Source organism: Streptomyces oceani (genome assembly GCF_001751245.1).
Lineage (GTDB): Bacteria > Actinomycetota > Actinomycetes > Streptomycetales > Streptomycetaceae > Streptomyces > Streptomyces oceani.
Genome location: NZ_LJGU01000126.1, coordinates 1 through 54,918 on the forward strand (window position 1 = coordinate 1; position 54,918 = coordinate 54,918).

Consider the following 54,918-nt stretch of genomic DNA (forward strand, 5'->3'; position numbering starts at 1 on the left):
CGACCTGCTGGAAGGCAACCACGAGCCCNCTGGTGGGGCGGCGGTTGGCGGTCCCCCTCCGGGAGGGCACCACCGGGTCCGCCCGGTTGGCTGGCCACACCCGGCTCGCCCCGCAGGTCCGGCACGCCCCGTACGTCCGAGGCGTCGGCTCCGCCCGGGAAGGCGCCGTCGCGCGGAAGCTCGTCCGCCACCGTGCTCGACGCGTTGAAGGGCACCTGGCGGCGGGCCAACGCGTCGGCCAGGCTGGCCTCCTGCTCCGCGGTGGCCCTGCCTCCCACGGCCTCCTGTGCCATGGCCACCGACTGCCAGCCGGCCGGGTCCACGATGCCGTCACTGACCGGCCCGCCGGGTCCGGCGGCGGCACCGCCCTCCTCCGCGGATTCGCGCTGACCACGCGCCTCGTACGAGTGGTTGCGGCCCTCCTGGAAACCGGCGAGCGCGGCTGCCGCTCCCTGCCCCATGGCCGCGGCGCCCCCCTGCCCCTGCTCCGGGGCGCCGGCGCCGGCAGGGTCCTCGGGAAACACCCCCCAGCCGTACTCGGGTCGACTCGGCTGTCCCGTGGCGAAGGGCATCGTCCACTGCCCGGTCTCGGCCGGGTCGGTCGTCGCCGCCGGGGTCATGGGCATGGCCGGGCCGCCGTCGATAAGCGGCGGCGTGTAACCCCCCTGAGCGTCCCCGGGTGCGGCCAGCGGGCTCTCCCCGGTGAAGGGTTGGGAGGGGTCCGGGCTGCCCGGCGCGCCCGGCTCGGGCATCTGGACGAAGCCGGTGGCCTCGGCGTCGTAGTCGCCCCAGCCCTCCGGCACGGGAGGCATGCCGTAGCCGTACGGGACGGGCGCCGGGTAGCCGGGCACCTGCCCGACCTGCGGCGCCCCGTCCGGCCCGGACTGCTTCGGGTAGCCCTGGTGCGGGCCGTAGTCCCCGGGGGCCGGAAAGCCACCGGGGGCCGGAAAGCCACCGGGGGCCAGATGACCGGCATGGCCGCCGTAGGGCGGGGGTTCGGCGTGCTCGCCGTAGCCGGCTGGGCTTCCGAGGTCGGGGGGGTTCTGCTGGCCGGGGTAGCCCGGGTGCTCGGGCAGCTGTGCGTGCTCCCCGTAGTCCCCGTGCTCCCCGTAGCCGGCGGCGTTCGCATAGCCCCGGTACTCGGGGTGGTCAGGGTGCTCGGGGTAGCCGGGATAGCCGCCCGGTTCGCCGTACGCTCCCGGGTCGCCGTGCTCCGGCCCGACGGGGCCGCCGTGCGGGTCCTCGTTGGTCATGCCAGTGACCTCCCGAGTCCGCGTCGTGCCAGCACGGACACCGTACGGCGCAGGTGCAGCGCCGCGGGAGGGAGTTCGGGCGGCTGCGCGCCGTCCTCGCCGGGCGCCGGGTCCGGAATGCAGGCCATCGCGACATACTCCCCGAAAGCGGCCAGCGCCTCGGGCGCCAGCCCACGCTGACCGTCCCAGTCGATGAGCGAGGCCACCCAGCGTTCCGCCTCGAGTGGCCGCAGCGGCATCGGCGCCACCGCTCCGATCGCGCAGCGTACGCTACGCCGGGCCGGGTCCAGAACCACCGCCGCGGACGCGAGGGCACGACCGGGCCCGGTGCGGCCGGTGGCCTTCAGGAAGGTCTGCGGGGCGTGCAACAGTGGCGCACGGACGTAGCCGACGATCTCCCCGGGCCGCAACATGTCCATCCCCGCCAGCAGATGGCTGACCGGCGTCTCCCGCCGCGCGCCGTCCGGACCGGCGATGACCAGAGTGGCTTCCAGGGCGGCGAGCACCGGGAGGGTGTCACCCGTCAGCGCGGCGCTGACGATGTTCCCGCCGAGCGTCCCGGCGTTACGGACCTGCGGCGGCCCGGCGGCTCGGGCGCTGGCCGCGAGCGCGGGGATGAGGGCGGCGAAGTCGGGACGTCCCATCCGGGCGTGGGTGAGGCCGGCACCGAGCAGGGCGTGTCCGTCCAGGTACTCCCAGCCGCGGATCTCGCTGATCCGCCCCAGTCCGACCAACGCCGCGGGGCGCAGCTCCCCGGAGTTCACCCCCGCCATCAGGTCGGTGCCTCCGGCGACCGGCACGGCGGCGGGCATGGCCGCGAGTGCCGACACGGCGTCGTCCAGCGTGTTCGGCAACACGACCGACGAGGTGGCCGGTTGACCGGCCGGCGGCGCGGCAGGCTGCCCGGCCGACGGCGCATGCGGTGCGTGCGTGCTCAATCCAGCTGCCCCTTCCCCGGCGCGTCCCGGCTGCACTGCCGTACGGTACGTGCTCGCAACCCGGACATGGCAACTCTGGCACATCTCGACCAGCTGTTGACACGAGGGTCCGTGAAGGGGTGGTTCGCCCCGCTGTCCCCGAACTGACCTGTATGCGGTGGGTTCGTGGCTGATACGACGGATGCCGCACCGTCAGCGGTTCTCGTGGCTGGTACGGCGACCAGCCACGAAACCGCTGCTGGTCGCCGTACCAGCCACGAATGCCGGACTCGATGACACTGAGGGCGCCTTGTACGGGTTACCGGCGGTGCGCCCCCGGCACAGCTCAAACGATCGGGGGAGCCCCCTCGATCGGACGTCCGAGCACCCCGGGGCGGCGCTGCCAGGGGCGCGGACCGCTGTCCGGCCGGTAGTCCACACCCAGCGCGTCGAGCCGGGCGAAGTGGGCACGGTGCAGCCGCTGCTGGAAGCCGGCGAAGTCCCGCTGCTCGGGTGGCGGCAGCGGGGACCAGGCCACCTCCGCGAGGGCGACGAGCCGAGGATAGGTCTGGTACTCGAGGCGCTGCCTGGTCTCGGCCACCTCGGTCCACATGTTGGCCTGGGCGCCCAGCACCCGCTCGGCGTGTGGGGTGTCGGCCAGTTCGGGCGGGACCGGTTCGAAGTGGTAGACGTCGCGCAGGGTGCGTACGTAGCCGATCGGCACCGGCTCGTCCTCGCCCGGGTGCTGCCGGTGATCCAGGTACACCTGCTGCTCCGGGCACATCACCACGTCGTGACCGGCCCGCGCGGCCTCGACCCCGCCGGAGTAGCCGCGCCAGGAGGAGACGGCGGCGCCGCGGCTCAGTCCGGTGGCGGTCGTGTCAGAGCCCGCGTCGGAACTCGTGTCGGAGCCCGCGCCACCGCCCTGCAGAACCTCGTCCCAGCCGATGAGGCGCCGGCCCCGAGCGGCCAGCCAGCGGTCGAAGTGCCGGATGAACCATGCCTGCAGCTCGTCCTCGTCCCGCAGACCCTCCTCCCGCATGCGCTGTTGCGCGGTCTCGGAGGCGCGCCACTGCTCCTTGGGGCACTCGTCTCCGCCGATGTGCACGAACGGCCCGGGGAAGAGCTCCAGCAGCTCCTCGAAGACCCCGGTGTAGAAGTCCAGCGTGGTGTCCGTCGGCGACAGGACGTTGGGGTTGATGCCCCAGTCGTCCCACACCTCGAGTGCGACCGTGTCGAGGACGTCCGTGTTCCCCAGCTCCGGGTAGGCGGCGATGGCGGCCTGCGAGTGCCCGGGGACGTCGATCTCCGGGACGATCGTGATGTGCCGCTCGGCGGCGTACGCGACGATCTCGCGGATGTCCTCCTGGGTGTAGTAGCCGCCGTGCGGCCGTTCGTCCCAGCGGGGCGACGCACGGTGTCCCTGGCGACTGCGGTGCCGCCAGGCGGCGGTCTCGGTGAGCCGGGGGTAGCGCTTGATCTCCACCCGCCAGCCCTGGTCGTCGGTCAGGTGCAGGTGCAGCACGTTCAGCTTGTGCGCGGCCAGTTGGTCGAGGCAGCGCAGCACCGTGTCCTTGGGCTGGAAGTGGCGCGCGACGTCGAGCATGTAGCCGCGCCAGCCGAACCGTGGCGCGTCCTCGATGAGTTGGGCCGGCACCCGCCAGCTCCGGCCGGGCACCGGAGGTGCCTGCCGGTGGGCCGCCGGGCCGAGCAGCTGCCGGAGTGTCTGCGCGCCCCAGAAGGCGCCGGTGGCGCTGCCGCCGGCGATCCGGAGTTCACTCGAGGAGACCGTCAGCCGGTAGCCCTCCGGGCCGAGTTCCGTACGCACGCCGGGGTCCAGGACCAGTCGTACGACGCTGGGTTCTGGTCGCGGGTCCGAGTCCGACGGCAGGGGGAAACCGGTGGCGGCGCCGAGCGTCGTACGGAGCCAGTGGGCCACGCCCTCGGTCCCGGGCTCGGCGGCCAGCACGGTCCGTGCGGTGAGGTCGAAGTCACCGCCGGCGGTGCCGATTTCGATCCGGCGCGGGGCCGGCACGAGGTCGTGGGTGTCGGATGCGGTGTCGTGAGGGGCCTGGGGTTGAGCCATCTCGCTGCTCCCGTCTGCTGCGTCGTACGTGTCGTACGTGTCGTACGTGTCGTACGTCGTCCGTGTCGGTGGTGTCGGCGGCCGCCCCGGGGCGGGTGCCCCCTGGTACGGCCGCCGTGTCCGCTCAGTCCTTCACCGCGCCGCCCAGTCCGGACACCAACCGCCGCTGCACGGCGACGAAGAAGATCAGCACCGGGATGGTCATGATGGTCGATCCGGCCATCACGCCGCCCCAGTCCGGGGTCTCGGTGTCGAAGAAGACCAACAGGGCCATCGGCAGCGTGGAGTTCTCCGTCGCGCTGATGATGAACGACTTGGCGAACAGGAAGTCGTTCCAGGTGGAGATGAACGAGAACACGCTGGTGGCCACCAGCCCGGGCAGGACGAGTGGGAAGAGGATCTGCCAGAGGAATCTCGTCCGACTGGCGCCGTCGATGAACGCCTGTTCCTCCAGGGCCTCCGGTACGGCCTTCACGAATCCCCGCAGCATCCATATCGCGAAGGGCAACGAGAAGGCGATGTGCGGAAGGATAAGCGAGTAGAGCGTGTTGAGCGCGTCGACGTCCCGCATCAGGAAGAACATCGGGATGGTCAACGCCTCGATCGGCACCATCTGCGCGGTCAGGAACATCACCAGCAGAGTGGTACGGAAACGGAAACGGAATCGGGTGACGGCGGTGGCCGCCAGAAAGGCGATCAACGCCGAGGCGATGACCACGGCGCCGGCCACCAGCAGGCTGTTGAGGAAGTACCGGCCGAAGTCCTGCTGTTCGAAGACCCGTCGGAAGGCGTCCAGGCTCGGGTTCAGCGTCCAGGGACGTGGCTGGTCGGACTGCACCTCACTGGCCGGTTTGAAGGCGGACAGCACCATCCAGTACAGCGGGAAGGCCACGACCACGGCGATCAGCACCGTCGAGGTCTCGGCGACCAGCCGCCAGGGGCGGCGTATCCGCCCGAGGCGCTTGGGGACGCGTGTCATATCTCCTCACCCCTCCGCCGCAGCAGGCGCAGATAGACCAACGTGACGCCGAGCAGAATCAGCAGCATCACGACGCCGATGGCCGAACCGAGGCTGTACTGCGAGGAGGCGAACGCCTTTTGGTAGGCGTAGACGTTCAGCACCAGATTCTGTCCGGCGATGCCTCCGCCGTCCGTCATGACGTAGATCTGGGTGAACACCTTGAAGTCCCAGATGATGGACTGGATGGTCACCACGACCAGGATCGGCCGCAGCATCGGCGCCATGACGCTCCGCCAGATCCGCAGGCTGGACGCTCCGTCCAGGGCGGCGGCCTCCAGCACCTCGCTCGGAATGGCGCGGATTCCGGCGTACATCGTCACCATCACGAACGGGAAGGAACACCAGACGATTTCCAGGAACACCAGGAAGAAGGCGCTGTAGCGACCGTACGTCCAGGCGAAGTCGCCCAGGCCGAGCAGCTTGTTCACCGGGCCGAAGTCCGGGTCGAACAGGAACACCCAGACCGTGGAACCGGTGATGGCCGGAGTGGCCCAGGCGCCGAGCGCGGCCAGCATCAGCATCAGCCGGGGCACCGCCCGCACCCTGGTGAGCAGTACGGCCAGCGCGCAGCCGACCGTGAGCGTGCCGCTGACGCAGGCCGTCGCGAACACCAGGGTGGCCAGCAGCACGCTCCAGAACTGCCGGTCGCCGAACAGCTCGGCGTAGTTCCCCAGCCCCTGGAAGGTGGCCGGCTCGCCACCGCTGACCTGTGCCTGGGTGTACTCCAGCAGGGATATCAGCCCGAGTTGGTAGATCGGGTACGCGAGCAGCGCGGCCAACACCACCAGCGCGGGCGCCAGGTAGAGCCAGGGCGTCCACCGGCCGCCGCGCCGGCCGGTGACACGCGCCTGGGCGAGCGCGGTACGGGTCACTGGGCGAATGCCTCATCCATCTTCCGAGCCGCCTCGGCCGTGGCCTCGTCCACGTCCTTCTTGCCACTGGCGACCTGCTGGAACATGGTCTGCAGCACCATCCCCGCGTCGATCTTCGCCCAGGCAGGGCTGACCGGCACGAACTCGGTGCCCGCCTCCAGGGTCTCCACGAAGGGCTGGACGTACGGCGCTTCGTCGGCGGCCCGCTCGCGTACGTCACCGAAGGTCGGCAGGAAGCCCATCGCCTCGAAGAGCCGCCACTGCGTCTTCTTCCCGGCGAGCTGCTTGACCAGGTCGACGGCGAGGGTGCGGTGGGAGGTGCTCTTCATCACCCCGAGGTTGTTGCCGCCGGCGAAGGCGGGCGCGATCTCGCCCTCGCTGGTCCCCGGCAGTGGCACGACGTCGTACTCGCCCTTGACCTGACTGTCCTCCACGGCCTGCCGGTTGAAGTCCCCGCCGATGACCATGCCGGCCTTGCCGTTGGTGAACGCCTCGACGTTCTCGTTTCCGCCCATCTGGGCGCAGGTGCTGGCGGGGCAGTTCCGCTCGCCGAACAGGTCGGTGTACGCCTTGACGCCCGCCCGGGAGCTCTCGCTGTCGATGGTGGAGCTCCAGGCGCCGTCCTTCTGCTCGGCGAGGTCGCCGCCGTGCGCCCAGATGTAGGGCATGGCGCCGTAGGTGTAGGTGCCGCCGACCGCCAGGCCGTACAACTCGGGGCGTTGGTCGCGGATCTTTCGCGCGGTCTCGGCGACCTCGTCGAGGGTCTTCGGCACTTTGAGGCCGAGGTCGTCGAAGACGTCGGTGCGGTAGTAGAGGGCGCGTACGCCGACGAACAGCGGGGCGCCGTAGATCTTCCCGTCCACCGTGGCCGACTCGCGGGCGGTGGGGTCGGTGTCCTTGGTCGCGCCCCAGCTCTCGAACTCCTGGGTGATGTCGGCCAGTCCGCCGTCCTTGACGTAGCCGGCGGTGTCGGTGTTGCCGAACTCGATGACGTCCGGGGCGGATTCCGGGTCGTTGAGCGCGCCCTTCATCTTCTCCGCGCGGCTGTCCACCGGGATGTACTGCACCTCGACGGTCACGTCGTCGTGCTTCTTCTCGTACGCCCGGATGGCGTCGTCCATGACCTGCTTCTTCGGCTTGTTGTTCACCTCCTTGAACAGCCACACCCGCAGCGTGCCGCTCTTCTTGTCCTCGTTCGAGTCGTCCGCCGAGGTGGAGGGGGCACAGCCGGCGGCCGTCAGGGTCGCGAGAGCGAGTGCCAGGGCGGAAGCGGTGAAACGGGCGGAGACTCTCATAACGCGCACTCCCCTTGGATTGCAACATACGCAACTGATGTTTCGTGCTGCACAACTTCGCAGGGAGGTTATGGGCGCGGACGGCCGCGCACAATAGGTCTCGACCAATCCGTAACAGCTGGAGCGTTCCGTGCAACGCCCGCCCGGTTCACGGCGCGCACACGACTCGCACGAGGCGCCTCACGCGTGACCGGTCCGCGTCGGGCCGCACACGACACAGCGCGCCGTGTCGACCTCCCGGTCGGGAGGTGGACACGGCGCGCTGTGTTCACGGGCGGCACTCGAGAGCGGTCAGTCGGACACGGCCCACACGGCCTGCATGGCCACCCCGGCGGTCTCACGGGGCGCCGAGGCCACGCACTGGCGCCGGCAGGGTCAGCCGGCGGTCACTTCTTGCCGTCGCCCTTGCCGTTGCCGTCCTTGCCGTTCTTGTCGCCGTTGGGCCCCATGGTTTCGAAGATCTCCTTGCACACGGGGCAGACCGGATACTTCTTCGGATCCCGCCCCGGCACCCAGACCTTGCCGCAGAGCGCGACGACGGGCGTACCGTCCATCGCGCTCGCCATGATCTTGTCCTTCTGGACATAGTGGGCGAACCGCTCGTGGTCGCCGTCGCCATGCGATGTCTGTGGGGTCGGCTCGACCAGCGTGCCGGTGCCCGCCCCGCGCTCGGGCTCGAGTGTGCTCATGTCGCCCAAGCCTAAACGGTGTGCGGGCCGTTTGAGGCGGACACTGGTCAGGCGCGTACGAACATCCGCGGGCCTCGCGTCGTATGCTCCAGAGCCTTCGGACCCCAACCGCGATCCGGGCCGCGAGCGAGGTCGGTTCAGGGAAGCCGCGACGAGGTCAGTTCAGCGAAGCGTCGTCCGGATACGTCGCCACCATGGCCAGTTCGCTGCGCTGGCGCCTTAGCACCGAACGCCACAGCGCCTCGGGATCGGGCGAGGAGACGTCGCCCGGCTCGGACTCCACCACGTACCACGCACCCTCGGCCAGTTCGTCCTCCAACTGCCCGGCACCCCAGCCGGCGTATCCGGCGAAGATCCGCAACGAGCCCAGCTCGGCGGCGAGCAGCTCCGGCGGCGCCTCCAGGTCCACCAGGCCGATCGCCCCGTGCACTCTGCGCCAGCCCATCGGACCGTCCCCGCTCCCGGAGAGCGCGTCCGGGGTGCTGTCCGGATCGGCGCGCTCGCCGCCGGAGGGCACGACCGCCACCCCCAGCGCGGCGTCCAGCGACACCGGGCCGCCCTGGAAGACCACCCCGGGTTCGCCGGCGAGCGCCGCCCAGGGCTCCAGGATGTCGCTTACGCCCACCGGAGTGGGTCGGTTGAGCACGACACCCAGCGAGCCCTCCTCGTCATGGTCCAGGAGCAGCACGACAGCGCGGTCGAAGTTGGGGTCGGACAGCACCGGGCTCGCGACCAGCAGCCGCCCGGTGAGCGAGGTCACCTCGGTCATGTGCCAATGATCCCGCACCAACAGCCGTCATGGGATGTCAATGGGCAATCCGTGCATCGGGCGGCCAACCCGGGGGACGACGCGGCCGGCCGGCACCCGACCGAAATACCCCGAAGGGGCCCTGCCCGTACAGAAATCCGGTCGCGGGCCATTACGCTTGCTCCCTGTCCCCAGCCCTTCTCCAGGAAAAGCGGAGATCCATGTCCGGCACCGATGACGTACTGCTAGTCCACGGCGGCACCCCCCTCGAGGGCGAGATCCGGGTCCGTGGCGCGAAGAATCTCGTGCCGAAGGCCATGGTCACCGCGTTGCTCGGCAGCGAACCGAGCCGCCTGCGTAACGTGCCGGACATCCGCGACGTCCGGGTCGTACGCGGTCTGCTGCAACTGCACGGCGTGACCGTACGCACCGGAGACGAGCCCGGGGAGCTGGTGCTCGATCCGTCCCACGTGGAGAGCGCGAACGTCGCGGACATCGACGCGCACGCGGGCTCCTCCCGCATCCCGATCCTCTTCTGCGGGCCGCTGTTGCACCGGCTCGGGCACGCGTTCATCCCTGGCCTCGGCGGCTGCGACATCGGCGGCCGGCCGGTGGACTTCCACTTCGACGTGCTGCGACAGTTCGGCGCGACGATCGAGAAGCGGGCGGACGGCCAGTACCTCGAGGCGCCGCAGCGGCTGCGGGGCACCAAGATCCAGTTGCCGTACCCGTCGGTCGGTTCCACCGAACAGGTGCTGCTGACCGCCGTGCTGGCGGAGGGCGTGACGGAGCTGTCCAACGCCGCCGTGGAACCGGAGATCGAGGACCTGATCTGCGTGCTCCAGAAGATGGGCGCGATCATCTCGATGGACACCGACCGCACGATCCGGATCACCGGCGTGGACCAGCTCGGCGGCTACGCGCACAAGGCGCTGCCGGACCGGCTGGAGGCGGCGTCCTGGGCGAGCGCGGCACTCGCGACCGAGGGCAGCGTGTACGTCCACGGGGCGCGGCAGCGCGAGATGATGACCTTCCTGAACACCTTCCGCAAGGTCGGCGGCGCCTTCGACATCGGCGACAAGGGCATCCGCTTCTGGCATCCCGGCGGCCCGCTGAACGCCATCGCGCTGGAGACGGACGTGCACCCCGGCTTCCAGACGGACTGGCAGCAGCCGCTGGTGGTGGCGCTGACCCAGGCTTCCGGGCTGTCCATCGTGCACGAGACGGTGTACGAGTCGCGGCTCGGCTTCACCTCGGCGCTGAACCAGATGGGGGCCCATATCCAGGTCTACCGGGAGTGCCTGGGGGGGATGCCGTGCCGCTTCGGGCAGCGCAACTTCCTGCACTCGGGCGTGGTCTCGGGGCCCACCAAGCTGCAGGGCTCGGACCTGGTGATCCCGGACCTGCGGGGCGGGTTCTCGTACCTCATCGCGGCACTGGCCGCGCAGGGCACCTCGCGGGTGCACGGCATCGACCTGATCAACCGGGGCTACGAGAACTTCATGGAGAAGCTGGCCGAGCTGGGCGCGAACGTCGAGCGCCCGTAAGGCCACACCGCCGGCCGTGTCCCCGCCCGCCAGCGGCTGGGGGACAACACGGCGGGCTGCGGACGCGCGTACGGCACGGCGGGTACGGCGGCGCGCGTACGGCGGGTTGCTCCGGCGCGGCCCCGCCAGCGCCAGCCCGCCAGCGGTACGAGCAAGCGAGGGGCGGCCACCCGCCGTACGGATGGCCGCCCCTCTCCTCATGCGCTGAGGTGTGCGCCGGGCCGCTGAGGGCCCGACGGATCAGTTGCCCTTGGCGGCTTCCTTGAGCTTGGAGCCCGCCGAGACCTTGACGCTGTAGCCGGCAGCGATCTCGATCGGGTCACCGGTCTGCGGGTTGCGGGCGGTACGAGCGGCACGGTGGGTGCGCTCGAAGGTGAGGAAGCCGGGGATGGTGACCTTCTCATCGCCCTTGGCGACGACCTCGCCGACGGTCTCGGCGAGCGCGGCCAGCACCGCGTCGGCGTCCTTACGGGTCACCTCGGCGCGCTCGGACAGAGCGGCCACCAGCTCACTGCGGTTCATAGTCTCTTACTCCCGTGTTCTTCTTGCCGATGAGGCGTGAGTTCGAAGCCGATGCTGCCAGGGTCCTCGGACAGTCCCCGGACCCGGGTCTGCTGTTCAGACCCTCGCGCCCAGTGACGCATCCTGCCCTCACCTGCGGCGGGAAATCCAATCCGGCACGCTTTCCGGCACCTTGCGGAGTCACACGAAAAGTGCCAGTGGCTCGCGACGACGCTCCATCGGCTCTGTCCGGTGCGGCTTCCGCAACCCTAAGGGGGCCGTACGGGTGTCGCATCCCGCGACGCGCCGCTCAGCCCCTCCTGGTGCCCGTCGTGAGGCACTTCTCACCTCCCGCCGCCGCGCTCCGGGGGCGCCCTCGGGGAGCGACCGTACGGCGCCCGGGCGGGGGCGCGTGCGGGCTCGACGCGGCGCGCGGGAGGCGCGCGCGTACGGTGCCACGTACGCCAACGCGCCGGTGCGGGGTTGGCACAGCGGACCGCGGGCTCGGTGAGCGGGCGCCCGGCGGGTGCCCGGCGTGCCGCCCACCGAGTCGGCCGCGACCGGCCGCTACGGCAGCTCCGCCGAGGTGCCACTGGCTGGCGGCAGCGCGGACTCCCCGGCCGCCCGGGCCGCGTCCCGTACGGCACCGGCGACGGCGCCGGAGACCTTCTCGTTGAAGACGCTCGGGATGATGTAGTTCGCGTTCAGCTCGTCCTCCAGGACGACATCGGCGAGCGCGCGGGCGGCGGCCAGCATCATGCTGTCGTTGACCGTGCGCGACTGGGCGTCCAGCAGCCCGCGGAAGACGCCGGGGAAGACCAGCACGTTGTTGATCTGGTTCGGGAAGTCCGAGCGGCCGGTGGCGACCACGGAGGCGGTGCGCCGAGCCTCGGCCGGATCGACCTCCGGGTCCGGATTGGCGAGCGCGAACACGATCGCGCCCTCCGCCATGGTCGCCACCTCCGCCGCGCCGAGCACGTCCGGCGCGGAGACGCCGATGAACACGTCCGAGCCGCGCACCGCGTCCTTGAGGGTCCCGCGGACGCCCTCCGGGTTGGTGTTGTTGGCGATCCAGCACAGCGGCGAGTCCGGGTCGGCGTCCACCAGGTCCTCGCGCCCGGCGTGCACGACCCCGTGGATGTCGGCGACCACCGCGTGCTTGACACCGGCGGCGAGCAGCAGCTTGAGGATCGCGGTGCCGGCGGCGCCCGCCCCGGACATCACCACCCGTACGTCCTCGATCCGCTTGTCCACCACGCGCAGGGCGTTGTAGAGCGCGGACAGCACCACGATCGCGGTGCCGTGCTGGTCGTCGTGGAACACCGGGATGTCCAGGGCCTCCCGCAGCCGCGCCTCGATCTCGAAGCAGCGCGGCGCGGAGATGTCCTCCAGGTTGATGCCCGCGAATCCCGGCGCCATCGACTTCACGATCTCCACGATCATGTCGGTGTCCTGGTTGTCCAGGCAGATCGGCCAGGCGTCGATCCCGGCGAAGCGCTTGAACAGGGCGGCCTTGCCCTCCATCACGGGAAGCGCGGCCTTCGGGCCGATGTTGCCGAGCCCGAGCACCGCGGAGCCGTCGGTGACCACCGCGATGCTGTTGCGCTTGATGGTCAGTCGCCGGGCGTCCTCCGGGTGCTCGGCGATCTGGGTGCATACCCGGGCGACACCGGGGGTGTACACCATGGAAAGGTCGTCGCGGCTGCGAATCGGATGCTTCGACGACATCTCGATCTTGCCGCCGAGGTGCATCAGGAACGTACGGTCCGAGACCTTGCCCAGCGTGACGCCCTCGATCTCCCGCAGCTTGGCGACGATCTCGTCGCCGTGCGCGGTGGAGCTGGCCGCGATGGTGACGTCGATCCGCAGCCTTTCGTGGCCGGAGGCGGTGACGTCGAGCCCGGTGACCGAACCGCCCGAGGACTCCACGGCCGTGGTGAGCTGACTGACCGCGGACCCGCCGGCCGGGACCTCCAGGCGGACAGTCATCGAGTAGGAGACGCTGGGCGCCGTTGCCATGGCCGGGTTCCTCTTCTTTCCTGGACGCGTGGTGCCGCCCACGCGGCACGCTCACTGATATTCGCACCTACTTCGAGGTACGCGGTAACTCCCCTCCATGCGGAAAGCAGTTTCCACAATACGAGAGTGAGTCACGGTCGAGAAGCCCCAATCCGCCCTGGGAAAACGGTGATCAATCACCTTTAAACCGCCCGAAACGTCCTAGGATCTGGCCCGCAAGACTCGCTTACACATGGGAGAACAGGAACATGGCTCAGGGCACGGTCAAGTGGTTCAGCGCGGAGAAGGGCTTCGGCTTCATCGCCCAGGAAGGCGGCGGGCCGGACGTCTTCGTCCACTACAGCTCGATCAACGGCGACGGCTACCGCAGCCTGGAGGACTCGCAGCGAGTCGAGTTCGAGATCGCCGAGGGACGGAAGGGTCCTCAGGCGGAGCAGGTACGCGTCATCGCGTGAGCGAGCGGGTCCCGGCCTCCTCGGCACGGGTCGCCGTAGATGTCTGAGTGCCGTACGGAGCATCCGTACGGCACTCAGACATCTACGGCGACCACCGGCTCAACCGTCATGGCCCAGTTCGCGCACCCGCACGAAACGAGCCTCGTCCAGGCGGGTGGCGGGATCGGAGCCGTCCGGGAGGACCCAGTAGCCGCCGTACCTCTCCCGCTTCTCCCAACCCTGTTGCCGGATGACCACCTCGGCACGGCCGTTGCCGTCCAGGTCCACCAACTCCGTGTCGATCTCCACCCAGTCGCGTGACGTGGCGGCCTTACCCGCACGGTGCAGGTCGTCCTTCTCGATCCAGCCGGACCGGTTCACGGACGTCATACCGTCCTCCGTACCCAGTTGGACATCGACCGCCACCGTGGTCGCGCCGGTGTTCACCGTACTCACCAGGTCGTCCCGGCCGTCCCCGTCGATGTCGCCGACCGTTCCCTCCGGATCCACGTCGCCCAGGGTGACCGGTTCTCGTTCGGTCACCAACCCTCCCGGGGAGCCGTGGTACAGCACAGTCGGAAGATCCGTCCCTTGCTTGACGAGCAGGTCATCCCGACCATCTCCGTCGAAATCGCCCGCCGAGCCGGGGCTCTGCTCGGCCGGTGTGCCGGTGTAGTCCTCGCTGACGCCCTTCAGCGGCCCACGGCCCACCAGCCCGTCGTGCCCGCCCTCGTAGTACAGCGCGCTGTGCACTTCCGCCGGCGCCGACGGCTTCTCGAACATGGCGTCCTCCTCGAAGTACGTCCCGGCGACGACGAGGTCGTCCCGGCCGTCCCCGTCGAAGTCCCCGACGGTCGTACCACCGACTGGTACCCAACCCTCCCGCGAGACCTCGCATTTGGAGGTACGGGCGGCGACGCCGTCCCGGTCCAACGGGCCGTAGTGCACGGTGGCGAACTCCCTGACGCGCTCGTAACCCTGAGACTCGTCCGACCCATGGACGGACAGGGCCAACACGTCGGCCTGACCGTCGCCGTCGAAGTCCCCCACCGCCTCGAGGTCTCCCATGGAGCCGGGGACACGGGTGGATTGCTCGACACCGTTCGGACCACCCCACTGGATGCCCTGCCGAGAATCCCGCGCACGGGAGTCGCCCGGTTCTCGCACGTAGGAGTCACGACTCAGCACGTCCGCGTACCCGTCGCCGTCCACATCGGCCGTCAGTTGGCGGTCGACGAGTGAGGGGAAGGTGCCCGGCATCCGACTCCCGGAAGGGGGATCCGAGGAGCTCGCGCCGCCGTTCCACACCGCGCGACGGTGCGTCCAGCGCTCGCCCTTCGCGTCCGTCCACTCGTTGACGGCCAGGTCCTGGTATCCGTCACCCGTGATATCCCGCGAGTCCGGATCGAGCGGCTTCCCGGTGTCCCGCGACCGCTCCGCGCTACGGCCGCGCTGCTCCTCGCACTCCGGAGTCACCGCCGGATTCTCACGCGAGGCGGAGTCCGCCCCGCCCCCGCCGAAGGGATTCCAGTACCCACGAAGAACGCGGAACACAGCAACACGAACACACCCGCCACCGCCAGGCAGGATCCCACCGAGACGCCATCCGACCGCTCAGACATCGGTCAAGTGTCGGCATCACGAGGATCGCTCGGGACACGCGGGAGTAACCGTCGCATAGCGATCAACACACCCGTACGCCAAGCCACGCGCCAGGATCCGCTCGGGGCGCGGATGGGTGGGGTCAGCAACGGACCGAAGGCACCGGGGACACCGGGGAGAAGCGACACCGACCCGCCAGCTCGCCTCGCGGCAAGTGGTCGCTCGAAGCGACTATGGTTGGGCCCGGGGGCATGGATCGGGCCGGTGCCACCCTCAGGCTAACAAAGAGCGGCCGCACGGTCATTCCCTCGTGTGCGACCGCCTTTCCGCAGCTGGGAGCGGCACGTCGAGCACCACGACAGCGCCAAACCGAGCACCAGGACGAGCAGTGGTACGAGCCGCCCGGCTCAGTCCCGCAGCAGGTCCGGCACCCCGTCCGCGTCCGGCAGGTCCCGCTCCCCGGACAGCACCGTCAACCGCTGCGTCGCCCGGGTCAGCGCCACGTACAACACCCGCAGCCCCGCCGGCGACTCGTCCGCGATCTCCGCCGGCGACACCACCAGCGTCGCGTCGTACTCCAGGCCCTTCGCCTCCAGGCTGCCCAGCGCCACCACCCGGTCGCCCAACCCGGCCAGCCACTCCCCCGCCTGCGCCCGCCGGCCCATCGCGACGACCACGCCCACGGTGCCGTCCACCTCGCCCAGCAGCAGCCGCGCCTCGTGCCGTACGGTCCGGGCCATGCCCTCGGTCACGTCATCCGCCGGGGACCCGGCCGGCAGTACCGCGAACCGCGGCTCCAGCCCGGTCGACCGCACCGCCCGCGGCGGCTCCACCCCCGGCATCGCCAGCGCCAGCACCCGATCGGCCAGTACGGCCACCTCGGCCGGATTGCGGTAGTTGACGGTCAGCTCGAACCGTCGACGGGGCCGGTTGCCCAGCGCCTCGTCCCGCGCCGTGGCCGACTCCTCCGGTGCCGTCCAGGAACTCTGCGCCGGGTCCCCCACGACCGTCCACGTCGCCTGTCGTCCCCGGCGCCCCACCATCCGCCACTGCATCGGCGTCAGGTCCTGCGCCTCGTCGACGATCACGTGCGCGTAGTCCGTACGCTCCTCCGCGAGCCGCTCCGCGCGTTCCCGGCGCGCGGTGCTCCGGTCGGCTGCCGTGGTCACCTCCTGCACGCCCAGCTCGGCCAGCAGTTCCTCCTCGGTGGGCTGCCGGGGGCGGGCGGGCGTCCCGAGCAGCACCCGCAGTTCGTCGAGCAGCGCGATGTCCGGTACGGACAGCGGCCCGTACCCCTGAGCGTCCAGGCCCGCCCAGGACGCGGCCAACCGGCCCACCTGCGCGGCTGGCAGCGTCCGGCGCGCCCAGCCGGCCAGCCGCCGCTCGTCCGCCATCGCGGCCAGCACCCGGCGCGGGGTGAGTTCCGGCCACCACGCGTCGAGGAACTCCTCGAACTCCGGCTCGCTCGACACGTCCTCGTCGAAACCCTCCCGGACGTCCGCCGCCAACTCCGGGTCGTCCGGGCAGCGCGCCGCGGCCCCGGACCGCTCCCACAAAGCGTCCAGCAGGAACCTACGGGCCCGCGGTCGCATCAGGTTGACCGGCGCGCTGCCGCCCAGCACCTGTCGCCGCACCTCGCGCAACGCCTCCGCGTCCAGCTCGACCCGCGCGCCGTACGCCACCACCCGTAGCCGCTCCGGCGTGCCCGGGTGTTCCAGCGCGCCCCGGGCGGCGTTCCGCAACACCCGCACCATCCGGGCGTCGCCCTTGAGCCGCGCCACCTCGGGAGCGTCGTAGCCGTCCGCCTCGGCGCCCTCCACCAGGGAGCCCAGCGCCCGGATGGCGACCTGCCCCTCCTCGCCGAGGGAGGGCAGCACGCCCTCGGTGTACGACACCAGCAGCGGCGTCGGGCTGACGACGAGGATGCCGCCGGCGTAGCGCCGTCTGTCCTGGTAGAGCAGGTACGCCGCGCGGTGCAGCGCCACCGCCGTCTTGCCGGTGCCGGGGCCGCCCTCCACCATCGTCACGGAGGCGGCGGGGGCACGGATCACCAGGTCCTGTTCCGCCTGGATGGAGGCGACGATGTCCTGCATCGCGTGCCCGCGTGCCCGGCCCAGGGCGGCCATCAGCGCGCCGTCGCCGATCACCGCCAGCGCCTGCCCGTCCAGCCGCGCGGTGACCTCGGGCCGTAGCAGGTCGTCCTCCACTCCGAGCACCCGCCGGCCCTTGCTGCGGATCACCCGGCGGCGCACCACCCGGCCCGGGTCCAGCGGCGTGGAACGGTAGAAGGGGGCGGCGGCGGGCGCGCGCCAGTCGATCACCAGTGGGGAGTAGTCCGCGTCCAGCACGCCGATCCGGCCGATGTGCAAGGTCTCGGCGATGTCGGCGGTGCCGTCGTCCCGTACGGCGTCCTGGGCGGGCTCCACCGAGAGATACGCGCCGTCCTGGCCCCGGGTGGCGTCCGCACCGGCGAGCAGGTCGATCCGGCCGAAGAGGAAGTCCTCGAACTCGCTGTTCAGCCGGTTCAGATGCACCCCCGCCCGGAAGACCTGGGCGTCCCGCTCGGCGAGCGCGCCGGGGGTGCCGACCTGGGAACGCTGGGAGGCGTCGTTCATCAGGAACTCCGCCTCGTCGATCTTCTCCTCCAGCCGGTGGTACACCGCGTCCAGGTGCGCCTGCTCGGCACGGGTCTCCCGCTCCCTGGAGGTGTCGTCGGCCAGCGCCGTCGGGTCGCTGTCGGCGGGCTCCGCGTGCCCGGCCCGCTCGGCGCCGCTGACGTGCTCGGCGTGCTCGGCCGGCTCGGCTGTGTCCTGGGCTGCCACCGTCGCCCCTCTCTTCCGTACGCACTCTTCCGTACGCAGGGCTTTCGTACAGAGCAGCCGTCAACCGTACGCGAATCCCGGGCACCGGCGCACCTGCGACGACCCGGCACCTGGGACGTGGGACGTGGACGATCAGTCAGCGCTGCGGGTGCTGCGGGTGCCACCGGCGTCGCCGGCGCCATGCCCCGCGCCGCCCTCGCCGAGTTCCGCGCACAGCAGTTCCACCAGCGGTCCGAGCCGGAAGCGCGTCGGCTGCCGGGTGCGTACGCCCTGCTCCTCCAGCGGCGCCGCCGTCACCGGCCCCACGCACGCCGGCAGGGCGCACTGCCGCAGCGCGTCCAGCAGCCCGTCCCGCAGGCCGCGTTCCTCGGCACGGCGCAGCGTGGACAGCACGGCCGGGGCGCTGGTGAAGGTGACCGCGTCCAGCTCACCTGCCAGTACGGCGTCGATCAGGCGATCCAGCGGGGCCAGGTCGACGGGCGGCAGCCAGCGGTACACCGGCACAGGCACCACTTCCGCCCCCTCCCCGCGCAGTGCCTCGACGAAGCCGGCCATCGGCTCGCCGTGCAGCTGCACGGCGATACGGCGACCGTTCACCTCCCGTCGCAGCAGCCACTCCCGTACCTCCGCGAGGGACTCGGACTCCGGCGACCACGACTCGCGCAGGCCGGCCGCCCGTACGGCACCGCGCACCTTCGGGCCACGGCTCAGCAGCTCCGCGCCGGCCAACGCGCGCCCCAACTCCTCCCGTACTCCCCAGCCCTCGGCAGCCTCCAGCCAGCCTCGGAAGCCGACCGCGGTGGTGGCCACCACCGAGTGCGGCGGCTCGGCCAGCAGCGCGTCGGTCGCGGCGCGCAGCTCGGTGTCGTCGGCGAGCGGCACCGTACGCATCGCCGGTCCGTACCGCACCCGTGCCCCGCGCCGCTCCAGCAGCGCGCCCAGTTCCTCGGCCTTGCGGGCGGCGGTCACCCCGACGGTACGGCCGGCCAGCGGCTTGTCGTCATGCATACGCACCATGATGCGGGCCGGCCGGACGCCCGGGTACCGGAAGCGGTGGCCTGGCTGTCCCGCGGCGGGCCTGTGACCGTCGGGCTATGCTCGGAACACGTACCGTGCGGAGGAGGGGAGGCACCCGGAGCATGACCGCGCGGCTGGAGGGTCCCATGACTTCCGAGGCGAGGCGGCGTTTCGAGCATGTCGACGCGGCCTTTCCGGAGCTCAGGCCCGAGATCATCGACGGAGAGATCTACATCAGCACCGTGCTTACCAGTGCGCACGGCCAGATGGTCCTTGCCCTCGCCTCTCAAGCACACTCGTCCGTCCGGATATCTCGGTCGCGGACGCTTCGTTCCGAGGCAACCGGCTCAGGGAGTTTCCCGCTGACGAACTCGGCTTGGTCGCCGAGGTCGTCTCACAGTCGCACGCGGAGAACGACACGCGGAAGAAGGTCAAGAAGTACGCCCTGGCCGGCATCCCGTACTACCTGGTGGTCAATCCGATAGAGGGCTGCTGCCTGCTGTACGCCTCACCGCGTGGCGGGAGTTACCGCGACACCGTCGCGCGCCCCTTCGGCGACGCCGTAACCCTCGGCCACCCACTGGACGTCGAACTCGACACCACAGCGCTGTACACGTACTGAACGGACCGTCCGCGCAGTGGCGGAAGCTGACCGCCACTCAGATGGACATGTCACCCATCCTGATACGCTCCGTGATCGGTCAAGAGGAATGATCAGCCCCTGTGGAGGGGTCCGGTGGGGTGACGGATAGCTCCTGAGCACTCAACGAGCACTCAGACATAGAGGACAGTGACATGAATGTCGAGCCCAGCGCCACCGCCGTGGATGCGACAGACAGCAGCGTCCCCCACCTCGCTATCCGAGGGGTCTGCTATGACGCGGGCGTCCGCTACGCGAAGGATTTCCATTCACGACCGCACTGGCGACCCGACGACGTGCGGCGAGACATGAGCGCGATACGCGACGATCTGGCGTGCAACGCCGTTTCCATTATGGGCACCGATCCCCAGCGCTTACTGGAGGCAGCGCGGATCGCCGTCGACAAGGGACTCTTCGCTTGGCTGCAACCGCGGATGATCGAAGCACGCCCCAGGGCAATCGAGTCAGGACTTCGCGCACTGTGCGCGGGCGCCCAGAAGCTCCAAGGGCACGGTGCAGTCGGGATCAATATCGGATGTGAACTGACACTGACCAGCCGGGGCATCGTGCCAGGCCGCTCCTTCGACCACCGAGGCCAACGACTGCCTAAATTGATCATGAGTCGGAAGCGGAAGTTCGACCGAAAGCTCAATTCTCTTCTGGCCCGCCTGGCCGCGGCTGTCCGGGAGTCCTTCACGGGCCCTATCACCTACAGTGCGGGCGACTGGGAATCGGTGGACTGGTCGCCCTTCGACTACGTCGGACTGGACACCTACCGCGATGAGGACAACGCAGCGGACTACGCACGACAGGTCAGTCGTCACACGGCAGGCGAAAAGCCTGTGCTTGTCACCGAGTTCGGCTGCTGCGCCTACCGTGGCGCCGCCGAACGCGGCGCCTCGGGATACGATATCCTCGATCACCAGACGGACCCCCCGAGCATCACCAGTGAGGTGGTCCGCGACGAACAAGTCCAGGCCGACTATCTCAGCGAGTCGATCAACGCACTGGCCACGACTGGAGTTCACGGCGTATTCGTATTCGCCTTCAGTGAACCCATGCACCTACACTCCGACGAGGTGCGAACAGACGCGGATCTGGCCAGCTTCGGCATCGTCAAAATCACGCATCTCGCCGGTGCCAGTGCGGGCGAGGCCGAACAATGGCTCCCCAAGTCCGCGTTTCAAGCGGTCGCCAGCCGTTATACGGCCCTCCACGGATGAATGGCGGGCCGAGAAAGGTGCAACACGTCGCGTGACCCGTCCCTCCACAGGTCCTGACGATTGCTCCGGTCAACCACGGGGAGAACGTGCGCTGGCTTGCCCGCGGCGGACGTACGACTCGGCCCCAGAGGCCAGTTGACTTGAACCGCGCTTCAATATGCAGTGTGTCCGGCGTACCAGACACCGCGACACCCTGGAACCTCCCATGATCCTCGCCACCGGCGCCTCCGGCAATGTCGGCACCCCCCTCCTCAGTCAGCTCGCCGCCCGCCAGGCCCCCGTACGCGCCGTGACGCGGCACGCGTCCCGTACCGCCCGATCAGCGCCGCAAGCCGAGGCGGTCGAAGCCGACCTACGACGCCCGGCGACCCTCGCCCCCGCCCTGGACGGCGTCCGCTCGCTCTTCCTCCTGCTCCCCGCCGACGGCGACCTGCCCGGGATTCTCGATCTCGCCCGTGAGTCGGGCGTACGACACGTCGTGTACGTCTCCTCGCTCCTCGCGCAGACACACCCGAACTCCCCCATGGGGCGTGGCCCGTTGGAAGGCGAGCGAGCGGTGCGTGACAGCGGACTCGACTGGACGATCCTGCGCCCCTGGGCGTACGCCTCCAATGCCGTCTGGTGGGCGCCCGCCATCCGCGAGCACGGCGTGGTGCGGGCCGGAGCGGCCAAGGCGAGCTCCCCCGTCATCCACCCGGCGGACATCGCCTCCGTCGCGGCCGAGGCGCTCCTCGACGAACGCCACCGTGGCCGCCTCTACCCGTTGACCGGCCCGGAAGAGATCACGCCGGTGGGGCAAGTACGGGCGATCGGCGCGGCCTTGGGGCGCGACCTGCGGTTCGAGGAGCTGTCCGGGGAGGAGCACCTGACGCAGCTGCGGCAGTACATGCCCGAGGAGATGGCCATCGAGATGGCCGGGGGCGGCGACTCCGACGGCCCCGGCGTACTCCACACGGTGCGGGAGGTCACCGGCACGCCGGCGCGTACGTTCGCGCAGTGGGCCCGGGAGCACGTGGAGTTGTTCCGCTGATGTCGCCAGGGCGGCGAGCACAACGGAAACCGCGTTGAACGCCACCCGCCGCCCTGCCAGGCTGCCCGGATGAGCGAATCGGAACCGCCCGAGAAGCTGGCCCGCACGTCGCTGCCGCTGCGCGGCAGAGTGGCACTGGTCACCGGGGTGAGCCGGCGCGGCGGCATCGGTTACGCCCTGGCCCGCCGTCTGGCGGCGTACGGCGCCAGCGTGTTCCTGCACCACTTCGCGCCGCACGACCGGGACCAGGAGTGGGGCGCGGACGACCTGGAAGCCGTACGGGACGGCGTACGGGCCCAGCTCGCCGAAGGCGCCACGGTCGCCGACGCGCACGCCGACCTCACGGACCCCGACGCCCCCGAGGAGTTGTTGGAGACGGCCGCCCGGGAGTTCGGGCACGTGGACATCCTCGTCTGCAACCATGCCCTGACCGGCGAGGACGGCCCGCTGGGCGCCCTGACCGCCGCCGAGTTGGACCGGCACTGGGCGGTGGACGCCCGCTCCCCGATCCTGCTGGCACAGGCGTTCGCCGGGCGGCATGACGGGCGGCCGGGCGGATCGGTGGTCTTCATGACCTCCGGCCAGCATCTCGGCCCGCTTCCCGGCGAGGTCGCGTACGGCGCGGCCAAGGCGGCCCTGGCCGGCGTCACCGTCACCCTCGCGGATCAGCTCGCCGACCGGGGCATCCGGGTCAACACCGTCAACCCGGGCCCGGTGGACAGCGGTTACCTGACCGAGGAGATGTGGCGCATGGTCGAGCCGATGTTCCCCTTCGGCCGCTTCGGCGAACCGGACGATCCGGCCCGGCTGATCAGCTGGCTGGTGACGGACGAGGCCCGCTGGATCACCGGACAGGTCCTCGACACCGAGGGCGGTTTCGGCCGTTGGCGCCCGCGCGGCGGTTGACGGTCGGCGTGCCCTCATCGCCCCCGGTCAACCGAACTCGCACCACACCGCCTTGCCGGGCTCCCCCGCCCGTACGCCCCACGCGTCAGCCAGCGTCGCCACCAGCAGCAGCCCGCGCCCGTGCTCCGCCTCCGCGGCGAGTCCCGTACGGGCACGGGGCTGACCGTCGCCGCTGTCCCGCACCTCCACCCGGAGCCGGGACTCCGCCGTCAACCACAGCGCCAGCCGGAAGGCACGGCCCGGCGGCATGCCGTGCAGCAGCGCGTTGGTGGCCAGCTCGCTGACGCAGAGCAGCACCTCGTCCAGCCGGTCGGCGCGCTGCCAGTCGCACAGCACGCCGCGTACGAACCCCCGCGCGATCGGCACGGACTGGCGCTCCGGGCGGAGGAGGCGCTCGCGGAAGTGGATCTGTCGGGTCTCCATGTTCACCCTCCGAACGGTGTCCGTCCGTGACTAGGATGAAACAGTCAGTGCACCCGTACGTTTTCCCCGTACGGGTCGTTTTCCGGTCAGATGCAGCCCGTACGGGGGAGCGACCCGGCATGACCCAGACACGCAGGCAACGCAAGAAGAACGCCTCCGCGATGCGCCTCGTCGGCGCCCAACTCGCCGTGTTCCGGCGGGCGGCGGAGCACACGCAGGCGCAGCTCGCCACCCAGGTGTGCGCGGAGTGCGAGACGATCGCCTCGATCGAGCAGGGCCGCCGGCCGCTCCAGCCGGAGATGGCCGAGCGGCTGGACAAACTGCTGGGCACGAAGGGCGCCCTGGCAGTCGCGATCGAGAACATGCCGGAGATGGACAAGTACCCGATCTGGGCGGCGGAGTTCGTCGACCGCGAGGCGGACGCGGTGGCCTTGGCATCGTTCGAGAACCAGGTCATTCCGGGGCAGTTGCAGACCGAGGCGTACGCCCGCGCGGTGTTCCGTGCCCGGGTGCCGGTGCTGGACGCGGACGAGATCGAACGGCAGGTGGCCGCCCGGATCGAGCGGCAGGAGATCCTGCGGCGGAAGGTGCCGCCCAGCCTCAGCTTCGTGCTCAACGAGGCGGTGCTGATGGACCGGCTGGGCGGACGGGACGTCTTCCGCGAGCAGTTGGCGCGGCTGCGGGAGTGCGCTCAGCTGCCGGGGCTCTCGCTTCAGGTGATGCCCTTCGGGCAGGAGACACACGCCGGGCTCAACGGCCCGTTCGTGCTGCTGGAGACCCCGGACTTCGAGCATCTGGCCTATACCGAGACCCAGCGCGGCAGTCAGCTCATCTCGGAGCCGGAAGAGGTCAGCATCCTGGAGCAGAAGTATGCGATGCTCCGAACCCAGGCCCTCAACCCCGAGGACAGCAGGGCCCTGTTGGAGAGGCGGCAAGCGGAATCATGAGCGACGCGGCGAGGACTCCAGGCTTCGGCGAGCTGGCGTGGTTCAAGTCCAGCCACAGCGGCAGCGACGGCGGCGACTGCGTCGAAGTGGCGTACGACTGGCGCAAGTCCAGCCACAGCGGCGACGAGGGCGGCAACTGCGTCGAGGTGGCGGCCTGCCCGGCCGCCGTACACGTGCGGGACTCGAAGGACACCGCCCGCCCCGCGCTCACCGTCTCCCCCGCCGCCTGGTCGGCCTTCACGGACCACGCCGCGCGGTAACCCGGACCGGTCGACCGGGCTATCAGCCCTGGGAGATCGGGCACTTCTGCCACACCGAGACGTGCGACCTGCTGGAGTCGGTGAACGGCGCCTCGCTCCAGTCCGCCCGCCGCTCCCGTAGGGCCATCCCGGCAAGCTGCGCCATCAGGTCCAACTCGGCCGGCCACACGAAGCGGTGTGGCGAACGGAACGTGTCGGCCCGTCCCTCGGCGATCGTGTAGTGGTGCGACACCAGGCGCTGGTTCACCAGGTCGTAGGTGTCCACCCCGAGATGATGTGCGCCGATGTGGAAGGGTCGCGCGGTCTCCCCCGGCGGCAGCCGCCGCAGCTCCGGGACGAAGACCTCCACGACGAACCGTCCGCCGGGGGTGAGGTGTAGCGCGGCGTTACGGAAGCAGGCGACCTGCTCGTCCTGGGACAGCAGGCAGGTGATGCCGTTGTACACCAGGTACACCAGGTCGAACTCCCCGGGCGCCCGGGCCGTCGCCATGTCCCCGAGGGTCACCGGCACGGCCTCGCTGCCCGGCTTGGCGCGGAACTGCCGCAACATGGGCTCGGACTTCTCGATTCCGGCGACGCGCACGCCGCGCTCACGCAACGGCAGCGCTACCCGCCCCGTACCCAGCGCGAACTCCAGCGCCCCGGCCGGCCCCGCCCGGCTCGCGAGGAAGTCGACCGCCGGACCCAGCACATCGGCGGCGTAGAGGTACGCGGAGGACTCGTCGTAGCCTCGCGCCACCCGCTCCGTCCACACGTCCGCGTCCATGCCGCCGAAGGCTGCCACGCCCCGGGGAGCACCGCCACCGCGTTTCGCCGTACGTGGGTCAGCTCGGCCGCCAGGCGCGCAGCAACTCCTCCGGCCCGTACGCCGCCCGCAGCCCGTCACCGACCACGCCGCTACGGGACAACGCGACCAGCGGCACCGGCTCGTCCGTCACGGCTGCCCGGTGCTTGTGCAGTGCCGCCAGATCGTGGCTGTCGAACGGCGCGTGCTCCAGCCACTTGATCGAGCCGAAGAACAACAAGCGCTGGGCCACCGGCTCCCGGTCCGCCCCCACGAGATCGATCTCCACGTCATTGCTACGTGTCCAGTAGCCTCCGACCGCCGGCGCGGCTGGCAGGCTCTCGTCGGGCAGGATGCGCGTCAACGACTCACGGAGCAGCGGCTCAACCGCCCGCCCGCGCCAGCTTGTCCACTGCCGCTTGATCCGTTCCAGGGTGAGGTCGCCACGCAGCCGCTCGACCTCCGCCATGTGCGGGCCCAGGAAGGCGAGCCAGAAGCGGAGGTACGGATCGGCTACCCGATACCGCCGCTCCTTGGAGGGCCGCAGCGAGATGGGCAGTTCGGCGGCGACGATTCCCTTACTGGTCAGGAGTTCCGTGGCCCTGGAGAGCGTGGTGTGGGCTATGCCACCGGCGGCTCGGGCGATGTTGGCGAAGGTACGTTCCCCGCTGCCGATGGCGTTGAGGACCTCACGGCCCATGGCCTGTGGCGGGAACTCTGCGGCCAGCGAGCGCTCGGCGGAGACCAGGAGCGCGGAGATCGGATTGTTCAGTGACTCTCGTAGAAACTCCCAAGTGCCGGCGCCCCGGGGCCACTCGCGACAGATCAGCGGCAGACCGCCCGTGATCAGTGCGGCGTCGAACGCGGAAGCCGCGTCCAGGTCGAGCATGCCGCTGATGTCGGCGGGGTTGAGCGGTCCGAGCACCATCTCGCGACCACGCTGGTGGAACGGCCGATCGTAGCTGTTCAGCGCCTCCATCATGGACAGGTCCGATCCGACCAGGAGCAGCAGCACGGGCTTGCGGCTCAGCAGCCGGTCCCAGGCGCGCTGTAGCAGGCCCTCGAAAGAGTCGACGCTCTTCATGAGGTACGGGACCTCGTCGATGACCACCACGCTGGGCTCGTCGGCGGGCAGCACTTCGGCGAGGAGTCGGAAGGCGGCGTTCCACTGCTCTGGCGCTTCCTCGGCGAACAGGCCACGCCCGGGCAGGTTGGAGGACGCTACGGATTCCCGCAGTTCGGACAGCTCACCCTCGGAGGACTCGCCCGCGGCGGTGAAGAAGACGTAGGGGACGTCGGCACGCTGAACGAACTCCTCGACCAGGCTGGATTTCCCGATACGCCGGCGTCCACGCATCAACAGACACCGGCCGGGCTTGGTCGAGGCAGTAGCCTGATCCACCTGTTTGAGGGCCTGTCGGAGCGCCTGTAGCTCCCGGTCTCGCCCGATGAATCGCTCCATGACACCTCGCTCTATATGGTAGCGCCACGGATAGTATCGCAAGGAATACTATCCCTGGCGCTACCAAAGTTGTCTTACTGCTTCTCGGTACGAACCTCGGTGATTCACAGGCGCGCCTCCCGATCACCCAGTCCCCAGCACGGACCGGCGAGCGCCAGGGCGCCGGCAGGACGGCAACTCGGTGCGTTCACTCATCACATCGAGTGGTGGATACGACAAACAGGTCGTCGCACGGAGGGCGTCCCGTACGTTCCCCGCGTGACCACCGAGACACCTGAGCCGAGGACATCCACGGCTCCCCCAGTGACGTATACGCCACGTATACTCCCCGGCATGGCTGACGCGATGATCCGGGTACCCGCACACGTCCGTGACCGACTGGCCGTACTGGCCGAGGCGCAGGGCACGTCGATCCGCTCGCTGATCCAGCGGTTCGCCGAGTCCACCCTCACCCAGGCCGAACGCGACGAGAAGGCCGATCAAGTCAAGGAGTACATCGCCACCCACTTCGGCGTCGTAGTTACCGAAGCTGACGAGGAAGCCATGCAACGCATGATCGACGCTTCCGTGAACGGCGCCGAGACGACTGACACTACCGACTGCCGGTCCGACGCAGCAGATCCACCCGCAGCGGAGGCAGCGTGACCGACACCCATTTCGTCCTGGACGATACAACCCTGTTGGCGCTTGGCAACGGCAACTCACGAGCCTCTGCGTTGATCGTCCGTGGGCATCGCAAGGTGAACATTCACCTCATGGTGCCCACGCTGTGTCTCCTGGAAGCGGACCGCCAGCGCGAAGGCGTCTGTGTCCATATCGGCGCCTTGGAGATGCTGGACACCGTCGATCTCGACTTCCCTGCCACACTGGCCGTGTCAGCACTGGTACGCAAAGGCGTTCGCCTTGGTATCGCGCACGCACGTGTCGCCGCGGCACCAGCTCCTGATCTTCCTGAGGGCGCAAAAGTGGCGACCATCGCCCCCGAACTCTACGCGGACACCGAGACGGCCGTCCTGGACCTGAACGCCCAACCCTGAACGCCCCATCCTGAACACCGTCCGCGCGGGGCGGTCGTCGGCTCCTCGTCGCCGGTGACCGCCCCGCGCCGCGTACGGGTCCGCGTGCCCGTACGGCCCGGCGCCAGCCGGATTGTCGTAGGCGGCCGGTAGAAAGTCCTCAAGAGCCAACACCGATCCGCCAGGGGACCCACCATGGGCAGGTTGATCTACTCGACGATCGCGTCACTCGACGGCTATATGACGGACAAGGAGGGCAACTTCGACTGGGCCGAGCCGGACTCCGAGGTGCACGCCTACCTCAACGACCTGGAGCGGCCCATCGGCACGTACCTCTACGGCCGTCGGACGTACGACGTGATGACCTGCTGGGAGACCGACCCCAGCCTCGCCGAGCAGGGCTCCGTCATGCGGGACTACGCCGAACTGTGGCAGGCGGCCGACAAGGTCGTCTACTCCACGACCCTGGAGGCCCCGGTCACCACCCGCACCCGCCTCGAGCGCAGCTTCGAGCCGGAGGCGGTCCGCCGGTTGAAGACCAGCACCGAGCGGGACCTCAGCGTGGGCGGTGCCGACCTCGCCAAGCAGGCGGTGCGGGCCGGCCTGGTCGACGAGTACCACCTGTATCTGGTGCCGATCCTGGTCGGGGGCGGCACGACGATCTTCCCCGAGGACGTGCGGGTGCCGCTGACACTGCGGGAGGAGCGGCGGTTCGCCGGCGGCATGGTGCATCTGCGGTACGCGGCCGGCAGTTGACGCGTACGCCCACGGGCCCGTGCTCCCGGGAGACGGCGGGCGCCCCTGGGCGTACGAGAACAGTGGCAGCCACGCGAGTCGCGCTCGTCCCGTGGCTGCCACCCACGAACAGAGGCGCCGTCAGGAAAGGGCGGGCCGGGCGGGTTGAGCGCCCTGGCTGTGTTGGCCACCCTGGCCGTGCCGGCGCATGCGGGGGTGTCAGTCCTCCTTGATGCTGACGGCGCTCCCGTCCTTCAGCTTCACCTTCGCCGAGACGCCCTCCTTGGCGGCGGCCTCAAGGTCCGACTCCGAACACGTCTCACCCGCGGCACAGATCTCACCCACACCCGTGATCTTCGTATCCGTCGAAGTCATGAAGACCTGCTTCGTCCCCTTCATGTCCGACACCGAATACTTCCCCGACGCCACGTACGACACCGTGCCGAACCACGTGCCGCTGGTGCCCTCAGGGTCCGCTCCGTGATCCGGGGCGTCTTCGGACCCCCCGCCGGTGTCGTTCTCCTCACCACCACCCCCGTCGCCCGAGTTCGCGGAACCGTCCTTGCCGGAGGAAGCGGAGCTGTCCGACGTGCTGTCGTCGGCGGACGAATCGCCCCCGTCCTGGCATGCGCCCAGCAGTGCGGTCGCGGCTACCAGCGAGGCACTCGCGAGCAGGGTCTTGCGGTGGCGGTTACGCAGCATTTCAGGTTTCCCCTCTGGTCACGTGATCAGCGCTTTGGTCGCCAACTTCGGTCATGTGCGCTGACGCACTGATGGCCATCTTGATCAACAGCCGCGCGGGGAGAAAGTCCGAATGCGTATCAGTGACTCGGTCATTACAGTCTGGAGACACAAGTGCCCAGGGCAGCACGGGAGTTGTTACCTACGGCGCCAAAAGGTGCCGGACTCACCCGGGCCGCTCCTCCGCTCCGAGCAGGCGTTCGTCCGCGTCCGGCAGCCAGGAGTTCGCGGGCCGGGCCAACCAGTCACCCTCGGCGCCCAGGCGCTCGGCAGCGGCGACCAGTGCGTCCAGCCCGTGGTGGCTCAGCCCGCGCCGCCACACCAGGGACACCGGTGCCAACGCCGCCGGCTCGACGAGCGGACGCAGCACCATGCCGGGGATTTCCGTGAAGACCGTGCTACCCAGCACCAGCCAGCGATGCTTCCGCACTGCCCGGATGAACTCCTGGTCGCCCTCCAGTTTCGGGTAGGGCGCGGCGAGTTGGACACCGTGGCCGGTGAGCAGCGTGCGGGCGTAGTCGGTCCACTCGGTGGTGTCCGGGTTGCCGGCGCCCGCGTAGAGGGTCTCCCCGGCGAGACGCGCCAGCGGCACCTCGGCGAGTCCGGCGAGCGGATGGTCGACGGGGAGCAGCACGGCGACCCGTTCGTACCGCACCAGACGGTGCTCGAGACCGTCGAGTACGCCGGGCGCGAGCCCCGCCGCGCGGCCGAAGGAGGCGTCCAGCCGGCCGGCGAGGATCTCCGCGGCGCCGCGTGCGAGGCCGCCGAGATAGCGGGCGACGAACTCCGTGTCCCTGGAGGCCCGTTCCCGAGCGGCGTCCAGCACCCGCTGTCCGGTGCTGACCGGCGCGGCCACGTCGACCCGCAGCGGCGGCTTCGTGCCGCTGGCCACGGCCGCGGTCAGCTGGTCCTGGGCGGCCAGCACCGCACGGGCGTACGGCAGGAGCCGCTCGCCCTCGGGTGTGAGCGTCACCTGTCGCGTCGTACGGACGAACAGCGCGCCGCCGACCTCGCGCTCCAGCCGGCGGATGTCCCGGCTGAGCGCCTGTTGGGCGACGTACAGCCGGGCGGCGGCGCGGGTGAAGTGCAGCTCGTCGGCGACGGCCGCGAAGGCGCGGAGCAGGCGCGGGTCGAGGTCTCGGGGCACGTCGGTTGGCGCGTTCAGGCGGTCACGCAGCGGCGACAGGCACGCGCCGAGGCCGCCACCAGCCCGTGCGGCACCGCGACCAGCGCGCCGGCGACCGCGACCTGCGGCCAGCTGGCGCTCCAGGGCGACGCGAGCACGAGCAGCAACGTGAGGGTCCCCATCGCGGTTGCGGCGATGCTGCCGGTCCAGGCGATCACCGTGGGCAACCGGTGTGGTGTGGGAAGCCAGCGGGAGAGGGGCCCGGTGGCGAGGTACGTCGCCACGGCGAGCAGGACGGCCGCAAGCCACACACCGGCTGGCAGCGCGGCGAACAGTTCGACGGTGCGGGGTAGTTGGTTGCCGCCGACGTCGGAGCCGGTCCCCCCGGACAGCCACCACATGCCGAGCGGCAGCGGCACGGTGAGCGCGAGGACGCGGGCGGTGCGTCGGGCCTGGATGATCGTCAACTCCTGCTGGCAGCTGGGCGCGAGTTCTTCGGGGGTACCGAACTCCCGCACGGCCCGCTGTGCGGCCAGCTCCGGTCGCGTGCCGCGCTCGGTGTGGGCGGCGACCGTGTCGTACAGCCCGTCACGAATCTCCCGCACCATCCGGGCCTTGGCCCGCGCCGGTCCGCGCAGGCGCGCGGCCAGGTCGGCCGCGTGGGTCTCCACCGGGTCGGCGGCCCGAGACGTACGGTCCACGTCGCTCACGAGGCACTCCGGGGCGGTGGGGTCGGGTCGAGTACGGCGCCGATGGTCGCGGTGAAATCGCGCCAAGCGGTGCGTTCGGTGGCGAGACTGCCGCGTCCGGCGTCGGTCAGCTCGTAGCAGCGCCGCCGTCGTTCGCCGACGGACTGCCAGTGACTGCGCAGCAGGCCGAGGCGCTCCATCCGGTTCAGCGCCGGATAGATCGTGCCAGTACGCAGCTCCAGCGCGCCGCCACTGCGCTCCTGGACCGCGGCGATGATCGCGTACCCGTGCAGCGGGCCGGATTCGAGCACGGCCAGCAGCAGTCCGTCCAGGTGTCCTCGTACGGCGTCGGACTTCATAAGTAGACAGCCTACATGATTGTGAGATAGACAGCCTACGCATTGCCAGGCAATATATCTGCTCGCTACTGATGTCGCGTTGGCACAGGCCCAAGGAGTCCCGATGACAAAGGTGTTGCTGTCCCTGCACGTACTCGCGGCGATCCTGGCCATCGGCCCGATCGCCGTGGCCGCCTCGCTGTTCCCCCGTTACGCACAGCCGGGGCGGCGCAGAGACGTCCAGGAAGGCCGGCGGTACGAAGGGGTGGCGAGGCTGCTGCACCGGATCTGTCGCGGTTACGCCGTCGTGGGCGCCGCCGTGCCGGCCTTCGGGGTGGCGACGGGTGCGGCGATGGGCGTTCTCGGCGACGCCTGGCTAATGGCCTCCGTCATACTGACCGCCATCGCCGCGGCCATCCTGATACTGGTCATCCTGCCCGGCCAACAGGAGTTGCTGGCGGCCCCGATGGGGGCCGACGGGATGAACGCCGAGCCGGACCGTGGGACGGAGGCAGCCCGCACGGCCAGCCGGCTGACCATGCTCACCGGAGTCTTCAATCTGCTCTGGGCGACCGTGACGGTGCTCATGATCGTGCGCCCCGGGGCCTGACCGGGCGGGACAGGGCCGCGGGACGAAACCGCAGCCCGCCGAGGTGAAGCCGCTCAGACCGCACCCGCCGGGGCCACCCAACGCGTGGGCTGATCAGCGCACTTGGCGATGGTGTCGAAGTCGCCGTCGTAGTGCAGGACAGCCGCCGCGTCGCTCGGCGGCATTCACAACGTGGGCGTGTGAATGACCGCCATACAGGTGTTGGACGGTTCCGCGAGCGCCGGCCGAAGCTGTGGCCATGCCCGGCTCCCCTCCCCCCGCTCGCCCGCCACGGTTCGCCCTCACCGGCGGGACCCTCGTCGCCGTACGGCACGCGCCTCCGCCCGGCGCGGACCGTACGGAAGCGCTCCCTCCGCGTCCCGTCGCCCGGGAGCCGCGCCGCCGCGCCGCGCGTACGCCGCGCTGGCTGGCGCCGTACCGGCGGCTCTTCGCGGTGCCCGGGGCGCGGGCCTTCACCCTCGGGAACCTCCTCGCACGGCTGCCGATGGGCATGCTCAGCGTGGCCGCCGTGCTGATGATCGCCGGTCAGCGCGGCTCGTACGCCCTCGCCGGTGCCGTGACCGCGACCGGGCTGGCGGCCACGGCGGTGGTCGGCCCGCTGACCGCACGGCTGGTGGACCGGCACGGACAGTCCCGGGTGATCCTGCCCGCGACGGCGCTCGCCGCCGGCGGCTCGCTCGCCCTGGTGCTGTGCGTACGGACGGGGGCTCCGGACTGGACCCTGTTCGCGGCGCACGCGGCCACGGCGACCACCCCGAACACCGGCGGCATGTCCCGGGCCCGCTGGGCGTACCTCTTCCCGGACGACCCGGCCGCCCGGCACACCGCGAACTCCTTCGAACAGGCCGCCGACGAACTGTGCTTCATGTGCGGGCCGGTGCTGGCGGCGCTGCTGTGCACGACGCTCTTCCCGGAGGCGGGCACCCTGGTCGGGGCCGTGCTGCTGGTGACCGGGATGACGCTGTTCGCGGCGCAACGGCGCACCGAGCCGCCGCCTGCGCCGCGGTCTACCGGCGGTACAGCCGGCGGTACAGCCGGCGGCCGGTTGCGCGGCCGGGGCCGGGCGCCGCTGCGGCTGCGCGGGATGCCGCCGCTGTTGGTGACGTTCTGTTGTACGGGGATGGTGTTCGGCTCGCTGGAGGTGGTCACCCTGGCGTACGCGGACGGCCTGGGCCACGCCTCGACGGGCGGCGCGGTGGTGGCGGTGCAGGCGGCTGGCTCGGCGGTGGCCGGGCTGGTGTTCGGCACGCTGCGGCTGACCGGGGCGCCCGTACGGCGGCTGGTGCGGTGCGTCTGTGCGATGACCGGATTGCTGGCGCTGCCGCCGCTGGCCGCGAGCACCGGCGAACTCGCGCCGCTCGCGGTCGCGTTGCTGCTGGCCGGGATGGGCACGGCGCCGACGATGGTGACCGGCATGACGTTGGTCCAGCGGATCACGCCCACCGACCGGCTGAACGAGGGGATGACGCTGGCCGTCACGGCGCTGCTCGGCGGCATCGCGGCGGGCTCCGCCGTGGGCGGCTCGGTCGCCGAACGGCTGGGGGAGGGCGCGGTCGGGGGTTACGGCTTGCCGGTAGCCGCCGCGGCGTTGGGCACGGCCGTCGCCGCGGCGGGCTTCCGGCAGGAGCTGCGCGTGCTGCGTACGCGTGCGCTCCGTGCGGACGGGTGTGGATCGCTCAGCAGCTGAGGTTGCCCCCGGGCTCCACACCGAGCAGTGCCGTGAACTTCTTGTAGCTGTCGATCCGGCTCTGCACCTGCTCCGGGTTGCCGCCGTCGCACTCGAGCGTGCCGTTGATGGCGCGGATGGTCTCGCCGAAGCCGTGGCCGCCGACGATCGCCTCGTGCGCGGGCATGGTGCCCGGCCCGGACTGGGTCATCCAGTACCAGATGCCGGTCTGCCAGGCGATGGAGGCGTTCTCCTCCACCTGGTACGGGTTGTTCAGCAGGTCGATGCCCAGTGCGTCACCGGCGGCCTTGTAGTTGAAGTTCCAGCTCAGCTGGATCGGCCCGCGTCCGTAGTAGGCGGCCTGGCCGGCGGGGCAGCCGTAGGGCTGGGTGTCGTCGCAGTAGTGCGGGTAGTTGTCCTCGTTCTGCTCGACGACGTAGCGGAGTCCGCCGGTCTCGTGGCCGACGTTCGCCAGGAAGGCCGCGGCTTCCTGCTTGCGTACGGTGTCGTTGCCGGTGTTCGCGAAGGCCGGGTAGGCGCTGAGCGCGTCGATCAGGCCCTGGTAGGTGTAGAAGGAGTTCCGGTTCGGGAACATCTCGTTGAACTGCTGCTCGCTGACGACGAATTCGGCGGCCTGTCCCCCGCCGTTCGCCGACTTGCCGGTGGCGTCGGTGGTGGCGGAGGCGGAGAAGGCCGGCACGAGCATCGCCGTGACGGCCATCAGGGCCGATACGGCGAGCAGCGACCGGATACGCGTTCTGAGTTGCCGCAACACTTGCTCACTCCTTGGTGGGGGCGCTGGAGAGCACCCGGTCACGGGTGATGTGGCTGACGGCGTACAGTCAAATGCTTTGGTCTGGACCAGTCAAGGTCCAGACCAAATGAACTTCCGGCCGAGCGCCGGGGATTGCGGGACGACGGACCCGCACAGCCCTCTCAGCCGCCACGACCCTCTCAATCGTCACAGCCCCAGATACCGGCTCACCGCGTGCTCCACCTCCGCGAGGCGATCGCGGTCCAGATAGTCAACGGGATCGCCGTGCACGTACCGCACGTCCACCGTGCGCAGTTGGTCCACCAGCAGCCGCGTCCGCCGCCCGACGATTTCCAGCTCCGGACGGAAAACCGCGGCCCGGGCACTCGTGGACGTGGGAACGATGGTGGTCACGCTCCAGGGCATCGCGGACGGACCGAGGACCAGGCCGAACCTCCGCCCACGCTGCTCATGCCCACGCTTCGCGTCTCCGAGGTCGACGCGATACACCGCACCGCGAATCACCAGGCGTCTTCTTCCGTGGACAGGTCCTCCGCCACGAGTCGCTCGGCGTCGGCTCTCGCCTGCCCCAGCCAGACCTCGCGCTCCAGCAGACGCAGCGCACGACGAATGACCTCACTGGTGCTCTCGCCCTCCCGGGTCGCCGCGTCGATGATCCGCGCGTCCTCTTCCGTGGGTCTGAACCCTATTGTCGCCGCCATAGATGCAGGCTAACGTCCCGTAAAACCTGTGTCCAACGAATGTCGCACAGCCCCGCCTCACACTCGCGGCGAGTAGTGCCGCGGGCTGTCCCGCGCCTCCGGCGGCGGCAGGTTTCGGCGCGGCGTCTCCACCACCGGGCTCGCGGCCGACCGACGACCGGCGACCCGGTCCCAGCCGGCACGCGCCCGCGGGTGGTACCGCCGCCGCGGCGGTACGAGCCGCCACGCTTGACGCACCACCCGTCCCAGCAGCCGCAACCGGCGCTCGTCCCGCACGCTCCAGCGATAGCCCAGCCGCTCGCGTACGGCCGGTGGGAAGAGCCCCACCGTCAGCCACACCGTCACCCGCGCCTGTGGCCCCCGCAGCACCCGCCACACCCGCTCGGGCAACCAGGACAGCGCGGGTGGCCTGGCGATCCTGCCGATGTCCAGCACGTCCCGGGTGGGCTGGTTGTCCTCCAGGACCTCGGCGGCCATCCGGTCCCAGTACGCCTGGAACTCCTCCCAACTCTCCGGCACCGGGCGCATGCTGACCCCGTACAGCCGGTACCAGCGCACGTGCTCGTCGAACAGCTGACGCTTCGCCGCCTCGTCCAGCCCCGGACCGAAGCGGTCGGCGATCAGCACGGTCAGCATGAAGAAGGTGGCGTGCGCCCAGTAGAAGGTGTCCGGATCGAGCGCGTGGTACGGGCGGCCCCGGCGGTCCATGCCACGCACCGTGTCGTGGTAGCCCCGCACCTGGCGGGCGGTCTCGACGGCACGCGGGCCGTCGTACACCACGCCGCCTATCGGGTACAGCGAGCGGAACAGCCGCTGCCAGCGCTCCTCGAAGAAGCGCGAGTGCTCCGCCACCCCGGCGCCCAGCGCCGGGTGCATGTTCTGCATGGCCCCGGCCCAGGGAGCGAGCAGCACGCCGCGCCAGTCACCGAAGTACTTCCAGGTGAGGCTGTCCGGACCGAGCGGCTCGGGGCCGCCCGGTGCGGCCGCGGCGGGCTGCTCCCCCGGTGCTGGTTCCGCTGTCATCCGCTCGCTCCTCCTCACCACACCATCACCCTCGGTTGCGCGTACCGTACGACCGCCTGCCGGGTGCGGGGGCGCGTGCGGACGTGTGGTCCGCGCGCCGAGCCCCGGGCTCGTACCCGCCCGCGCACGCGCCGCACCTGCCGGCCGGAGCCCGCCGGCCCCGGCCGGAGGCGCTTCCCAGCCATTATCATCGGTCCGGGACCCGCGAGGCCGGTGTCGGACAGCCGGCCCGCAGGCCACCGCAGGCCACCGAAACCACCGCAAACAACGCCCCGTAGACCCGCCCCTACGACGTGTCCGCCCAGCCCGACCGGACCGCGCGTACCTGCCCCAGGAGTGGAGACGACCGCCGCGCGATGCCCCCCGTACTGACCCTGCTCGGCGGCGTGCGGTGGCAGGGCACCCCGGTGGTCGGAGGGCGCTCCCGTACGGTGCTCGCCACGCTCGTACGGCACGCGCCCGCGGGGGTCACCGACGCCCGGCTGATCGAGGAGCTCTGGGGCGACTCCGCGCCGGCCAACCCGACGAAGGCGCTGCGGGTCGTCATCTCCCGCACCCGCGCGGCGACCTCGCCGGACGCGGTACTCCGCGGGACGCACGGTTACCAGCTGGGGCTGGAGCCCGAGCAGGTGGACCTGCTGTACCTCGGCCTGCTCGTCGACCGCGCCCGCGCGGAACTGGCCGGCGACGACCTGCCAGCCGCCACGGAGACCGCGCGCGAGGCCCTCCGGCTCGCCGAGACGGAGAGCGCGTTGAGCGAGTGCCCGCTCCCCGAGCTGGCGCGGGAGCGGCTGGACGAGGCACGCCTGCTGCTCGGGACGGCGCACGGCGGCAGCGGCGAGCACGAGAGCGCGCTACCGCTGTTGGAGGCCGCCCTGCGGCAGCATCCCGACGACGAGTCCCTGTTGGCCGAGCTGCTGCGCAGCGAGGCGGCGGTGCGCGGCACCGGCGCGGCTCTGGAGCGCTATGAGGCCCACCGCGCCGATCTCGCCCACCGCACCGGCTCCGACCCCGGCCCACGGCTGCGGCGGCTGCACAGCGCGCTGCTGGCCACCGACCGCCCCGTACGCGAGGGCGTGCGCTACGACCCGACGGAGCTGCTCGGCCGGGAGGCGGACCTGCGCCAGCTGCGCGGGCTGCTGGACAGCGCGCGGGTGACCTCGATCGTCGGCGCCGGCGGCCTGGGCAAGACCCGGTTGGCGCACGTGTTGGGGCGTACGGCCGAACAACCGGTGGTGCACTTCGTGGAGTTGGTGGGAGTGAGCGCCCCCGAGGACGTGGTCGGCGAGCTCGGTTCCGCGCTGGGCGTACGCGACTCCGTGCACAGCCGGCGCACGCTCACCCCCGAGCAGCGGGCAGACACGCGCTCCCGGATAGCGCAGCAGCTGGACCGGGTGCCCACGCTGCTGGTCCTGGACAACTGCGAGCATCTGGTGGACGCCGTCGCCGAGTTGGTCGCGTTCCTGGTCGCCACCACCCGTGACCTGCGGGTGCTCACGACCAGCAGGGCACCGCTGAACATCGCGGCCGAACGGGTCCATCCGCTCGGCCAGCTCGGCACGGCGGACGCGGCGGAACTCTTCAGGCAGCGCGCCACCGCCGCGCGCCCGGGCGCGGGGCTGCCCGAGACGGCCGTTGCCGAGGTGGTGACCAGGCTGGACGGCGTGCCGCTGGCCGTCGAGCTGGCCGCCGCGAAGATCCGGGTGCTCTCCGTCGAGGAGATCGGCACCCGGCTGGAGGACCGGTTCGCGCTGCTGCGTGGCGGTGACCGCGGCGCACCCGACCGGCACCAGACGCTGCTGGCCGTCATCGAGTGGTCCTGGAGCCTGCTCACCGGCTCCGAGCGTGACGCGCTGTGCCGCCTCGCGGTCTTCCAGGACGGCTTCACCCCGGACACCGCCGAGGCCGTACTCGCCGACCTCACCGAGCAGCCGGGCGAGGTACTGGAGGCCGTGCGGGCCCTCGTCGACCAGTCGCTGCTGACTGCGTACGACACCACGTCCGGGGTGCGGTACGGGATGCTGGAGACCGTCCGGGAGTTCGGCCGGATGCGGTCGCGTGACAGGGGCTCGGAGGCGGACTCCCTGGCGGCGCGGCGTCGCTGGGCCCGCGGTTACGCGGCGCGCGCGGTCACCGAGGTGTCCGGGCCGGGGCAGTTGGCCGCCGTGGACGCGCTGGCGGCCGAGGAGAGCAACCTCGCCGACGTACTGCGTCGGGCGTTGGCGGAGCAGGACCCGGAGACCGTGGTGGTGCTGCTGGACGCGCTCGGCGCGTGCTGGTCGATCCGGGGCGAACACCTGCGGATCTTCACGCTGCTCGACTCCGTCGAGGCGGTACTCGACGGTTGGGCACCGCCGCCGGAACTGGCCGATCACACCCGGTCGGCGCTGGCCACGCTGATCACCAACGCCTCGATCGCCGTTGGCGGCAGCCCCCGCCGGGCACGGGCGCTGCTGTGCGAACTGGGCCCGGAGTCCGGTCGTCCGGAAGTCACCGCCGCCGCCACGCTCGCCCTCGCCTACGATCCGGACGACCCCGCCAGCTACCCGGCACGGCTGACACGGTTGTGCGGAGACCCGAACCGCCGGATCGCCGCACTGGCGATGCAGGCACACGGTCACGGCTTGGAGAACTCCGGCGACCCGGCCGCGGCCGTGGGCGTCGCGAGCCGGGCGCTGGAGCTGACCAGAGAAGAGGACGACCCCTGGCAACAGGCGATCCAGCGGTCCCAACTGGCCCAGCTGCACTCGCAGCTCGGCCAGCACGACGAAGCCGCTCGGCACGCCGTACTGGCCCTTCCGGTGCTGGAACGACTCGACGCGGCGGACGACGTCGTACAGCTGCGCGGCCTGGTCAGTCTGTCGGCGATCTGGCACGGCCGCTACGAGGAGGCGGCTCGGGCCGTCGAGGACTTCGCCCCCGTGAACCGGCAGGAGCGGAGTTTCGGCGGCCAGGGCGCCGTGGCCCTCAGCGAGGCCGAACTCGCCCTCGCCCGGGGCGAGCACGCCGAGGGCCTGGGGCGCTACCGAGGCGTCGTGCGGAAGATGCGGGAGCTGCGGTACCCGGGCCTGGTGGGTGAGCCCACCGGATACGAGCCCTGGGTGCTGTTCAGTGAGTCGGCGGCTCTGGTCGCGTACGCCCGACACGGGCAGCCGGCGGGAGAGGCCGACGCCGGGCCGCCCGCCGCGGTGACGAGCGCGGGCGGTTACGGCGCGGAGCTGTACGCCACGCTCCGCGCCAAGCTGCCCCGGTACCTCGACCCGGCTCGTGCGGACATCGACCTGCCCGTAGCCGGCACCGTGATGTTCGGGCTCAGCGCCTGGGGGCTTGCCACGGGCACGTTGCCCGTGCACGACGTCGTACGCCTCGCCGTGCTCGCCGACCGCTTCGGCTACAACCGCTCGGTGCCCACCATGAAGCTGCGTACGGTCAGTGAGCCGGCGGAGAGCATCGCGCCGGGGATGTGGGACGCCGTCCACCGGGAGTACGGCGAGCGGCGCGGGCCGGATCTGCTCGAGGAGGCACGTCGGCTCCTCGAGCAGCTGGCGTAGAGGCCCGACCCGCGAGGGGCGCGGACAAGCGACGGTCAGGCCGTCAGCGGTCGCCGCCGGACACGGTCACAGGTTGCGACGGAACCCGGCGACGGACAGCGGCGCGAAGATCGCCACCACAGCCGCGCAGCCGAGCAGTGCCCATCCGACATCGGCGGTCACCGCGCCGTGGTTGGCGAGGTCGCGTACCGCGGACACGACATGTGACACGGGATTGATCCGAACGAACCCGGACAGCCAGCCTGGCAGCGAGTCCACCGGCACGAAGGCGTTGGACAGGAAGGTCAGCGGGAACATGATCATCATCGAGATGCTCTGCACGCTCTGCGCGCTCCGGGCGATCGTACCGACCCAGGTGAACGCCCAGGCGAGCGACCAACCCGCGATCACGGCGAGCAACACCCCCGCCGCCACGCCGAAGACGCCGCCCTGCGGACGGTAACCGATCGCGATCCCGATGCCGAAGGTCAGCGTGCTGGCGATCGCGTACCGCAGCAGATCCGCGACCATCGGCCCGGCCAGTGGCGTGATCCGGGCGATGGGGAGAGCCCGGAACCGGTCAAACACCCCCTTGGCCATGTCCTCCCGCAGCTGCGCCCCGGTCGCCATGCAGGCCGTCAGGGTGGTCTGCGCCAGGATGCCGGGGATCAGCATCGGGAGGTACGAGTCCACGTCGCCGGCGATCGCGCCGCCGAAGACGAACGCGAACATCGCGGTGAACAGCAGCGGTTGCAGCGCGACGTCGAAGAACTGATCCGGGGCGCGACGCATCTTCTTGGCGGACCTCCAGGCCAGCGCCATGACCTGGCTGAAGACTTGCTGTAGGGACACCCGCGGCCTGGTCGCGACGACCGGGGCGACGAGGCCCTCCGGTGCCTGCCCGGGCTCGTTGACGGGGGTGGTCACGGTCATCGGGCGGCCTCCGTGGCGTGTTCGTTCGCCTCGTGATGGTCGGAGGCGGGTTTGGTGTGGGAGTCGTGTCCGGTGAGGGCGAGGAAGACCTCGTCCAGGGTGGGTTTGCGTACGCTCACGGAGGCGATGCTGATCTCGGCGTTCCGCAGGGTCATGAGCACGTCGGTGGCCTGGTCACCGTGCTCGATGGGCAGGTTGAGCCGGCCGTGTTCGGGAGTGAGCACTGGCTCCTCGCTCGCCGTTCCCCGCAGTGCGGCCCTCGCCTCGTGCAACCGCGCCGAGTCCTCCAGCACCAGTTGCAGCGTGGAACTGCCAACCGCGTTCTTGAGCCCGTCGGGGGTGTCCTCGGCGACCTTGCGTCCCTGGTCGATCACCGCGATCCGGTCGGCCAGTTGGTCCGCCTCGTCCAGGTACTGGGTGGTCAGCAGGACGGTGCAACCCTCCACCACCAACTCCCGGATGGTGTCCCACATCTGGCCCCTCGTACGGGGATCGAGGCCGGTCGTCGGCTCGTCCAGGAAGATCAGGGGTGGTCGGGTGATCAGGCTGGCGGCCAGGTCCAGGCGGCGACGCATGCCACCCGAGAACTGGTTGATCGTCTTGTGCGCGGCTTCCTCGAGTCCGAACTGGTCCAGCAGGTGCGTCGCCCGGCGGCGTGCCGCCGAGGAGCTGAGTCCCTGGAGCCTGCCGAAGAGCCGGAGGTTCTCGGCCGCGGTCAGATCCTCGTCCACCGAGGCGTACTGGCCGGTGACTCCGAGGAGTTGTCGCACCGCGTGCGGACGGCTGGCCACGTCCACTCCGAAGATCTCGGCCCGGCCCCCGTCGATGGCGAGCAGGGTGGCGAGCATCCGGAGCATCGTGGTCTTGCCGGCGCCGTTCGGTCCGAGGACCCCGTAGATCTCACCCGTACGCACGCGCAGGTCGATGCCGTCGACGGCGCGGTGTCCGGCGAAGCTCTTCACCAAGCCCTCGGCACGCACGGCCGGGGCCGCGGACGCGGGTGGTGGCGTGTTGTGTGTCGTCATGCGCCACACGCTCGCCGGTGCCGGTTTCAGCGCGCCTTCACGACGGTTTCGCCGGTGCCCGCCGGCACGGCCAACGCGCCACTGTCGACACGTCCCGAACAGCACGAAGGCCCCTGGCCCGCCGACAGTGTCGGCGGGCCAGGGGCCTTCGTGAGGGATGGTGGAGATGGCGGGAATCGAACCCGCGTCCAACGGTGCGGAAGAAGGGCTTCTCCGAGCGCAGTCCGCTGCGATTTTCTCAGCCCCGGAGATCACGCGGACAAGTCTCCGACGGGCTCAGTCACTGTTAGTTGTCCCGGTAGACCCCGTGACCGGGCCTACGCGGTGAGTTCCCTCACTGATACTGGGATCCGGGCCGGAAACACTCCCGGGCCAGCACTTCGCAGGTCGCTACTTAGGCAGCGAGGGCGAAGGAATCGCGCTTGGAATCGGCGATTATTTTTTTGCGGCAGGTGGTTAACGAGATCATTGCCGCGTTCCTCGGCTCGCTTCTCCTGCTTCGACATCCGCTGTCGAAACCGATCATCCCCATGTTGAGTTGACAAACCCCGCACCTCTGCGGGTGCGGTTCCATCGTACGGGATCAGCGCACGCGGGTGCCAGTCTATTCCCCGGCCGTGCTGACCAGCCGGCACGGCGACGGCGACACCCGCAGCGGGCGTACCGACAGCGGCCCGCCGGCCACCGCCGTCACGCCCGCTGCTTACGGCGTACCGCCGAGATGACCCGCTCCGCCTCGCGCCGGTCCTGCTTCTCCCGCAACGTCTGCCGCTTGTCGTACTCCTTCTTGCCCTTCGCCAGGGCCAGCTCGATCTTGGCCCGGCCGTTCCGGAAGTAGAGCGACAGCGGGACCAGGGTGTAACCGGTCTCCTTGGTCTTGCCGATCAGCTTGTCGATCTCCTCGCGGTGCAGCAACAGCTTCCGCTTCCGCCGAGCACTGTGGTTGGTCCAGGTGCCCTGGGAGTACTCCGCGATGTGTACGTTGTGCAGCCACACCTCGCCGTCGTCAAGCTGCCCGAAACCGTCCACCAGCGAGGCCCGGCCCTGACGTAGGGACTTGACCTCCGTGCCGGTCAGCACGATCCCGCACTCGTAGGTGTCCAGGATCAGGTAGTCGTACCGCGCCCGCTTGTTCTGCGCGATGAGCTTCCGGTCCGGGTCCGCCTTCTTGGTCTTCTTCTTGGCCATAGTCAGGCCATTCTTCCACTACGACCCGGAGGCGAGGCCACTCAATACCGTGCGGGCACGATTCAGCGCCGACTCCTCGGTCTCGACGGCCAGATCCGGGGTCAGTCCCTCGCGGCGCAGGTCCCGGCCGGCGGGCGTGACGTAGTGTCCGACGGTCAGCTCGGCGACCGAGCCGTCCGCCATCTCGTGCGGCACCTGCACGGACGCCTTACCGAAGGTACGGTTGCCCACCACCACCGCCCGGCCCCGGTCCTGCAGGGCGCCGGCGAGGAGTTCGGCGGCGCTCATCGTGCCCCCGTCCACCAGCACCACCACCGGGGACTCGGTGTTCCCGCCCTCCTCGGCGTACAACGAGCGCTGCTCGCCGTCGTCGTCCCACGTCGCGACCAACCCGCCGTCCAGCAGCGCCGAGGCGGCCTCGGCGGCCTCGGTCACCAGGCCGCCCGAGTTGCCCCGCAGGTCGAGCAGAATGCCGGCGCCGTCCGGGGTGGAGCGTACGGCCTCCCGCACCCGCTGCCCGGAATCCTCGGTGAAGTGCGCGATCTTGATCCGGTTGACGTCCGGGGACAGTTGCTCGGAGACGACGGTCTCCGCGGAGAGCCGGACGCGGCGCACCGTCTCCGTCCGGTCCCGACCCTCGGAGGTGAGCCCGAGCCGCACGGCACTGCCCGGATCGGCCGCCGTAGTGCCCTCCGCGGTGCCGCGCAGCATCGCCACCACCTCGGTGACCGGCTTCGTCGCCACGCTGGTGCCGTTCACCGAGCGCAGCCGGTCCCCGGGGCGGATTCCGGCCCTGGCCGCCGGACTGTCCGGCGCGACCTCGGTCACCCGGACCGTACGCTCGTCGGCGTCGGCGCCAGTGTCGGCGCCGGCCTGCCGGCTGACGGAGATCCCGGTGCCGACGTACTCACCGTCCAGCTTCCGTCGCAGGCCGTCGTACTCCCGCGCGGAGTACGCCGAGGACCAGCGGTCGCCGCTGCGGCTGACCAGCTCCTCGGCGGCGTCGCGCGGTTCGGCCTCCCGAGGCTCCCCGCCTTCCCGGGCCGGTTCCTCGACGTCCCCAACTGGTATACGGGCTGCGGTGTCGCGGTCCGCGGACCGCGACTCGTCGCCGCCCCAGGAACCGGTGGCGGCACCGGTCGCGAGCACGCCCACGAAGACCAGTGTGAGGGCGCCCCCGCTGCGAACGCGGCGTGGCGGCGCGGAGTTCCACTTAGCCGGCATGCTTCGGAGTCTAAGTCAGACACGGGCGCGCCAAAGGCAGTTGCCCGGCGCGCGCCCGCGTCTTCCGTCACACCTTGAGGTACTTGCGCAATGCGAAGAAAGCTGCAATGGCGGGCATCAGCACGCCGACCGCGAGGATCAGCGGAAGCACCTTGACGACCGCCTCCCAGCCGATGAAATTGATCAACGGGATCTTGTCCTGCAGCCAGTTGTCGATCAGGAAGTACTTGCCTCCGACCAGTAGGAAGCACGCGAAACCCGCCCCGATGAGGCCGGCGATCGCGGCCTCCAGGATGAACGGCAGCTGGATGTAGAAACCGGACGCCCCCACCAGACGCATGATTCCCGTTTCCCTCCGGCGACTGAACGCGGAGACCCGTACGGTGTTGACGATCAACAACAGGGCCACCACGAGCATCAGCGCCATCACGCACAGTGCCGCGACGTTCATGCCGTTCAGCAGGTTGAAGAGGTTCTCCAGCAGGTCCTTCTGGTCCTGCACCTGTTGCACCCCGGGTCGGTCCGAGAACGCGCTGCTGATCACGTTGAACTTGGTCGGATCGGTGAGCTTGACCCGGTACGACTCCTGCATCTGGTCGGGGGTCAACGAGTCCACCACCGGGGAGTCCTTGAACTCCTCCTTGTAGTGCTTGTACGCCTCCTCGGCGGACTCGTAGTAGACCTTGTCGACGATCCCCAACTCGTTCAGGTCGGACTTGATCTGCTTCTTCTGCTGCTCGGTGACCGCGCCCTTGCCGCAGTTGCCGCTCAGGCCCTCGTCGTTCTCGTTGCAGAGGAAGATCGACACCTGAACCTTGTCGTACCAGTACCCCTTCATCTCGTTCACCTGGTCACGGGCGAGCAGCGAGCCGCCGAGCAGTGCCAGGGACAGGGCGACCGAGACGATCACCGCGAACGTCATGGTGAGATTGCGTCGGAGCCCGACACCGATCTCCGACAGTACGAACTGGCCGCGCATGGCGTCCTTTCTCGGGGTTTCTCGGGTTCTCCCGCGTTTCCCGGACAGCCGCGAGGATCACCTCACGGGGTGGTGGCCGGCGAGGGACTCAGTGCTGGTAGCCGTAGACACCGCGCGACTGGTCCCGTACCAGCCGGCCCGCCTCGAGTTCGATGACGCGTTTGCGCATCTGGTCGACGATCTGCTGGTCGTGTGTCGCCATCAGCACCGTGGTCCCCGTGCGGTTGATCCGGTCGAGCAGCTTCATGATGCCGACGGAGGTCTGCGGGTCGAGGTTGCCGGTCGGTTCGTCCGCGAGCAGCAGCATCGGCCGGTTGACGAACGCGCGGGCGATCGCCACCCGCTGCTGTTCACCGCCGGACAGCTCGCTGGGCATCCGGTCGTCCTTGCCTCCCAGACCGACCAGGTCCAGCACCTCGGGGACGGTCTTCCGAATCTGGCCCCGTGGCTTGCCGATCACCTCGAGGGCGAAGGCGACGTTCTCGCCGACGGTCTTGTTCGGGAGTAGCCGGAAATCCTGGAAGACGGTGCCGAGCTGGCGGCGCAGTTGCGGCACCTTCCAGTTCGACAACCGGGCGAGGTCCTTGCCGAGCACGTGCACACGACCGTGGTTGGTTCGCTCCTCGCGCAGCACAAGCCGCAGGAACGTGGACTTTCCGGAACCGGAGGAGCCCACCAGGAACACGAACTCACCGCGCTCCACCTCGAGCGAGACCTCACGCAGAGCCGCCCGGTTCTGCTTGGGGTAGGACTTGGAGACGTTGTCGAATCGGATCACGGTTTCTGCACCACGTCGACCTGGGTAGGGGTGTTGAGGGCCACCGCCGGCCCCCTTCGGTGGAGCGACCATACGCGAAGGGTTTCGCCCGGCGCAGTCAACGTGCGGCGCGGGCGGCCTCGCACTGGCGCGATTCGGCACAATCCCGGCGCCCGGCAGCCGCTTCCCGCTCACTCCACGCTCCGACGGTGCTGTGTACGGGCCACGGAGTCGGTCTTTCTGCGGTGCGGGGCGTCACCTGGCACAGTGGAGACGAGAGTGGGCGGAACGAATTCCCCCGGAGCAGGCGTTGGCGTACTGAGGAGGCGATCGCATGACCTGCGACCGACTGGTGTGTGCCAACTGCTCGGGCCCGGTGCGCGAGGGGCGCTGCTCGGTGTGCCGTGCGTATCGCGCACGGCTTCAGGAGTCCGGCCCGTTGGCCACCCTGTCACCCGCGACGCTGCTCGGGCTGCTGGTGGCGCTCGCGGCGCTCGTGATGCTGACACAGAGCGTGGTCACGGCTTGACGCCGCGCGGGCACGGAGTGCTGGCCGCGGGCTCCGCGTAACGGCGCCTGGCGCCCGGAGCCGCGGCACGGGCCGCCGCGCACGTACCTTCCGGCGTACGCATCTCCCGCCGTACGAACCGAGGGCCGGGTCGTCCGGTACGAGGTGCGTCCTTCCGCACCTGTTCCGAACCACCCGGCCCTCACGCACGCGCTGGGCGCCTGCGGGGTCGCGAGGCGCCCCTCAGGCGGCCGTACGACGAGCGAGCACGCGCGGCATCACACGGAAGCCGACACCGCCCGCGATCATGGTCGCGGCGCCGACGAGCAGGAAGGTCGTCTCGGCGGAACCGGTCTCCGCGAGATCGTCCTTCGGCTTCTCGTCATTGATCGGCTCACTGCCACCGACGTCCGGCTGCGTGTTGCCACCCTCACAGTCCACCTGCGACTCGCCCAGCTCACAGGTCGGGGTGTCCTCGCCACCGCCGCCACTGCCGCCGATGGTGGCCGGCTCCTCGCCGCCGCTGCCGCCCTCCGAGGCACCCTCGTTGGCGCCCTCGGAGGTGCCGGCGGTGCCCTGGCTTGAGGAACCCTCGGAGGTGCCCTCGTTGGTCCCCTCGGAGGTGCTGCCCTCCGAAGTACCGTCAGAGGTGCCCTCGTCGGAGCCCTCGGAGGTGCCCTCGTCGGTACCCTCCGAAGTACCCTCGTCGGTCCCCTCGGAGGTGCTGCCCTCCGAAGTACCCTCCGAAGTGCCCTCGTCGGAGCCCTCGGAGGTGCCCTCGTCGGTACCCTCCGAAGTACCCTCGTCGGAGCCCTCCGAAGTGCCCTCGATGAGACCGAGGCTGTCGTTGCCCTCGGTGACACCGACGTTCTCGTTGCCCTCGGTGACACCGATGCTGTCGTTGCCCTCGGTGACACCGACGATGTTGTTCTCGGCCTTGGCGTCCTGCGACTGGACGCCCTTGTCCGAGGTGCTCGACTCATCGGTCGGGCTGACCGCCTGGGCCACGCCCGCGGCCGTGAGTGAGGCACCGGCGGCGAACACCGCGCCGGCCGCGATCCGCGCTACCCGCAGTCGCGTTTTGGAATTGGTCATCTGCCAACTACCCCCAGTAGATAATCGTCACATGGGCAGCATCGCGAACGGCCGACGAGTGTGGGGATCTGAGTCGCGGCACTTCCCGATGTCCGCCACCGGGCGCCGCGTTCACACCCGCCCCACACCCGTCCAGTCACACGCCTGCCGACCGAACAGCTTTCCCAGTTTTCACACCGCAGTCAAGCGGGGACCGGGGGTCAGGGACTGACCAGCCGTCGAACGTCCAACGTCAGCGCGCCCGCCGTACGTTCACATCCTCCGCCTTCACGAACGCCACCCGGTGGCCGAACTGGATCTGGTAGTAGGTCTGATCGCCCCGCACCACCTGATGCTTCGCCGGGTCGAAGCTCACGGCGTACTGGTACTCGCCCTTGGTCCGCAGCCCCAGCGCGTACTCCTGGCCCGCCCCCAGTTCGTACGGCAGCGGGGAGATCTCCTGCACCGGCACGTCCTCGGGGTAGGCGTCCTTCTCCGGGTACGCCCGGCCGTAGACCGGGACGCTGTCCTCGCCCTTCTTCGGCGTCACCACCGGGCCGGCGGCGGGCACGGCGGTGGGCTGGTCCGCGGGGTTGTGGAACCAACCGCGCTGCCCGAGGTACCAGACGGCGGTCCAGTCGCCGTCGCGTCCCGCGACCGCGTACCGCTGGCCGGTGCTCGCTCGCGCGCCGGTGTCGTTCACGCCCCTGGTGGCGGGCTCACCCGAGGGGTCCAGCCCGATGTCGGCGAGCATCGGCGCGTCCGGGTCGGGCTCGGTGCGCAATCGGACGGCGCCGGAGCCGTGGGCCGGGCAGGGGTCGCCGGAGTCGTCGCACTTGGTGTAGACGGGCTGGTGCTCGGCGTACGACGGGCGGATCGTGACCATGCCCGACTCGCCCCCGCCGGCGGGGCGGAGGGGCTCGCCCAGCAGCTTGAAGTAGTGCCGCCAGTCCCAGTACGGCCCCGGGTCGGTGTGCATGTCCGGGATCGAGGAGGTGACGGTGCCGGGGACGTTGTCATGCCCGAGGATGTGCTGGCGGTCCAGCGGGATGTCGTACTTCCGCGCCAGGTGCTTCACCAGCCGGGCCGAGGAGCGGTACATCGCCTCGGTGAACCAGGCGTCCGGCTCGGCCAGGAAGCCCTCGTGCTCCAGGCCCACGGACTTGGAGTTGACGTACCAGTTGCCGGCGTGCCAGGCGGTGTCCTTGGTGCGTACGTGCTGGGCGACGTGTCCGTCGGAGGAACGCAGCGTGTAGTGCCAGGAGACGTACTTCGGGTCCTGTACCAGGTCGAGGGTCTTCTTCCACCGCTCCTCGGTGTCGTGCACCACGATGTAGTCGATGTCCTGGGAGCGCGGGCGCCGCGACTTGTCGTGGTTGCCGTAGTCCAGCTCGCCGTCCTCGCCCTCGTACTGCTCGTACGGCGCCGGAATCCACTCGCAGGAGATGCTCTTCGGGCACTCCAGCTCCGGGTCACGCTGCCCGGCCCGCAGGCCGAGCTTCCGCACCTGCGAGACCTCGGCGCGGAGTTCCTCGTGCGGGCGTAGGGTGACGCGCTGCCCGGAGTCGGTGGTACGGCTCGCGCCCTCCCGGATGACGTCGAAGACGTCGCCGGCGTACACCGCGGCGGTGCCCTCGTCGGTCGCCCGCGAGTAACCGGCCACCGCCCCGAACCAGTCGGCCGGGTCGTCGCTGGGCGGCAGCCCGAGCTGACGTTGTTCGGCGGCGAGGAGCGCGGCGCCACCCATGATGTTGGCCGCCGGGTCCCTGCGCAGTTCCGCGCGGGGCAGCCCGGTCAGCTCGGCCGCCGCCACCAGCGTACGCAGCCGCTCGGGCGGCTTGTCCGTGCCGTCGGCCGCCGCCCCGGGCGGCCCCGCCGCCGGGTCCCGCGGCAGGCTCATCGGGCGGGCGGCGTCGCCGCGCGGGTCCTCGCCCTCGGAGTGGCCGGGCGCCTTCCCGGCGGAGGTACGGGCCGCGGTCAGGTCCGTCAGGTGCATGGGGCCGTATCCGCCGGAGACACTGGCCGCGCCGTTGTGGCCGTCCCACCGGGACTGCAGGTAGGACACGCCCAACAACACGCTCTCCGGCACCCCGTGGCGTTCGGCTGCGCGCGCGAACGCGTCCCGCAGGTCGTCAGGACGTGGGTCGGCGGTGGCGGCGGGGCCGGCCGCCAGCAGCGGGGCGAGCAGCGCGGCGGCGACGACCGCGGTGGCGGCGCGCGCGGTCGTACGGCGCGGGCCCGATCTTTCGTGGCTGGTCCCGGACAAGGTATGGCCTCCTCGGATCACCGGCAGAAGGCGCCTTCGTACCGGCCCCGTGGAGGCGCGTCAACGACCTGGACACAGCCGCGGCGAACCGCCGCGCGGCTTTCCCCCGGACGGCTCCGGGACCTGCGTGGCGGCATCGGACCAGACCAATGACACGAAGAGGACGGACGGACTCCCCCGGAACCCGCTGCCGCTTTCGCCCCCGTCCCCCGCTGCTACTCCTGGTCCTGCTCCTGCTGCTTGCGCCAGCGGATGCCCGCCTCGAGGAAGCCGTCGATGTCGCCGTCCAGCACCCCCTGCGGGTTGCCGACCTCGTGGTCCGTACGCAGGTCCTTGACCATCTGGTACGGATGCAGGACGTACGAACGCATCTGGTTGCCCCAGGAGTTGCCGCCGTCCCCCTTCAACGCGTCCATCTTCGCCTGCTCCTCCTCCCGGCGGTGGGCGAGCAGCCGGCTCTGCATGACGCGCATGGCGGCGGCGCGGTTCTGGATCTGAGACTTCTCGTTCTGGCAGGACACGACGATGCCGGTCGGGAGGTGCGTCATCCGTACCGCGGAGTCGGTGGTGTTGACCGACTGACCACCCGGCCCGGAGGAACGGAAGACGTCGATCCGCAACTCGTTCTCCGGGATGTCGATGTGGTCGGTCTGCTCCACGACGGGCAGCACCTCGACCCCGGAGAAGGAGGTCTGCCGGCGGCCCTGGTTGTCGAACGGCGAGATCCGCACCATCCGGTGCGTGCCCTGCTCCACGGAGAGCGTGCCGTAGGCGTAGGGCGCCTTCACCGCGAAGGTCGCGGACTTGATGCCGGCCTCCTCCGCGTAGGACGTGTCGAAGACCTCCGTCGGGTAGCCCTTGCGCTCGGCCCAGCGCAGGTACATCCGCATCAACTGCTCGGCGAAGTCCGCGGCGTCCACCCCGCCCGCCTCGGCCCGCACGCTGACGACCGCCTCCCGGGGGTCGTACTCGCCGGAGAGCAGGGTACGCACCTCCAGCTCCTCGACGGCCTTACGCAGCACCGCCAGCTCCTCGGTCGCCTCGGCGCGCGCGTCGGGGTCGTCCTCGCTCTCGGCCAGCTCGAAGAGGACGTCCAGGTCCTCGATGCGTGAGCGCAGCTCCTCCGCCTTGCGCAACTGCCCCTGTAGGTAGGAGAGCCTGCTGGTGACCTGCTGGGCGTTCGCGACGTCGTCCCACAGGTCCGGAGCCGCCGCCCGCCGCTCGAGCTCGGCGATCTCGTCCCTCATCCTGTCCAGGTCGAGGACGGCCTCGATCGACTCCATGGTGGAGGAGAGGGCCTTCATTTCTTCGGATACATCGACGACTGCCACGCCCTCCAGCCTAACGGCTGCCACCTGGCCCGAACCGTCCCGTGTACGGCGGCCCTCCCCGACCGGCGTCTCGACGGGCCCTGGGCGGGGCGCCTGGCCCGGTGCCCGTACGGGGTGCGCGCGCCGTCGCCGTACGTCAGCCGCCGTACGTCCCGCCGCTGACGGCCGCGGCCGGCCCGTCCGCGGGCTCGCCCGGCAGCTCCCGCACCGGCTCGACCACCGGGGCGGGCTGGGTCGTGGTGTCACCCCCGGAGGTGGCGAGCCAGCCGCCCGCCCCCAGCAGGAGGGCGACCCCGCCCGCGATGAGCCCCAGCCGAAGTCGGCGCCGTCGCACCTCCGCGGCCTGCGTGGCACGGTTCCGGGCGGAACCGGCACGGCGCGCGCCGGTCTCCCGGGGCGTGCGCGCCGTGCCGTGCGCGCCGCCGGACAGCTCGTCCGCTCCGGGGACCCGCATCGAGGTGTGGGTGTCCCGGTTCGCCTCCGGTCCGGTGCGCGTCTCCACCAGCGGTACCGCTCCCCGTACGGGCACGGCGAGCCCCCCGGCTTGCGGCACCGCGGACGGCGCCCGCTCGCCCGGGCCGGGCCGGGCAGAATTCTCGGCGGCGGTCTCGGCGCTCTCGTCCGGTTGCTCGTCGATGTCCAGCGGCGGCAGCCCGGCCAGTTCGGGCAGCGCCTCGCGCAGCCGGGCCGCCAGCTCCGGCGCGCGCAACCGGGAGGCCGGCCCCTTGGCCAGGCACTGGTGGATCAGCTGCCACAGCTCGTCCGGGATACCGGGGAGCGGGGCGGCACGCTCGGTGACGTGGCGGCGCAGGATGGCGCCGGGGTGGCCGCCGCCGAACGGGGTGAAGCCGGCCAGCAGTTCGTAGAGCAGCGTGGCGAGGGCGTAGATGTCCACCGAGGCGCGCGGTGGCAGGCCCTCGACCAGTTCGGGGGCGAGATAGTCGGGAGTGCCGATGACGCCCTTCGGACTCGGCGTGCCCTGACCCTGGGAGCCGCCGCCGGCCGCCGAGGAGCGGGAGGCCGCGCCGGTGCGGCGTGGCGCGTCGATGAGCTTCGCGATGCCGAAGTCCGTCAGCAGGGCGGGAGGCGCGCCACCGGGGCCGGCCGGGGCGTGCGCGTCCAGCAGGACGTTCTCCGGCTTGACGTCCCGGTGCACCACTCCGGCGGCGTGGGCCGCCGCCAGGGCGTCGGCGATGTCGATGGCGATCGCGACGGCGGCCTCCGGGAGGAGTCGTCGTTCGTGTTCCAGCCTGGTACGCAGGTCGGTGCCCCGCACGAGGTCCATCACCAGGGCCAACTCGCCACCGTCGACGACGAGTTCGCGAATCCCGACCACCCTCGGGTGGTCGAGCGACAGCAGGGCGGCGCGCTCCCGTACGAAGCGGTCGGCCAGCGCCTGGTCCGCGGCGAGGTCCGCGCGCAGCATCTTGATGGCGACCGGCCCCTCCGGTCCGTCACCGAGCCACACCGTGCCCGCGCTGCCGCGTCCCAGGATCTGGTGAGCGGTGTAGCGACTGCCGATCTTCCGTGCCACCATCCGTCCCTCACTTGGTCCGAGTGAACCGAGTGCGCCGGCCTCCGTTCACGGACAGAGGCGGAGCGTTACGGCGACAAAAGTACGCGCCGAAGCGCGGCGAGCGACGTAAGCCGCGACGCTATGTCGGTTTTGCACGTTATATGCGGTACGGAAGTCGACAAATCACCGGAGTGACCGGCCTGTTGACGCTTCCGGCGCCCCCGGCGTGCACGACGCGCGGCGGCGCCGGACGGTGACCGACACCGCCCCGGGAGCAAGTCCCGTACGAGCGGCGGCCGTCACGTGGCGTGAGCCACCACTCGAGCCGCCACCCGAGTCACCACGGAGGCGGCCATCCGGAGGGCGGGCGGCCACCCGGACACAGGCGGCTACCCGCCCTCGCCTCCGCCGACGCTGTCGAAGAAGTCCTGCACGGAGCCGAAGAAGTCCTGTGTCTTCTCCCAGAAGCTCTTGCCCTCGGCCCACCACTCCGGGACGGGGGTGAAGTTCCAGACCAGCACCGCGATCACGACCAGGATGAGGACCATGAACAGGCAGCCCTTGAGGCAGCCGAGCCCGGGGATGCGCATCCGGTTCGGGTTGCTCCGGCGCGGCTCGCGCGGCTCCCGAGGGGGCCGCTGTCGGGGCTCCTGCCGCCGCTGCTGCTGAGGCGCAGGGGGGTGCTGCGGCCCGTACCCCTGCGGGGCGTACTGCTGCTGCGGAGGCGGAGCGGGCTGCGGAGGCGGTCCTTGCTGGTACGGCCCCGGTTGGGGCGGCCCCTGCTGGTAGGGCGGAGGCTGCGCTGGCGCGGCACGCCGCTGGGGACGACGGCGCAGCGGATCCTGGTTCGGATCGATGGGCTGGACCTGCGTCTGCTCGTTGCGGTCCCGCGCCGCACGCAGCTGGCTCTGCCACGGGTGCGGACCGTCCGGTTGGTCCGGCGGCTGCTGCGGCGCCGCACCGGGCACCGGCGGCATGGCACGGGTGGGGTCCGCGTCGGGTCCGGCGGACGGCCCGCCGCCCGGCGCGCCGGTCTGCGGCAGGACGTTGGTCGCGGCGTTCGGGTCGGCGTTCGGCCCCCCGCCCGGACCGCCCTGACCGGCGCTGGACAGCGCCTGGGTCGGGTCATCCGCGCCCCTCAGTTGGCCGTCCGGCACCGCCGCCGGCTGTGGGTCCGGGGCCAGCAGGCCCGCGACCCCGAGCGCGGCGGTGGCCTGCTCCGGGGTGGCGCTCGCCCCGATACCGGCGGCGACCGTGCGCAGGGACCGCGCGAGGCTGACCGCGCTGGGACGCTCCGCCGGGCTCTTCCGCAGACAGTGCTCCACGACCGTCCACACCGGGTCGGGCAGGCCGGGCGGCCGCTGCGGTTCCTCGGTCAGGTGCCGCTGTAGGACCTCGAGCGAGGTGTCCCCGCTGAACGGCGGCCGGCCGGTGAGCAGCTCGTACATCAGCACGCCGGCGCCGTAGACGTCCACCGCGGAGGTCTGCGGGCGGCCCTCGGCCGACTCCGGAGCGACGTACGACGGGGTGCCGACGAACTCCTGGGCACGGGTCAGGCCCGGTGAGTCGGCGAGCCGGGCGATACCGAAGTCGGTGAGCATCGGGCGCATGCCCTGCTCACCCTCGGTGAGGAGCACGTTGGCCGGCTTGAGGTCCCGGTGCACGACGCCGTCCTCGTGGCTGGCGGCCAGCGCGTCCGCGATCTGCGCGGTGAGCAGCGCCGCGGCGACCGGGGTGAACGGTCCGTTCGCGCGGAGGTACTCGTGTAGGTCCTGCCCCTCGACCAGGTCCATCACCAGAGCCAGCAGGTCGCCCTCCACGACCAGGTCGCGGGTTCGGACGATGTTCTCGTGGGTGAGCCTGAGCAACACGGAACGCTCGCGCAGGAAGCGCATCACCACGTCCGGGTCGTTCGCCAGCTCCTCCTTGAGGACCTTGATCGCGACGGTCTCGCCGGGCTGACCGGCCACCGCCGCCTCGGAACCCGCCGTCTCGCGCTGGCGAGCCCGCCAGACGGTGCCCGTGGCGCCGCGCCCAAGCGGCTCCTCGAGCAGGTACTTGCTGCCTACCGGCCGCACGTCATGCGCTCCCTGGTCTGTCTCGGCTGGTTCCCCCCGGGACACTCTAATGCCGCTGGTACGGGCGCGCCGGAGCGATTTCGGGTCACCTGACGATGCACCGGCCTCCGGAGCGGTACCTGGGGCAGCTCTCGGGGAAGACGCACACGCCGTACGGATGGTTCCCGAACAGGATATCGAGCTGCTCCCGGAGGCCGGACACGCGGACCGCTCCAAACCATCGAGCACTGAGCACTGAGCACTGAGCACCGAGCACCTGCGCCGAGCACCGATCGCCGCCGGATCCCGAGCCGGCCGACGGCTGATCACGCGCGATCACGGGCGGTACGACAGAATCCCGAGCGATCACACTTGCGCACCAGGGCGGGCAATCAAGATCATTGACCGTCACCGACACCGCGCGATGTCAGTGCCGGGTGCGAGGATATCCACCACGGAGCGGGGTGGGACCGGGAGGGGCCGATGCAGATCCGTCTGACTGTCCTCGTGCCGCGCGGCGGGCACAGCGCGGCGCGGCCGTGCGACGTGCAGGTCACCGCGCCACCGGGGACGCCGTTGGCGGCCGTGACGGACGCGCTGGCGACCACCGCC

At 70.7% G+C, this 54,918-nt stretch carries 47 protein-coding genes, 1 other RNA gene and 2 pseudogenes; 15 read left to right on the forward strand and 35 right to left on the reverse strand.

The genetic code is table 11. From position 1 onward, the window contains the following. Positions 1-1,249: 1,249 nt before the first annotated feature. The 7 genes from AN216_RS13380 to AN216_RS13410 form a co-directional block, all read right to left on the reverse strand. Positions 1,250-2,191 (reverse strand): FAD binding domain-containing protein, encoded by a 942-nt coding sequence (locus AN216_RS13380; RefSeq protein WP_420855732.1) that lies wholly within the window; start codon positions 2,189-2,191, stop codon positions 1,250-1,252. Positions 2,192-2,516: 325 nt separating this feature from the next. After that, positions 2,517-4,256: a beta-N-acetylhexosaminidase gene (locus tag AN216_RS13385; protein ID WP_070196902.1), complete on the reverse strand. Its 1,740-nt coding sequence runs from the start codon at positions 4,254-4,256 to the stop codon at positions 2,517-2,519. A 124-nt stretch (positions 4,257-4,380) separates the two neighbouring features. After that, positions 4,381-5,235, reverse strand: coding sequence for a carbohydrate ABC transporter permease (locus tag AN216_RS13390; protein ID WP_070196903.1), 855 nt, complete (start codon positions 5,233-5,235; stop codon positions 4,381-4,383). Next, positions 5,232-6,149 carry a carbohydrate ABC transporter permease gene (locus AN216_RS13395; protein WP_244502453.1) on the reverse strand — a complete coding sequence of 306 codons (918 nt, stop codon included), beginning with the start codon at positions 6,147-6,149 and terminating at the stop codon, positions 5,232-5,234. Before AN216_RS13395 ends, AN216_RS13390 begins: the two co-directional genes overlap by 4 nt. Further along, entirely contained in the window at positions 6,146-7,444 is a 1,299-nt protein-coding gene (locus tag AN216_RS13400) for an extracellular solute-binding protein (protein WP_070196905.1), read from the reverse strand. Before AN216_RS13400 ends, AN216_RS13395 begins: the two co-directional genes overlap by 4 nt. 386 nt (positions 7,445-7,830) lie before the next feature. After that, complete coding sequence (locus AN216_RS13405; protein WP_070196906.1) at positions 7,831-8,133, reverse strand: DUF3039 domain-containing protein; 303 nt, start codon at positions 8,131-8,133, stop codon at positions 7,831-7,833. 157 nt (positions 8,134-8,290) lie between these two features. Then, positions 8,291-8,902, reverse strand: a complete 612-nt coding sequence (locus tag AN216_RS13410) for a YqgE/AlgH family protein (protein WP_070196907.1) — start codon at positions 8,900-8,902, stop codon at positions 8,291-8,293. 200 nt (positions 8,903-9,102) lie between these two features. Here AN216_RS13410 and murA point away from each other — a divergent pair, with 200 nt between their 5' ends. Further along, complete coding sequence (gene murA / locus AN216_RS13415) at positions 9,103-10,428, forward strand: UDP-N-acetylglucosamine 1-carboxyvinyltransferase (RefSeq protein ID WP_070196908.1); 1,326 nt, start codon at positions 9,103-9,105, stop codon at positions 10,426-10,428. 240 nt (positions 10,429-10,668) lie between these two features. Here the strand turns inward: murA and AN216_RS13420 are convergent, their stop codons facing one another. Beyond that, on the reverse strand, positions 10,669-10,950 hold the full coding sequence (locus AN216_RS13420) for an HU family DNA-binding protein (protein WP_070196909.1): 282 nt from the start codon (positions 10,948-10,950) through the stop codon (positions 10,669-10,671). A 546-nt stretch (positions 10,951-11,496) separates the two neighbouring features. After that, positions 11,497-12,948, reverse strand: a complete 1,452-nt coding sequence (locus AN216_RS13425; protein ID WP_070196910.1) for an NAD-dependent malic enzyme — start codon at positions 12,946-12,948, stop codon at positions 11,497-11,499. Between the two features lie 248 nt (positions 12,949-13,196). On the opposite strand from AN216_RS13425, the gene AN216_RS13430 reads away from it, so the two are divergent. Next, positions 13,197-13,403, forward strand: coding sequence for a cold-shock protein (locus AN216_RS13430; protein WP_070196911.1), 207 nt, complete (start codon positions 13,197-13,199; stop codon positions 13,401-13,403). Between the two features lie 99 nt (positions 13,404-13,502). On the opposite strand, the gene AN216_RS13435 is transcribed toward AN216_RS13430, so the two are convergent. From AN216_RS13435 to AN216_RS13445, 3 genes and pseudogenes are all read right to left on the reverse strand, one after another. Beyond that, positions 13,503-14,858, reverse strand: a complete 1,356-nt coding sequence (locus tag AN216_RS13435; protein ID WP_139140917.1) for an FG-GAP repeat domain-containing protein — start codon at positions 14,856-14,858, stop codon at positions 13,503-13,505. Positions 14,859-15,391: 533 nt separating this feature from the next. Continuing rightward, the gene (locus AN216_RS13440; RefSeq protein WP_070196945.1) at positions 15,392-17,704 is read right to left on the reverse strand and encodes a HelD family protein; all 2,313 of its coding nucleotides are present in this window, start codon (positions 17,702-17,704) and stop codon (positions 15,392-15,394) included. Between the two features lie 303 nt (positions 17,705-18,007). Beyond that, positions 18,008-18,814, reverse strand: a pseudogene (locus AN216_RS13445) (uroporphyrinogen-III synthase); the annotation flags it as partial. Positions 18,815-19,121: 307 nt separating this feature from the next. Between AN216_RS13445 and AN216_RS13450 the strand changes: the two are divergent. The 4 genes and pseudogenes from AN216_RS13450 to AN216_RS13465 all read left to right on the forward strand — a co-directional run. Then, positions 19,122-19,445, forward strand: a pseudogene (locus AN216_RS13450) (Uma2 family endonuclease); the annotation flags it as partial. A 173-nt stretch (positions 19,446-19,618) separates the two neighbouring features. After that, complete coding sequence (locus tag AN216_RS28675; protein ID WP_139140918.1) at positions 19,619-20,686, forward strand: abortive infection protein; 1,068 nt, start codon at positions 19,619-19,621, stop codon at positions 20,684-20,686. Positions 20,687-20,891: 205 nt separating this feature from the next. Further along, positions 20,892-21,716 carry an SDR family oxidoreductase gene (locus AN216_RS13460; protein ID WP_070196914.1) on the forward strand — a complete coding sequence of 275 codons (825 nt, stop codon included), beginning with the start codon at positions 20,892-20,894 and terminating at the stop codon, positions 21,714-21,716. Between the two features lie 69 nt (positions 21,717-21,785). Beyond that, positions 21,786-22,622, forward strand: a complete 837-nt coding sequence (locus AN216_RS13465) for an SDR family oxidoreductase (RefSeq protein WP_070196915.1) — start codon at positions 21,786-21,788, stop codon at positions 22,620-22,622. Between the two features lie 27 nt (positions 22,623-22,649). Here the strand turns inward: AN216_RS13465 and AN216_RS13470 are convergent, their stop codons facing one another. Then, on the reverse strand, positions 22,650-23,045 hold the full coding sequence (locus tag AN216_RS13470; RefSeq protein WP_070196916.1) for an ATP-binding protein: 396 nt from the start codon (positions 23,043-23,045) through the stop codon (positions 22,650-22,652). 119 nt (positions 23,046-23,164) lie between these two features. Between AN216_RS13470 and AN216_RS13475 the strand changes: the two genes are divergently transcribed. Both AN216_RS13475 and AN216_RS13480 read left to right on the forward strand, forming a co-directional pair. Further along, positions 23,165-23,992: a helix-turn-helix domain-containing protein gene (locus tag AN216_RS13475; RefSeq protein WP_070196917.1), complete on the forward strand. Its 828-nt coding sequence runs from the start codon at positions 23,165-23,167 to the stop codon at positions 23,990-23,992. Continuing rightward, on the forward strand, positions 23,989-24,252 hold the full coding sequence (locus tag AN216_RS13480) for a DUF397 domain-containing protein (RefSeq protein WP_070196918.1): 264 nt from the start codon (positions 23,989-23,991) through the stop codon (positions 24,250-24,252). Before AN216_RS13475 ends, AN216_RS13480 begins: the two co-directional genes overlap by 4 nt. Before the next feature lie 22 nt (positions 24,253-24,274). On the opposite strand, the gene AN216_RS13485 is transcribed toward AN216_RS13480, so the two are convergent. Both AN216_RS13485 and AN216_RS13490 read right to left on the reverse strand, forming a co-directional pair. Continuing rightward, complete coding sequence (locus AN216_RS13485; protein WP_070196947.1) at positions 24,275-25,018, reverse strand: methyltransferase domain-containing protein; 744 nt, start codon at positions 25,016-25,018, stop codon at positions 24,275-24,277. Positions 25,019-25,076: 58 nt separating this feature from the next. Continuing rightward, on the reverse strand, positions 25,077-26,498 hold the full coding sequence (locus AN216_RS13490; protein WP_070196919.1) for an ATP-binding protein: 1,422 nt from the start codon (positions 26,496-26,498) through the stop codon (positions 25,077-25,079). A gap of 333 nt (positions 26,499-26,831) precedes the next feature. Between AN216_RS13490 and AN216_RS29710 the strand changes: the two genes are divergently transcribed. The 3 genes from AN216_RS29710 (at position 26,832) to AN216_RS13505 (ending at position 28,270) form a co-directional block, all read left to right on the forward strand. Then, positions 26,832-27,143 (forward strand): hypothetical protein, encoded by a 312-nt coding sequence (locus tag AN216_RS29710; protein WP_070196920.1) that lies wholly within the window; start codon positions 26,832-26,834, stop codon positions 27,141-27,143. Further along, the gene (locus tag AN216_RS13500) at positions 27,140-27,535 is read left to right on the forward strand and encodes a PIN domain-containing protein (protein ID WP_070196921.1); all 396 of its coding nucleotides are present in this window, start codon (positions 27,140-27,142) and stop codon (positions 27,533-27,535) included. Before AN216_RS29710 ends, AN216_RS13500 begins: the two co-directional genes overlap by 4 nt. A gap of 174 nt (positions 27,536-27,709) precedes the next feature. Continuing rightward, positions 27,710-28,270, forward strand: a complete 561-nt coding sequence (locus AN216_RS13505) for a dihydrofolate reductase family protein (RefSeq protein WP_070196922.1) — start codon at positions 27,710-27,712, stop codon at positions 28,268-28,270. A 198-nt stretch (positions 28,271-28,468) separates the two neighbouring features. Here AN216_RS13505 and AN216_RS13510 read toward each other — a convergent pair whose 3' ends face one another. The 4 genes from AN216_RS13510 to AN216_RS13525 all read right to left on the reverse strand — a co-directional run bounded on the left by AN216_RS13510 (position 28,469) and on the right by AN216_RS13525 (position 31,164). After that, complete coding sequence (locus AN216_RS13510) at positions 28,469-28,951, reverse strand: hypothetical protein (protein WP_070196923.1); 483 nt, start codon at positions 28,949-28,951, stop codon at positions 28,469-28,471. A gap of 205 nt (positions 28,952-29,156) precedes the next feature. Then, positions 29,157-30,137, reverse strand: a complete 981-nt coding sequence (locus tag AN216_RS13515) for a LysR family transcriptional regulator (protein ID WP_079166564.1) — start codon at positions 30,135-30,137, stop codon at positions 29,157-29,159. A 14-nt stretch (positions 30,138-30,151) separates the two neighbouring features. Next, complete coding sequence (locus AN216_RS13520; RefSeq protein WP_070196924.1) at positions 30,152-30,826, reverse strand: permease prefix domain 1-containing protein; 675 nt, start codon at positions 30,824-30,826, stop codon at positions 30,152-30,154. Then, positions 30,823-31,164 (reverse strand): PadR family transcriptional regulator, encoded by a 342-nt coding sequence (locus AN216_RS13525; protein ID WP_070196925.1) that lies wholly within the window; start codon positions 31,162-31,164, stop codon positions 30,823-30,825. Before AN216_RS13525 ends, AN216_RS13520 begins: the two co-directional genes overlap by 4 nt. A gap of 103 nt (positions 31,165-31,267) precedes the next feature. Here AN216_RS13525 and AN216_RS13530 point away from each other — a divergent pair, with 103 nt between their 5' ends. Both AN216_RS13530 and AN216_RS13535 read left to right on the forward strand, forming a co-directional pair. After that, entirely contained in the window at positions 31,268-31,753 is a 486-nt protein-coding gene (locus AN216_RS13530; RefSeq protein WP_070196926.1) for a DUF2269 family protein, read from the forward strand. 238 nt (positions 31,754-31,991) lie between these two features. Continuing rightward, the gene (locus tag AN216_RS13535; protein WP_070196927.1) at positions 31,992-33,440 is read left to right on the forward strand and encodes an MFS transporter; all 1,449 of its coding nucleotides are present in this window, start codon (positions 31,992-31,994) and stop codon (positions 33,438-33,440) included. On the opposite strand, the gene AN216_RS13540 is transcribed toward AN216_RS13535, so the two are convergent. From AN216_RS13540 to AN216_RS13555, 4 genes are all read right to left on the reverse strand, one after another. Beyond that, a complete protein-coding gene (locus tag AN216_RS13540) occupies positions 33,430-34,140 on the reverse strand; it encodes a chitinase (protein ID WP_079166566.1) in 711 nt (236 codons plus the stop codon). The two genes, AN216_RS13535 and AN216_RS13540, sit on opposite strands and share 11 nt — an antisense overlap. Positions 34,141-34,380: 240 nt before the next feature. Next, positions 34,381-34,698: a type II toxin-antitoxin system PemK/MazF family toxin gene (locus AN216_RS13545; protein WP_420855733.1), complete on the reverse strand. Its 318-nt coding sequence runs from the start codon at positions 34,696-34,698 to the stop codon at positions 34,381-34,383. Further along, on the reverse strand, positions 34,695-34,895 hold the full coding sequence (locus AN216_RS13550; RefSeq protein WP_070196930.1) for a hypothetical protein: 201 nt from the start codon (positions 34,893-34,895) through the stop codon (positions 34,695-34,697). The genes AN216_RS13545 and AN216_RS13550 overlap by 4 nt, the downstream gene beginning before the upstream one ends. Before the next feature lie 57 nt (positions 34,896-34,952). After that, the gene (locus AN216_RS13555; RefSeq protein ID WP_070196931.1) at positions 34,953-35,918 is read right to left on the reverse strand and encodes an oxygenase MpaB family protein; all 966 of its coding nucleotides are present in this window, start codon (positions 35,916-35,918) and stop codon (positions 34,953-34,955) included. A 356-nt stretch (positions 35,919-36,274) separates the two neighbouring features. On the opposite strand from AN216_RS13555, the gene AN216_RS13560 reads away from it, so the two are divergent. Beyond that, positions 36,275-39,469, forward strand: a complete 3,195-nt coding sequence (locus AN216_RS13560) for an ATP-binding protein (protein WP_070196932.1) — start codon at positions 36,275-36,277, stop codon at positions 39,467-39,469. A gap of 66 nt (positions 39,470-39,535) precedes the next feature. On the opposite strand, the gene AN216_RS13565 is transcribed toward AN216_RS13560, so the two are convergent. The 7 genes from AN216_RS13565 to ftsE form a co-directional block, all read right to left on the reverse strand. Then, positions 39,536-40,381, reverse strand: coding sequence for an ABC transporter permease (locus tag AN216_RS13565; RefSeq protein ID WP_070196933.1), 846 nt, complete (start codon positions 40,379-40,381; stop codon positions 39,536-39,538). Next, positions 40,378-41,406 (reverse strand): ATP-binding cassette domain-containing protein, encoded by a 1,029-nt coding sequence (locus AN216_RS13570; protein ID WP_070196934.1) that lies wholly within the window; start codon positions 41,404-41,406, stop codon positions 40,378-40,380. Before AN216_RS13570 ends, AN216_RS13565 begins: the two co-directional genes overlap by 4 nt. Positions 41,407-41,564: 158 nt before the next feature. Continuing rightward, positions 41,565-41,936: a transfer-messenger RNA gene (gene ssrA / locus AN216_RS13575) on the reverse strand. Positions 41,937-42,096: 160 nt separating this feature from the next. Beyond that, positions 42,097-42,594, reverse strand: a complete 498-nt coding sequence (smpB, locus tag AN216_RS13580; RefSeq protein ID WP_070196935.1) for an SsrA-binding protein SmpB — start codon at positions 42,592-42,594, stop codon at positions 42,097-42,099. A gap of 18 nt (positions 42,595-42,612) precedes the next feature. Further along, positions 42,613-43,818, reverse strand: a complete 1,206-nt coding sequence (locus AN216_RS13585) for a S41 family peptidase (protein ID WP_070196936.1) — start codon at positions 43,816-43,818, stop codon at positions 42,613-42,615. A gap of 67 nt (positions 43,819-43,885) precedes the next feature. After that, on the reverse strand, positions 43,886-44,797 hold the full coding sequence (gene ftsX / locus AN216_RS13590) for a permease-like cell division protein FtsX (RefSeq protein WP_070196937.1): 912 nt from the start codon (positions 44,795-44,797) through the stop codon (positions 43,886-43,888). A gap of 88 nt (positions 44,798-44,885) precedes the next feature. Continuing rightward, positions 44,886-45,575, reverse strand: coding sequence for a cell division ATP-binding protein FtsE (ftsE, locus tag AN216_RS13595; protein ID WP_070196938.1), 690 nt, complete (start codon positions 45,573-45,575; stop codon positions 44,886-44,888). A gap of 313 nt (positions 45,576-45,888) precedes the next feature. On the opposite strand from ftsE, the gene AN216_RS13600 reads away from it, so the two are divergent. Further along, positions 45,889-46,083: a hypothetical protein gene (locus AN216_RS13600; RefSeq protein ID WP_070196939.1), complete on the forward strand. Its 195-nt coding sequence runs from the start codon at positions 45,889-45,891 to the stop codon at positions 46,081-46,083. A gap of 222 nt (positions 46,084-46,305) precedes the next feature. Here AN216_RS13600 and AN216_RS13605 read toward each other — a convergent pair whose 3' ends face one another. The 5 genes from AN216_RS13605 to AN216_RS13625 form a co-directional block, all read right to left on the reverse strand. Then, positions 46,306-47,157 carry a hypothetical protein gene (locus tag AN216_RS13605; protein ID WP_070196940.1) on the reverse strand — a complete coding sequence of 284 codons (852 nt, stop codon included), beginning with the start codon at positions 47,155-47,157 and terminating at the stop codon, positions 46,306-46,308. Positions 47,158-47,389: 232 nt separating this feature from the next. Then, complete coding sequence (locus AN216_RS13610; RefSeq protein WP_070196941.1) at positions 47,390-49,402, reverse strand: peptidoglycan recognition protein family protein; 2,013 nt, start codon at positions 49,400-49,402, stop codon at positions 47,390-47,392. A gap of 215 nt (positions 49,403-49,617) precedes the next feature. Continuing rightward, positions 49,618-50,733 (reverse strand): peptide chain release factor 2, encoded by a 1,116-nt coding sequence (gene prfB, locus AN216_RS13615; protein WP_070196942.1) that lies wholly within the window; start codon positions 50,731-50,733, stop codon positions 49,618-49,620. 136 nt (positions 50,734-50,869) lie between these two features. Beyond that, a complete protein-coding gene (locus AN216_RS13620; protein ID WP_079166567.1) occupies positions 50,870-52,267 on the reverse strand; it encodes a serine/threonine-protein kinase in 1,398 nt (465 codons plus the stop codon). Between the two features lie 371 nt (positions 52,268-52,638). Next, a complete protein-coding gene (locus AN216_RS13625; protein ID WP_070196943.1) occupies positions 52,639-54,327 on the reverse strand; it encodes a serine/threonine-protein kinase in 1,689 nt (562 codons plus the stop codon). Positions 54,328-54,918 lie beyond the last annotated feature (591 nt).

Excerpts from the sequence above, each read along its gene's own strand:
- AN216_RS13385 (WP_070196902.1), bottom strand. The coding sequence starts at position 4,256 with ATGGCTCAACCCCAGGCCCCTCACGACACCGCATCCGACACCCACGAC.
- AN216_RS13530 (WP_070196926.1), top strand. The coding sequence starts at position 31,268 with ATGACAAAGGTGTTGCTGTCCCTGCACGTACTCGCGGCGATCCTGGCC.
- AN216_RS13470 (WP_070196916.1), bottom strand. The coding sequence starts at position 23,045 with ATGGAGACCCGACAGATCCACTTCCGCGAGCGCCTCCTCCGCCCGGAG.
- AN216_RS13430 (WP_070196911.1), top strand. The coding sequence starts at position 13,197 with ATGGCTCAGGGCACGGTCAAGTGGTTCAGCGCGGAGAAGGGCTTCGGC.
- AN216_RS13525 (WP_070196925.1), bottom strand. The coding sequence starts at position 31,164 with ATGAAGTCCGACGCCGTACGAGGACACCTGGACGGACTGCTGCTGGCC.
- AN216_RS13420 (WP_070196909.1), bottom strand. The coding sequence starts at position 10,950 with ATGAACCGCAGTGAGCTGGTGGCCGCTCTGTCCGAGCGCGCCGAGGTG.
- AN216_RS13510 (WP_070196923.1), bottom strand. The coding sequence starts at position 28,951 with ATGCTGCGTAACCGCCACCGCAAGACCCTGCTCGCGAGTGCCTCGCTG.
- AN216_RS13605 (WP_070196940.1), bottom strand. The coding sequence starts at position 47,157 with ATGACCAATTCCAAAACGCGACTGCGGGTAGCGCGGATCGCGGCCGGC.
- AN216_RS13480 (WP_070196918.1), top strand. The coding sequence starts at position 23,989 with ATGAGCGACGCGGCGAGGACTCCAGGCTTCGGCGAGCTGGCGTGGTTC.
- murA (WP_070196908.1), top strand. The coding sequence starts at position 9,103 with ATGTCCGGCACCGATGACGTACTGCTAGTCCACGGCGGCACCCCCCTC.
- AN216_RS13535 (WP_070196927.1), top strand. The coding sequence starts at position 31,992 with ATGCCCGGCTCCCCTCCCCCCGCTCGCCCGCCACGGTTCGCCCTCACC.
- AN216_RS13505 (WP_070196922.1), top strand. The coding sequence starts at position 27,710 with ATGGGCAGGTTGATCTACTCGACGATCGCGTCACTCGACGGCTATATG.
- AN216_RS13475 (WP_070196917.1), top strand. The coding sequence starts at position 23,165 with ATGACCCAGACACGCAGGCAACGCAAGAAGAACGCCTCCGCGATGCGC.
- AN216_RS13600 (WP_070196939.1), top strand. The coding sequence starts at position 45,889 with ATGACCTGCGACCGACTGGTGTGTGCCAACTGCTCGGGCCCGGTGCGC.
- ftsX (WP_070196937.1), bottom strand. The coding sequence starts at position 44,797 with ATGCGCGGCCAGTTCGTACTGTCGGAGATCGGTGTCGGGCTCCGACGC.
- AN216_RS13405 (WP_070196906.1), bottom strand. The coding sequence starts at position 8,133 with ATGAGCACACTCGAGCCCGAGCGCGGGGCGGGCACCGGCACGCTGGTC.
- AN216_RS13460 (WP_070196914.1), top strand. The coding sequence starts at position 20,892 with ATGATCCTCGCCACCGGCGCCTCCGGCAATGTCGGCACCCCCCTCCTC.
- AN216_RS13425 (WP_070196910.1), bottom strand. The coding sequence starts at position 12,948 with ATGGCAACGGCGCCCAGCGTCTCCTACTCGATGACTGTCCGCCTGGAG.
- AN216_RS13400 (WP_070196905.1), bottom strand. The coding sequence starts at position 7,444 with ATGAGAGTCTCCGCCCGTTTCACCGCTTCCGCCCTGGCACTCGCTCTC.
- smpB (WP_070196935.1), bottom strand. The coding sequence starts at position 42,594 with ATGGCCAAGAAGAAGACCAAGAAGGCGGACCCGGACCGGAAGCTCATC.
- AN216_RS13585 (WP_070196936.1), bottom strand. The coding sequence starts at position 43,818 with ATGCCGGCTAAGTGGAACTCCGCGCCGCCACGCCGCGTTCGCAGCGGG.
- AN216_RS29710 (WP_070196920.1), top strand. The coding sequence starts at position 26,832 with ATGGCTGACGCGATGATCCGGGTACCCGCACACGTCCGTGACCGACTG.
- AN216_RS13485 (WP_070196947.1), bottom strand. The coding sequence starts at position 25,018 with ATGGACGCGGACGTGTGGACGGAGCGGGTGGCGCGAGGCTACGACGAG.
- AN216_RS13560 (WP_070196932.1), top strand. The coding sequence starts at position 36,275 with ATGCCCCCCGTACTGACCCTGCTCGGCGGCGTGCGGTGGCAGGGCACC.
- AN216_RS13550 (WP_070196930.1), bottom strand. The coding sequence starts at position 34,895 with ATGGCGGCGACAATAGGGTTCAGACCCACGGAAGAGGACGCGCGGATC.
- AN216_RS13465 (WP_070196915.1), top strand. The coding sequence starts at position 21,786 with ATGAGCGAATCGGAACCGCCCGAGAAGCTGGCCCGCACGTCGCTGCCG.
- AN216_RS13490 (WP_070196919.1), bottom strand. The coding sequence starts at position 26,498 with ATGGAGCGATTCATCGGGCGAGACCGGGAGCTACAGGCGCTCCGACAG.
- AN216_RS13570 (WP_070196934.1), bottom strand. The coding sequence starts at position 41,406 with ATGACGACACACAACACGCCACCACCCGCGTCCGCGGCCCCGGCCGTG.
- AN216_RS13540 (WP_079166566.1), bottom strand. The coding sequence starts at position 34,140 with ATGGCCGTCACGGCGATGCTCGTGCCGGCCTTCTCCGCCTCCGCCACC.
- AN216_RS13565 (WP_070196933.1), bottom strand. The coding sequence starts at position 40,381 with ATGACCGTGACCACCCCCGTCAACGAGCCCGGGCAGGCACCGGAGGGC.
- AN216_RS13555 (WP_070196931.1), bottom strand. The coding sequence starts at position 35,918 with ATGACAGCGGAACCAGCACCGGGGGAGCAGCCCGCCGCGGCCGCACCG.
- AN216_RS13410 (WP_070196907.1), bottom strand. The coding sequence starts at position 8,902 with ATGACCGAGGTGACCTCGCTCACCGGGCGGCTGCTGGTCGCGAGCCCG.
- AN216_RS13390 (WP_070196903.1), bottom strand. The coding sequence starts at position 5,235 with ATGACACGCGTCCCCAAGCGCCTCGGGCGGATACGCCGCCCCTGGCGG.
- AN216_RS28675 (WP_139140918.1), top strand. The coding sequence starts at position 19,619 with ATGAATGTCGAGCCCAGCGCCACCGCCGTGGATGCGACAGACAGCAGC.